The following is a 56,964-nucleotide window of genomic DNA, read 5'->3' as shown; positions in this document are numbered from 1 at the left end:
GCAGGCCGAGGAGCTGGCCGACCTCGCGCATCGCAGGGGTGTGCTCACGGGAGTCGGCCTGCAGGCCCGGTCGGCTCCGTCGCTTCGGTATCTGCGGGACCTGGTCGCCGACGGCTATGTGGGGCGGGTGCTGTCGACCAGCATGCTCGGGTCGGGCGGGATCGGGGGCGCCACTTACGAAGACAACTACGCGTACATTCTGGACGTCACGAGCGGCGCCACGCTGCTGTCGATCCCCTTCGGGCACTCGGTCGACGCGCTGACCATGGTGCTCGGGGAGTTCCGGGAGGTGTCGGCGCTCATCGAGAACCTGCGCCCGGAGGTCGTCCACGTCACGAGCGGGGCGGTCGCGGCCAAGAGCGCAGAGGACCAGATCGCGGTCACAGGGGTGCTGGAGTCGGGGGCCGTGGCCGCGATGCACCTCCGCGGTGGGACGTCCCGCGCCACCGCGTTTCACTGGGAGATCAACGGCACGGACGGCGATCTCGTCGTCAAGGCCGTCCAGGCTCCATGGTGGTGGTACGGGGGGCTGCGGCTGTACGGCGCCAGGGGCAGCGACGGCGCGCCGGTCGAACTTCCGATTCCCGCCCGATATCAACGGTCGCTGACCCAGTGGGCCGAGCGAACCGCCGAGCCGGCCTGCAACGTCGCCCACGAGTACGCGCTCCTGCGCGACCAGATCACCGGGAACCTTGCACCGGACGAGGACGGCGTTCCCGACTTCCGACACGCAGTCCGGCGGCACCGCATGCTGGAGCGGATCAGAGAAGCGGCACGCACCGGACGGAAGGTCGCACTCGCAGGCCAAGGCGCATAGGTCCGAAGCGAGAAGGGTCCTGAGGTCGGCCGTCTCGCCCTCGGCGCGAATGCGGTAGGCCGTGGCGGCTGAGGGGCGATTGCCATGGTTCTTGCCCGAAGGGATGACAGGCTTCTGGGCGTTCTACGGAACCGGCCCCGAAGACCGATGGACTCCCGTTGGCACCTAGGCGATGATCTTGCCGACTACTCGGGCTCTGAGCTCTGGAGCACCGGGGCCTGGAGACGTTCGCGAAGTTCGGCATCTTCGGGCGTGAGTGGGTCCTCCGAGCGATGGCCTCAGGTGAGAGGCCGGACCCGACGGCGGGCAGTGCAGCCACCTGCAAGGTCACCCCTGTCCGGAATGTCTGATGCGCACACCGGCGTTAGAGCACAGCGCGAGAACATTCCTACGACGAGGGGACGGATGCCATGCCTCTCGAGGGCGAGTATGAACCGAGTACGACACAGTGGGTGCGCGAGCAAGTGGAGGTGTACGAAAGCTCCGGCGGCACCAAGGGGACGACACTGTGGGACACGGGGCGGCCCGTGGTGGTGCTGACCACCCGGGGCGCCGAGAGCGGCAAGATCCGCAAGGCGCCGGTGATGCGTGTCGAGTACGGCGGGCGCTATGCGGTGGTCGGCTCGTTGGGCGGATCCCCCCGGCATCCCCTGTGGTACTTCAACGTCAAGGCCGATCCGCACGTCGAACTCCAGGACGGCCCCGTGAAGCAGGACATGATGGCCCATGAGGCCACCGGCGAGGAGAGGGCGGAGTGGTGGCAACGCGCGGTTGCCGTCTTTCCGAGGTACGCCGACGTGCAGAAGAAGACCTCGCGGGAGTTCCCGGTGTTCGTTCTGGAACCTGTCGTCGGGCAGTGATCCCGGCCCGTCTCGGGGCCATCGGAGGACACTCGACGATGACGCACGTTGGCAGCTGTCATCGGTTCAAGGCAGGTCAGCACATTGATCAGATAGGGGCCGCCGGTCTGGCGGCCCCCTCGTTTCCTCGGCTACCGAGTGCCCTCAACACGGCTTGACGCCGTCTATTGAGGCTCCACCGACCGCGTGGGCAGGAGAGCTTGGAGCCGGCTCGCCGGCTTCTGCCGGGCGGCCGGCGTACGGGCGTGCCCGATTCTTGTTGGCTGCTCCAAGCGGGGCGCGACACGGCCGCGAGCGCCCACCCTGCTTCCACGCGTGGCCAGGGCCTCGGCTTGCAGGAACTGGCACTTCGAGTTCCTCTCGCAGAGCGGAAACGAGGACGAAGTGGGGGCGTGGTATTTCGCGGCGGTCTCTTCCCGCCCCGGGTGTGGCAGCGCGGCCGGCGGGCGCGTCACCGTTCGGGCAGTCGCGACGTTCTGCCGCTGATTCGGCCTGACCGGGCGTCGAATCCATGGCGGCTGCCCCTCAGAAGTGCCTTGCACGGCATGCCGGTTTGGAGAGGTCTTCTGCGAGCGGCGACCCGCGGAAACGTGTCACCTTCGAGGCAATCGCAGAACTCTCACAGATGACCGTTCATGAGAATCACCGTCCTCGACGGCAGCCGCCGCTCCATGCGACGGCTGGTGCCGTCGTCCGGCGCAGCCTGTTGCCGCGCGGTCGAGTCAGGGCGCGCTGGTGACGTCGGCCCAGTGGACAGCGCGTCCGGGTTCCGCACGGTCGCCGTGCGCGGCGGTGAGCTGATCGACGATCTCCAGTCCGCGGCCGTGCTCGTCAGCGGTGCAGCTGGCTGCCCAGTCGCCGTCCATGGCGGCAGGGCCTCCGTCGGACACCTCGATGTGCACCCGCTGGGTGCCCGGGTCACGGCTCAGCCCGAAGTTCAATGGAGGCTGGGCGTGCTCCACGGCGTTGGTGACGAGTTCGGAGACGGTCAGGAGGACCGAGTCGGCCGTGTCTTCGGCGACGCTCCACTGAGCCAGGAGCTCTTTGGTGATCTTGCGGGCCTCCCCCGCGGCTTCCGGGTCGTGCGCGAGGGTCCATGTGTCGACCGATGTCGACGGACTCCGAGCATGACCTGTGCGAGGGGGCACCTCTGGGGCGTAGGTGCAGGTCACGGTCATCACCTTCCTCCGGGCGCCGCCGTGGCGCCCTGGTTGTGACCAGAACCCCCGAGGGGCTACGGCATTTATATCACTCTTCTATATAGACTGTCTATATAGGTCGAGAATATAGACAGCCTATATAGAAGAGTGATATAGGTATGGGTATGGATGAGACACCTGAAGAGGGTTACCAGGAGGTGGCGGCGGAGCTGAACGAGCTGGCCATCGGACTGGTCAGGCACCTTCTGTCGGATCGGCAGGGCATGAGTCTGACCACCGCCGCGGCGCTCAGCCGGCTGGAGCAGGAAGGTCCGATCCGGCTGACCGCGCTGGCAGCGGCGGAGGGTATCGCCCAACCGTCGATGACCGCCCTGGTGCATCGGCTGGAAGACCAGGGCCTGGCCACTCGAGTGAGCCATCCCGAGGACGGGCGGGTCCGCCTGGTTGCCATCACGCAAGCCGGGCGAGAGGTGATGGCCGAGCGCCGACGCGCGCAGTGTGCCCGGGTGGCCGACATGCTGGCCGCGTTGCCCGAGCAGGACGTGCGAGTGCTGGGCGAGGCCATGCGCACGGCCCTGCCCATCGTGCGCCGGATGGTGCGGCGACCAAGTGTTGTCGGCGGCGAATCGCCCTCCTGAGCCTCCTGGCTGCGCTCTTCGGTGTCTCCTCCCGCAGGCGGGACCTGCTCCGTCGCCCTCCGCGCGCTGGGCCCGGTCCCGGCACTGCCCCCATATCCGACTTCCGGAAAGGGCGGAGAACCATGAACACCTTCTCGGCACCCGGCACCGATGTGCCGTCGGCGCAGGTACCGGACTACCCCATGGCCCGGGCTGCCCGCTGTCCCTTCGATCCGCCGCCGGCTCTGCACACTCTGCAGGACCAGGCTCCGATCAGCCGGGTGCGGCTGTGGGACGGCAGCACCGCGTGGCTGGTCACCCGCTACGACGACGTACGGGCTCTGCTGGCCGATCCACGGATCAGCTCGGACAGCGACCTCCCGCACTACCCCCATGTGAGCCCGGCCCAAAAGGAGCGCCGGAGGCAGTCGCGGACCTTCATCAACATGGACGATCCGGAGCACGCCCGGCTTCGCCGAATGGTGACCGCGGCCTTTTCCATCAGGCAGGTGGAGGCCCTACGGCCGGCCATTCAGAAGATCGTCGACGGCCTGATCGACACCATGCTCGCCGGGCCCAAGCCGGTTGATCTGGTGCAGGCGTTCGCGTTGCCGGTGCCGTCGCTGGTGATCTGCGAACTGCTCGGCGTTCCGTATGCCGACCACGACTTCTTCCAGGCCAACAGCAAGATCCTGATCAAGCGCACCAGCACCGTGGAGCAGGCGCGGGTGGCCACACAGCAGCTGCTCGACTACCTGGACCGGCAGATCGGCGTCAAACTCGCCCACCCGGCCGACGACGTGCTCTCCACGCTGGCCGAGCGGGTCAGGGCCGGTGAGCTCTCCCAGCGTGAAGCGGCGGGCATGGGGATGCTGCTGCTGACCGCCGGGCACGAGACCACCGCGAACATGATCGCGCTGGGCACCCTGGCCCTGCTGCAGAACCCGGACCAGCTGGACCGGCTGCGCGAGAGCGACGACCCGAAGACGGTCGCGTCGGCCGTCGAGGAACTCCTGCGCTACCTCACCATCCCGCACAGCGGACGGCGCCGGGTGGCCCTGGAGGACATCGAGGTCGGCGGCGTGACCATCCGCACCGGCGAGGGCGTCGTCCTCTCCAACGACGTCGCCAACCGCGATCCCGCGGCCTTCCCCGACCCCGACCAACTGGACATCGGCAGCAATCCCCGCCACCACGTGGCTTTCGGCTTCGGCGTCCACCAGTGCCTGGGCCAGCCGCTGGCCCGGGTGGAGCTGCAGGTCGTCTACAGCACCCTGTACCGCCGCATCCCCACGTTGAAGCTGGCCGTGGATCTCGACGAGGTCCCGTTCAAGCACGACGGGGCCGTCTACGGCGTCTACGAGCTGCCCGTCACCTGGTGAGCGCGGCCAAGTGCCGCGCGGGAAAGGAGCATCCGATGAAGGTGATCGTCGACCAGAACAAGTGTGTGGCCTCCGGTCAGTGCGTGCTGACCGCACCGGAGGTGTTCGACCAGCGCGAGGAGGACGGCATCGTCGTCCTGCTCGCCGAGAACCCTCCTGAGGGCCGCGCGGACGACGTCCGGCAGGCCGTCGCCCTCTGTCCGGCCCAGGCCATCTGGCTGGAAGAACAGGAGACGAGGGAATGAACCGGATCGTCATCGTGGGAGCTTCGGCCGCCGGCCTGACCGCGGCCGAGACCCTCCGCCACCGAGGCTGGGACGGCACCCTCACGCTGATCGGTGCGGAAGCCCGTCCGCCGTACGACCGGCCGCCACTGTCCAAGCAGATCCTGACCGGCGCCTGGGAGCCCGAACGCGCCACCCTGCGCTCCCTGCCGGATCTCGCGCGGCTGCGGGCCGACCTGCGGCTCGGGCAGCGCGCCGTCGCCCTGGACGTCCCGGGCCGCCGGGTGCGCCTTGCAGGCGGCGAGAGCATCGGCTTCGACGCGCTGGTCATCGCCACCGGTGTGGCCCCCCGGCGCCTGCCCGACAGCGACCTGGCCGGAGTCCACGTCCTGCGCACCCTCGACGACGCGATCGCCCTGCGCACCGCGCTGCGAGCCGGGCCCCGGGTGGTCGTGGTCGGTGCCGGATTCCTCGGCACCGAGGTCGCCGCGGCCGCCCGGGCCATGGGCCTGGAGGTGACCGTGGCCGAGCCGGAGCCGGTCCCGGTGCGGCGCCCCTTCGGGGACCGGATCGGTGCGCTCGTCGCCGAGTTGCACAGGGACCGCGGAACCCGCCTGCGTTGCGGAGTGCCGGTACGCCGGCTGTGCGGCGCCGGCGGCCGGGTGACCGGAGTGGAACTCGGCGACGGCACCACTCTGCCGGCCGACGTCGTCGTCCTGGCCCTCGGTGCCGCGCCCGCGACCGGCTGGCTGGAAGGTTCGGGCCTGCGGCTGGCAGACGGCGTGGAGTGCGACGCTTATTGCCAGGCGGCACCCGGGATCTACGCCGCCGGCGATGTCGCCTCCTGGCCCAATGCGCACTTCGGCACCCGCATGCGGCTGGAGCACCGGATGAACGCCGGCGAGCAGGCCATGGCTGTCGCCGGCAACCTGCTCGGCGACGCGACTCCGTTCGCTCCCGTGCCCTACTTCTGGACCGATCAGTACGACACCAGGATCCAGGCGTACGGGATCTTCCCGCCGGACGCGGAGATGCGGATCGTCTACGGCGACCCGTCGGACGGCCACTTCGCCGCCGCCTACGGGCACCACGGGAGGGTGGTCGGCGTACTCGGCTGGAACGCCCCTCGTCAAGCACGCACGCTGCGCCGTCTGGTCGTCGACCGCGCATCGTGGGCCGCCTTCGCAGCCACACCCGCGCTCAGCCCGGCAACCGTGAACTGACCCGCTCGTCCCCCCAGGAAGCAAGGAGGGAGGGCAGCCGGTGACCACCGACCAGAGCCCCCGCCCCCGCCCTACGGGTGGTACCGCCCCCGGCGTCCGTCCTCGCGGTCGCCGTACCTGGATCAGCGCCGACCACCCCCGCTACAAGTGGGTGGCGCTGACCAACACCACACTCGGCGTCCTGATCGCGACCATCAATGGCTCGATCGTGCTGATCTCGCTGCCCGGTATCTTCACCGGCATCCGTCTCGACCCGCTCCGGCCGGGCAACGTCGGTTACCTGCTGTGGATGCTGATGGGCTACCTGCTGGTCACTGCCGTGTTGGTCGTGACCCTCGGCCGTCTCGGCGACATGCGGGGCCGGGTACGCATCTACAACGCGGGATTCGTCATCTTCACCGTCACCTCGGTGATCCTCTCCGTCGACCCGCTGCACGGCTCGGCCGGTGCGCTGTGGCTGATCGGGTGGCGGATCGTGCAGGCCGTCGGCGGTGCGATGCTGATGGCCAACTCGACCGCCATCCTCACCGACGCCTTCCCCGCCCGGCAGCGCGGCATGGCGCTCGGCGTGAACATGGTCGCCGGCATCGCCGGCACGTTCATCGGTCTGGTCCTCGGCGGAGCGCTCGTGGAGTGGAACTGGCGCTCCATCTTCTGGGTCAACGTGCCGATCGGACTGATCGGCACCGTGTGGGCGTACAAGTCGCTGCACGAGACGGGCATCCACGCCCCGGGACGGATCGATTGGTGGGGCAACGTCACCTTCGCCGCCGGCCTGACGGCACTGCTGGCCGCCATCACCTACGGCATCCAGCCGCACGGCGGCCACACGATGGGTTGGACCAACCCCTGGGTGCTCGCCGGCCTCGTCGGCGGCACGCTGACACTGGCCGTCTTCTGCGTCGTGGAGATGAACGTCGCCGAACCGATGTTCCCGCTGCGGCTGTTCCACAATGCCGCCTTCACCGGCGGCAACGCGGCCACTCTGCTGGGCGCGATCGCCCGCGGTGGTCTGCAGTTCATGCTCATCATCTGGCTGCAGGGCATCTGGCTGCCGCTCCACGGCTACGACTACGCCCGCACCCCGCTGTGGGCCGGCATCTACCTGCTGCCCCTCACCGTCGGCTTCCTCGCGGCCGGACCGGTGTCCGGGGCCCTGTCGGACAGATGGGGCGCCCGACCGTTCGCGGTCGCCGGATGCGTCGTGATGGCCGCCTCCTTCGCCGGGCTGCTCCTCCTGCCCACCGACTTCCCCTACGGCCTCTTCGCGGCCCTGGTCCTGCTCAACGGCCTCGGCAACGGGCTGTTCGCAGCGCCGAACACATCGATCATCATGTCCAGCATTCCGCCGGACGCCCGCGGCGCCGCCTCCGGCATGCGCGCCACCTTCCAGAATGCCGGCACGGTGCTGTCCATGGGCGTCTTCTTCTCCCTGATGGTCGCCGGACTCGCCGGCTCACTGCCGCACACCCTCAGCTCCGGCCTCACCGCCCAGCACGTACCCGCCCCAGCCGCTCACACCGTTGCCACGCTGCCGCCGGTCGGCGTCCTATTCGCGGCCTTCCTCGGCTACAACCCCATCCAGCAGCTCCTCGGCCCGACCGTCCTCGACCACCTCCCTCGAGCCAACACGGCGATCCTGACCGGGCGGGAATTCTTCCCCCACCTGATCTCCCGGCCCTTCCACGACGGCCTGGTCATCGTCTTCACCCTGGCCATCGCCATGGCCCTCGCCGCCGCGGCCACCTCCCTGATCCGCATCCGAGGCGAGACCACGCGGGCGGCAACCTCCACCAGCCCCCTCGCGACGACATCAGCACGCGGAGGAGTGGACGACCAGCCGGGACGAGCGCCCTGCACTGCCACGGTGACCGAGGCACCGGGGAGCCAGTGGCCGCTGGACGGGTCGGGCCGTCAGAAGGGACAGCGGCCGACATGCTGATCCGGTTCCGGGCGCCCCGCGACCTGGCGGGCAGCCGCCATGTCCATGCGTTGCCCCGCACCGCAGAGGTGTCGCCGGACCGCGTCCTGTTCGACGCGGGATCAGGGGCCTGCAGGAAGGTCAGGACGGCTCGTACCCTCCGGTGGTCATCGTCGGTCTCGGACAGGCCCAGTTTGCCGAGGATGCTGCGCACGTGCTTCTCGACGGTGCCCTCGGTGACCCAGAGACGGCGTGCGATACCGACGTTGGACCGACCCTCCGCCAGCAGGGCCAGTACCTCGCGCTCGCGTGCGCTCAGCGCGTCGAGCGGATTCCTTCGTCGTTGCGCCGAGACCAGTTCCTGAACCAGGGCGGGATCCACGACGGATCCGTCCTTGGCGATCCGCCTGACCGCCTCCAGGAACTCCTCCACGTCGGCGACCCGGCTCTTGAGCAGATACCCGATCCGCCGACCGCCGGCCAACAGCTCCATGGCCTGCTCCACCTCGACATGCGCGGACAGATGGACTCTGTGGCGCGCAACGCTCCGGCGGGCAGCTGGGGCTGGCTGTTGGTCGCCCGGATGATGCGGTCGCGAGCTGTGCCGTTCTCAGGAGCGACCACGATCTTCACCAGGAGGGACCGATCGCTGTGCTGGCCGCCGGTTTGGAAGTAGCTGTAGATCTCGTGGCTGGTCTGTAGCCCGTTGACGATTTGAGGCTCTCTGACCACGATCTTTTTGCCGGCGATCTGGGCGGCGTCCGCGACGACGGTGACGCCGTTGTTGAACCACCAGAAGTTCTCGCCGGTACCGGACCTCAGGGTCTCACCGATGGCGTTGTTGACGGCGGTGGATCCCGCGTAGTCGCGCACGTTCGACTCGAACAACTCCAGGCGTAAAGCCTCGTTGTCGGACGTGATGAAGCGGTAATACTCGTCCAGCCGCGCCAGACACACGTATCCCTCGCCGAGCGACGTGCTCATCGGCGTTTCGGTGAACACCAGCTGCGCGACGGCTTTTGCTCCACGGGCGGTCCGCTCACGCAAGTCAGCAGCGTTGAGGTACTCCAAGTCGGCCCGCGTATCGGACGTGATCTTCGCAAGTTCCCGCCTGAGCCGGTCCCCCTTGGCCTATACGTTGAAGTGCGGCGTCTCTGCCGACCTGTTCGCGTAGATCACCTTCACAGGCGCTGTCACACGTCTGTCACCAACTACGCCGACTCCCCGGACCGCGATGCCCTGACCTGCTACTACGCATCCGCCTTGGACTGACGTGGACGCCCAAAGACGGTCTCTACAACCTGTGCCAGGTGGTACCCAGTGAGGGACCCAGGATCAGGACGGGGGCCTCTTCCGGCCCGTCAAAGCGGTACTGCAGGGTGTTCGGTGGTGTCTCGTTCACTCGCCCGACCCTCTCATCTGTCACGACAGCTCCTATGGGCGGGGTCCTGGCTGTAGCCGTCCGACCAGGTGGAAGACCTCGCGGGCCGCACAGCGTTTGAGGCGGCGGACGATTTCGCGCCGGGTCTTGCCCTCCTTGGTCCGGTGCTCGTAGTGGTCCTGGGTGCGCGGGTCGACCCGCAGACGGGTGAACACGACGCGGTGGAGCGCGGCATCGGCCTGACGGTCGCCGCCACGGTCGAGGCGACGGAACTGCCGGCGCCACGGGGAACGCTCGGCAGGACCGACCCCGCACAGCGCAGCGAAGGACGCCTCACTGTCCAGGCGCTGGCGCAGAAGCAGACATCTCTATTCAGATCACTTCACGACCGGAGTGATCTCCACGGCTGTCCGCACCAAGGCCGATGGCAGACCTCCCGAGCCGGGCCCTCCCTTGCCTGTCCGCCGAACACGGAGGACCCCGTCGGCACCATCAGACGGGGCCTCACATCACGCAGGTCCCGGTGTGAACGTGACAACTCGCCACGGTGCTGCAGGCCGGCACGGTCACGCGGCCCCGTCGTCCTCGACCGGATACGGCGCGAACGTGCTGCTGTTCTGGTCGATGCGCAGCGGACGCCCCAGCGGCGGCACGGCGCGCTGCGAACAGCCGAGGCGTTCGCAGACCCGGCAGCCCATACCGATCGGCGTCGCGGTGGAGGCGTTGGCGAGGTCGAGGCCGTCGGAGTAGACGAGCCGGTGGGCGTGGCGGATCTCGCAACCGAGGCCGATGGCGTAGGTCCTGCCGGGTTCGCCCCAGCCCCCGCGGTGCCGGGTGACGGCCCGTGCGGTCCACAAGTACCGTGACCCGTCCGGCATTTCGGCGATCTGGACGTGGATGCGGCCGGGGGCGGCGAACGCCTCGTAGACGTTCCACAGCGGGCAGGTGCCGCCGGCCCGGGAGAAGTGGAAGCCGCTCGCCGACTGGCGCTTGGACAGGTTGCCCGCCCGGTCGACGCGGACGAAGGAGAAGGGAACGCCGCGCAGTCGGGGGCGTTGCAGAGTGCTCAGGCGGTGGCAGACGGTCTCGTAGCCGAGGCCGTAGTGGTCGGTGAGGCGTTCGATGTCGTAGCGCGCCTCTTCGGCGGCCGTGTGGAACGCGGTGTACGGCAGGATCAGCGCGGCGGCGAAGTAGTTGGCGACGCCGATGCGGGCCAGCGCGTGGGCGGGCGAGCCGGGCTCGAAGTCCTCGGCGGCCTGGCGATCGAGGTGGGCGCCGTGTTCCAGCAGGGCGAGTTGCGTCGCCATGCGGAAGGCCCGCTGGCCGGGTCGCAGCCGTGGAGACAGATGGAGGGTGCGGCCTCTGTCGTCGTAGCGGTGCAGCCGGTCGCCGGGCTCGGCGGCGAGACGGATGCCGTGGGCCTCGGCGAGCCGCGTGGTGAGGGCCCCGATCACCTCGCCCGGCCGGATGCCGATCTCCCCGGCGAGTCGCTCGGCCGCGAGGTCGCTGTCGTGGAGGTAGTTCTGGCGGCGGTAGAAGAAGTCCCGGATCTCCTCATGGGGGGAGAACGCGGTTCCCCGCTCGCCGTCCCTGCCGTCCGCCGCCCCGGCCAGGCGCTCGGACAGCCGCTGGTTGCGCCGGCCGAGGTCGAGCAGCACCTGGGCGACACCCGGCAGCCGGGCGGCGAGGTCACCGAGATCGGCCGCCGAGAGCCGGGCCTCGGCGAGTTCTCCGGCGAGCGCCTCGCGGAGGTCGGCGACCAGCCTGGTCGTGTCGCGCTCGGAGAAGAAGCCGGGGTCGACGCCGAACGCCTCGGTCAGCTTGAGCAGGACGGGCACGGTGAGCGGGCGGGAGTCGTGCTCCATCTGGTTCAGATAGCTCGGCGAGATCTCCAGCACCCGGGCGAGTTCGGCCTGACTCAGCCGCCGCTCCTCGCGCAGCCGCCTCAGCCGCGCCCCCGCGTACGTCTTGCCCACCGACCGCTCCTCCACACCGGGGACCTGATCCGGCCAGCGTACGGGACACACACCCGACCGGAGCCTTCGCAAGATTGGCAAAAGCCAACCGGAAGATTCGCAGAAGTTGGCATCGATCCAAGGTTGATGGCACTCAGTGCCAGTGCAACAGTCGTAGTGCGGCCCCGCCGGACACGGCAACCACCGCCTGGAACCTGGGCACGATTCACTGCCCTGACATCGGAGATCCCGGTACCCATGGCGAACTGCGCCGGCAGCATTGCTCAGCTTCACCCGCCAGGGTGACGGCGGGCCGTACCCCCACAGGACGACACACAGTGCCACCCCTGTTCATCCGGACGGCGGGATTGGCAGCCAGTGCAGACCGAGGAGACGTGACAGTCATGGCAGAGGCGAGGACGCAGGCGGCCGAGGAACTCGCGCGGCGCTGGGCCACCGACCCCCGGTGGCAGGGCATCGAGCGCACCTACGGCGCCGAGGACGTCGTCCGGCTCTCGGGCAGCGTCCGCGAGGAGCACACCCTGGCCCGGCGCGGCGCCGAGCGGCTGTGGCGGCAGCTGCACGAGCAGGACTACATCCACGCGCTCGGCGCCCTGACCGGCGGCCAGGCCGTCCAGCAGGTCAAGGCGGGGCTGCAGGCCGTCTACCTGTCCGGCTGGCAGGTCGCCGCCGACGCCAACCAGGCCGGGCACACCTACCCCGACCAGAGCCTGTACCCCGCCAACTCCGTTCCCCAGGTGGTCCGTCGGATCAACAACGCGCTGCTGCGCGCCGACCAGATCGCCACCGCCGAGGACGCCGGCGACACCACCGACTGGCTCGCGCCGATCGTCGCCGACGCGGAGGCCGGGTTCGGCGGCCCGCTGAACGCGTTCGAGCTGACCAAGGCGATGATCGCGGCGGGTGCGGCCGGCATCCACTACGAGGACCAGCTCGCCTCCGAGAAGAAGTGCGGCCACCTCGGCGGCAAGGTCCTGGTGCCCACCTCCCAGCACATCCGCACCCTCAACGCGGCCCGCCTCGCCGCCGACATCGCCGACGTGCCCACCGTCGTCATCGCCCGTACCGACGCGCTTGCCGCCAACCTGCTCACCACCGACGTCGACGAGCGCGACGCCGAGTTCGTCACCGGCGAGCGCACCGCCGAGGGCTTCTACCGGGTGCGGAACGGCATGGCTCCGGTCATCGCGCGCGGTCTGGCCTACGCGCCGTACGCCGACCTGATCTGGGTCGAGACCGGCACCCCGGACCTGGCCCAGGCCCGCGAGTTCGCCGAAGCGATCCACGCGCAGTACCCCGACCAGATGCTCGCCTACAACTGCTCGCCCTCCTTCAACTGGAAGGCCGCGCTGGACGACGACCAGATCGCCAAGTTCCAGCGCGAGCTCGGTGCGATGGGCTACCGCTTCCAGTTCATCACGCTGGCCGGCTTCCACTCCCTCAACCACGGCATGTTCGACCTCGCGCGCGGCTACGCCGAGCTCGGCATGACCGCCTATGTCGACCTGCAGGAGAGGGAGTTCGCGGCGCAGGCGCACGGCTTCACCGCCGTGAAGCACCAGCGCGAGGTCGGCACCGGCTACTTCGACCTGGTCTCCACCGCCGTCAACCCCGCCTCCTCCACCACCGCCCTGACCGGGTCCACCGAGGAAGAGCAGTTCCACTAAGCCACCGGGCCGGACGCTCCGCGGTCCGGCCGGCCCCGGCCGGCGGAGGGGGACGAACCGTCTCCGTCCCCCTCCGCTCTCACCCCTCAGGAGAGCCCGATGACGACCACCGCACTCACCCAGCAGGTCCGTGTCCTCGCCGCGCCCGGTGACCGGCACGACGAGATACTCACCCCCGCCGCCCTGGACTTCGTCGGCCGCCTCGTCGAGGCGTTCGAGCCGCGTCGGCGGGACCTGATGAAGGAACGCCGCCGGCAGGTCCTGCGGCTGGCGTCGGGCTCGCCTCTCGACTTCCCCATGGTCACCTCCGCCGTCCGCGACGACCCGTCCTGGCGGGTGGCACCGCCCGCGCCCGGCCTGACCGACCGCCGCGTGGAGATCACCGGTCCACCGGACCGCCGCATGGCCGTCAACGCGCTGAACTCCGGGGCCAGGGTGTGGATGGCGGACTTCGAGGACGCCACCGCCCCCCTGTGGGACAACATCGTCAGCGGACAGCTCAACCTGCTCGACGCCATCGAGCGCCGGATCGACTTCACCACACCCGGAGGCAAGGAGTACCGGCTCGGCGACCAGCTCGCCACCATCATGGTCCGGCCCCGTGGCTGGCACCTGGAGGAGGAACACCTGGAGTTCGCGGGCCGGCCGGTGCCCGCCGCGCTCGTCGACTTCGGCCTGTACTTCTTCCACTGCGCCCGGCGGCAGATCGACGCCGGGTACGGCCCCTACTTCTACCTCCCGAAGCTGGAGAACCGGTACGAGGCCCGGCTGTGGAACGACGTCTTCGTCCTCGCCCAGGAACTGCTCGACATCTCGCGGGGCACGATCCGCGCCACGGTCCTCATCGAGACCATCACCGCCGCGTTCGAGATGGAGGAGATCCTCTACGAGCTGCGCGAGCACAGCGCGGGACTCAACGCCGGCCGCTGGGACTACCTCTTCAGCCTGATCAAGACCTTCGGCCACCGCACCGACTTCCTCCTTCCGGACCGCGCGAAGGTGACGATGACCGCGCCCTTCATGCGGGCGTACACGGAACTCCTCGTGCGTACCTGCCACCGGCGCGGCGCCCACGCCATCGGCGGCATGGCCGCCCAGGTCCCCGGCAAGGACGCCGCCGCGAACGAAGCAGCGTTCGCCAAGGTACGGCTGGACAAGGAGCGGGAGGCCGAGGACGGTTTCGACGGGTCATGGGTGGCCCACCCCGCGCTCGTCCCCGTCTGCCGTGAGGTCTTCGACGGTGTCCTCGGCGAGCGGCCTCACCAGCTCGACCGGACCCGTGACGATGTCGAGGTCACCCCGGCCGACCTGCTGTCCGTGCGCCGGATCAGCGGCCCGCCCACCCCGGAGGGGATCCGCACGAACGTCTCCGTGGCGCTGCGGTACTACTCCGCGTGGCTGCGCGGGCAGGGCGCCGTCGCGCTCGACGGGCTGATGGAGGACGCGGCCACCGCCGAGATCGCCCGCGTGCAGATCTGGCAGTGGCTGCGGCACCGGGTGATCGACCGGGAGACGGTGACCCAACTGCTCGACGACGAGGTCGCCGCGCTGGGCGCCGAGTACCCGTGGGCGCCCGTCGAGGACATCCGTACCCTCTTCGAACGGACCGCCGTGACCGGTGAGTTGCCGCTGTTCTTCACGCCGGACGCCTACTCCCGTCACCTCGTGCGCCGGCCGGAGGTGCGGGCGTGAGCGCGGGCATCGTACGCGTCGGCGTGGTCGGCGGCGGGCAGATGGGTGCCGGGATCGCCGAGGTGTGCGCGCGGGCCGGGCTGGACACCGTGGTGTGCGAGGTGGACGCGGTGGCGGCCCGCGCGGCACGGGACCGGGTGGCCGCGTCACTCGACCGGGCAGTACGCCGGGGCAGGCTGGAGCGCGCGGCGGCGCGTGACACGCTCGCCCGGACGGTGTTCACCGGCAGCCTGGACGACCTCGCCGACCGGCAGTTCGTCGTCGAGGCCGTCATCGAGAACCCGGACGCCAAGGCCGAGGTCTTCGCCGCCCTCGACAAGATCGTCGAGGACCCGGCAGCCGTCCTCGCCACCAACACCTCCTCCCTTCCGGTCATGCGGCTCGGCATGGCGACATCCCGCGCGGACCGGGTCGTGGGCCTGCACTTCTTCAACCCCGTCCCCGTCCTGCCGCTCGTCGAGGTGGTCGCCTCCCTGCACACGTCGGCCGAGACGACCACGATGGTCGAGGACTTCGCCACCCGCACCCTCGGCAAGACGGTCATCCGCTCCCAGGACCGGGCCGGTTTCGTCGTCAACGCCCTGCTCATCCCCTACCTGCTGTCCGCGGTCCGGATGGCGGAGTCGGGCTTCGCCACAGCCGCCGACATCGACGCCGGGATGGAACTGGGCTGCGCCCACCCCATGGGTCCGCTGAAGCTCGCCGACCTGATCGGCCTGGACACCGTCGCGTCCATCGCGGAGTCGCTCTACGACGAGTTCCGTGAACCCCTCTACGCACCACCGCCGCTGCTCCAGCGGATGGTGGAGGCGGGTCTTCTGGGCCGGAAGACCGGCCGGGGGTTCCACACCTACGGCCAGGGCTGAGGGCCTGGGCGACGCGGGCTGAGGGGCCCGCACCGGCGCCGGGTCGAGGGTCCCGGTGGCGGCACTACGGAAGGGCGGGAAGCGCTGGTGCGGCGCTTCCCGCCCTTCGGCGTTCCGCCTTCGAAGTGCTGTGTCACGCCTTCCGGATGCTGGACGGCTCTCCTCCTTTGCGGCACCACCCCGTAGGGTGGTCTGCGCAGCTGGTTCGCCCCGTCAGCCAGGCGGGGTGTCGTAAGAGGGAACCCGGTGGGAATCCGGGACTGCCCCGCAGCGGTGAGCGGGAACGACCGCCGTCATACGCACTGGGTCCGAGGTACCGGGCCCGGGAAGCGACGGCCAGTAGGTGTCCTCCGACGAAGAGGACGAGCCCGCGAGTCCGAAGACCTGCCGACTGCCCGCGTACGGACCATTCCGTGCGTGGAAATTCCGGTGACCTCGAGGGCGGGTCGGCGTACACACCAGACGGAACGACCGTGCTGTAGCCGCGCGGGGTCGTTGCCGTCCGGTTCGTCATTCCCTTCGCGCTCTCGTCCCGTCTCCGGGATCTCAGGGGTTCATCTCGCGAAGGAGATCTCCGTGACAGCGAAGTCCGCAGCCGCGGCAGCACGGGCCACCGTGTACGGCTACCCCCGTCAGGGCCAGAACCGGGAACTGAAGAAGGCCGTCGAGGGCTACTGGAAGGGCCGCGTCACCGCCGACGCGCTCCATGCGACCGCCGCCGAGCTCCGGCGGAGCAACTGGCAGCAGCTTGCCGACGCCGGCATCCACGAGGTGCCCACCGGCGACTTCTCGTACTACGACCACGTCCTCGACACCACCGTCATGGTCGGCGCGATCCCCGAGCGCCACCGCGCCGCCGTCGACGCCGACCCGACGGACGGCTACTTCGCGATGGCCCGCGGTACCCAGGAGGTCGCTCCGCTGGAGATGACCAAGTGGTTCGACACCAACTACCACTACCTGGTCCCCGAACTGGGGCCCGACACCGTGTTCACGGCCGACTCCGCCAAGCAGGTCGCCGAGCTGAAGGAAGCCCTCGCCCAGGCCCTGACCGCACGGCCCGTGCTGGTCGGCCCTGTCACCTACCTCCTGCTGGCCAAGCCCGCCCCCGGCGTGCCGGCCGACTTCGAGCCGCTGACTCTTCTGGACCGGCTGCTTCCCGTGTACGCCGAGGTCCTCGCCGACCTGCGGGCGGCCGGCGCGGAGTGGGTGCAGCTCGACGAGCCCGCCCTCGTCCAGGACCGCACCCCGGCCGACCTGAACGCCGCCGAACGCGCCTACCGTGACCTCTGCGCCCTCACCGACCGGCCCAAGCTGCTCGTCGCCTCCTACTTCGACCGGCTCGGCGACGCGCTTCCCGTCCTGGCCAAGGCACCGGTCGAGGGCCTCGCCCTGGACTTCACCGAGGCCGGCGCGGCCGATCTGGACGCCCTGGCGGCCGTCGGCGGACTGCCCGGCAAGCGCCTGGTCGCCGGAGTCGTCAACGGCCGCAACATCTGGATCAACGACCTGCAGAAGTCGCTGTCCACGCTCGGCACCCTCCTCGGGCTCGCCGACCGCGTCGACGTCGCCGCCTCCTGCTCCCTGCTCCACGTGCCGCTGGACGCGGCGGCCGAGCGGGACATCGAGCCGCAGATCCTGCGCTGGCTCGCCTTCGCGAAGCAGAAGACCGCCGAGATCGTCACCCTCGCCAAGGGCCTCGCCCAGGGCACCGACACGATCGCCGCCGAACTCTCCGCCAACCGCGCCGACCTGGCCTCCCGCGCGAACTCGCCGATCACCCGTGACCCGGCGGTGCGAGCCCGCTCCGAGGCCGTGACGGACGCCGACGCCCGCCGCTCCCAGCCGTACGCCGAGCGTTTCGCCGCCCAACGCGCCCATCTGCGGCTGCCGTTGCTGCCGACCACGACGATCGGCTCCTTCCCGCAGACCGGCGAACTGCGCACCGCCCGCGCCGACCTGCGGGCCGGCCGCCTCGACACCGCCGGTTACGAGGAGCGCATCAAGGCGGAGATCCAGGAGGTCATCTCCTTCCAGGAGAAGACCGGCATCGACGTCCTGGTGCACGGCGAGCCCGAGCGCAACGACATGGTCCAGTACTTCGCCGAGCAGCTCACCGGCTACCTCGCCACGCAGCACGGCTGGGTCCAGTCGTACGGCACCCGCTACGTCCGCCCGCCGGTCCTCGCCGGCGACATCTCCCGGCCCGAGCCGATGACGGTGCGCTGGACGTCCTACGCCCAGTCGCTGAGCGACCGCCCCGTCAAGGGCATGCTCACCGGACCGGTCACCATGCTCGCCTGGTCCTTCGTCCGCGACGACCAGCCCCTCGCCGACACCGCCCGGCAGGTCGCCCTCGCCCTCCGCGACGAGGTCACCGACCTGGAGTCGGCCGGCACGTCGGTCATCCAGGTCGACGAGCCCGCACTGCGCGAGACGCTTCCGCTGCGCGCCGCCGACCACGAGGCGTACCTGACGTGGGCCACCGAGGCGTTCCGGCTCACCACCTCCGGCGTACGGCCGGACACCCAGATCCACACCCACATGTGCTACGCCGAGTTCGGTGACATCGTCCAGGCCATCGACGACCTCGACGCCGACGTCATCAGCCTGGAGGCCGCCCGCTCCCACATGCAGGTCGCCCGGGAACTCGCCGCCCACGGCTACCCGCGCGAGGCCGGACCGGGTGTCTACGACATCCACTCCCCCCGTGTGCCGAGCACGGAGGAGGCCGCGGAACTGCTGCGCACCGGTCTGAAGGCGATCCCCGCCGAACGGCTCTGGGTCAACCCGGACTGCGGTCTGAAGACCCGCGGCTGGCCCGAGACCCGCGCCTCGCTGGAGAGCCTGGTCACCGCCGCCCGTACGGTCCGCGAGGAACTCTCCTCGTCCTGACCCAGGCCCAGTCCGCCGGGGAAGGACGCACCGCCGGCCGTCCTTCCCCGGCCACCGGCACCGCCCGCTGGTCCGGTCCCGCGTAGGAGGCGAGAGGGCGGATCAGCGCGTTGTGGGCGAGCTGTTCGGTGATGTGGGCGGTCCAGCCGGTGATACGGCTCATCACGAAGATCGGTGTGAAGGTAGAGGTGTCGAAGCCCATCAAGTGGTAGGCGAGCCCGGCCGGGTAGTCCAGGTGGGGGTGGATGCTCCTGCGGGAGAGCATCGCGTGCCGCAGGGCCGCGTGGAGAGTGGCGAGGCGGGTGACCTCGGGGTCGGCGGCGCGGGCGACCAGCCGGTCCAGCGCGTCCTGCATGATCGGCACCCGGGAGTCGCCGTGCTTGTAGACACGGTGGCCAAAACCCATGATCTTCCGCTTGGCGACCAGTGCCGCGTCCAGCCACTCCTCCGCGCGTGCCGGATCGCCGATCTCCTCCAGCATGTGCATCACCGCTTCGTTGGCGCCACCGTGCAGCGGCCCCTTGAGCGCGCCGATCGCGGCGGTGACCGCGCTGTAGAGGTCGGAGAGGGTGGAGGTGACCACGCGGGCGGTGAACGTCGAGGCGTTGAAGCTGTGTTCGGCGTACAGCGCGAGGGAGATCTCGAAGCAGCGGACCACGTCCGGGGCCGGAACGCTGCCGAAGCACATGTGGAAGAAGTTCTCGGCGTAACCGAGTTCGGGGTTCGGCGGGATCGGGGCGAGGCCCAGGCCGCCCATTCCGGCGAGACCATGATGGGGGTGCCGAAGACGCAGGCGCCGGGCGTGGCCGTGCGGTGGGCGGTGGCCTGGGCGCGGGCGACGGCGACCGGGCGGCGCAGCAGCGAGGCGACGGCGACCGAGGCGTTGTCGATCACCCGGTTGACGGCCATGGCCGTGCTGTCGGCATGCAGTTCTTCGGTGCGCGTGGCCACGGCCGCGAGCTTCCAGGCGAGCTGCTCCTCGTGGGGCAGACGGTCGGTGCTGGGGTGGACACGGACGTGGTGCTCGATCACGGGACTCCTCGCGATGTCGGTCGGACGGCACTGCCTGAGGGCTGACGTGCTGAGCCTTCCCGGCGACGGTCGGTCGGGCCACCGTTCCAAGGTGCGGAATGTGTACATCGCGGAGCTGCGAATCTGCGAAAGCTGCGAATCCTGCGGATGCTAGATTCGCAGGTGAGCCCGGGGGCGAGGAGGTACGCGTGTGGCTCGGCGACCGGCGGAAGGGAAGATCTACGCCCATGCCAAGCTGCGCCGCCTGCGCCGCGAGCACGGCATGAACCAGGTCGACATGGCCCGCGCCCTCGGCATCTCCACCAGCTACGCCAACCAGATCGAACAGAGCCAGCGCCCGCTGACGGCATCCGTGCTGCTGCGGATCGCCGAGGTCTTCGGTGTCGACACCGAGTTCTTCTCGGAGGCCGGGGAGGACCGCATCGCCACCGATCTGCGGGCGGCGCTCGCGGACGAAGCCTGCGGGGTGCCGCTTCCGGCGGATGAGGAGATCTCCGCGGCAGCCCGCGACCACCCCGAAATCGCGCGTGCCCTGGTCGCCCTGCACCGCCGCTACCGCGACACCGCCGAACAGGCCGCCGCCCTGGCCGCCCCGGGCGCTGGGGGTGCACCCTCCGGGGGAGTGACCCGGCTCCCTGCGGGCGAGCCGCACGACGAGGTCCGGGACTTCTTCTACGCCCACCACAACCACTTCGAGCCGCTGGACACCGAGGCCGAACGGCTCGCGGCAGCCCTGGAGCTGCGGCCGGGCCGGGCCGCCGACCCGCTCACCGCACGGCTCGTCGAGCAGCACGGTGTCCGAGTGGTGCGAGCAGCCGCGGGCCGCTCCGCCGACGCCCGGCGGTACGACCCGGACGCGGGAGTGCTGTTCCTCTCCCCCTGGCTCAGCGACGGCCAGCGCGCCTTCCAACTCGCCACTCAGGTCGCTCTCTTGGAGTACGGACCGCTGCTCACAGACCTGGCCGAGCGCTCCACCGAGCTGACTTCGCCGGAGTCCCGGGCCCTCGCCCGCATCGGCCTGGCCAACTACTTCGCGGGCGCGGTGCTCATGCCGTACGCGGCCTTCCACGCGACGGCCGAGGACGTCCGGTACGACGTCGAGCTGCTCTCGGCCCGCTTCGGCGTCGGCTTCGAGACGGTCTGCCACCGCCTGAGCACGCTGCAGCGCAGGGGAAGCCGGGGCGTGCCGTTCTCCTTCCTGCGCGTCGACCGGGCCGGCAACATCTCCAAGCGCCAGTCGGCCACCGACTTCCACTTCTCCCGCATGGGCGGCACCTGCCCGCTGTGGACGGTGTACGAGGCGTTCTCCGCACCGGGCCGGATACGGACACAGGTCGCGGAAATGCCGGACGGGAAAAGGTACTTCTGGGTCGCGCGGACCATCACCCGCGGCGGGTTCGGACACCACGCCCCGCGCGCCGAGTTCGCCGTCGCCCTCGGCTGCGAGCTGCGGCACGCCCACCGGCTCGTCTACACCGAGGGCATCGCCCTGGACGATTCCCGCGCCGCCACCCCCATCGGCCTGGGCTGCCGGATCTGCGAACGCCGCGACTGCGCCCAGCGGGCCAGGCCGCCGGCCGGCGGACGCCTCGCCATCGACCCGGACCGGCGCACGTACGTGCCGTACGCCGTGGAGAGCCGCACCCCATGACACCGACCACAGGAGCAGCCACGTGACCAGCCGTGTCACCTTCGTCTCGCCCGCCACGAGTCCGTCGCTGCGGCAGGCCCGCTTCTACGACGGCGACTCGGTCGACGACGGCGGCGCGGCCCGCGCGCGTGAGGCCGCCGGATCGCTGCTCGCGCCCGCGCGCGTGGTCGTGTCCCCGAGTGTGCGCTGCCGGGAAACGGCGGCCGCGCTCGGCTTCGACGGCGTGGAGACAGCGGAGTTGGGCGGCCTGGACGTGGGCCGCTGGCGGGGACGCACCCTCGACGAGGTGGGAGCGGCCGAGCCGGAGGCGGTGGGGCACTGGCTCACCGATCCGGGCTGGGCGGCACACGGCGGCGAGTCGGTGCGGGGCGTGTGCGAGCGGGTCGGGCGCTGGCTGGAGTCCGTGCAGCACACGGACGGCCGTACGATCGCCGTGGTCGAGCCCGAGGTGGTCCGGGCCGCGGTGACGCGTGTACTGGGTTTGCCGGAGGCTGTCTTCTGGAGGCTCGACGTGGCGCCGTTGACGGCGACGGAACTCAGCGGACGAGCCGGCCGCTGGAACCTACGGCTCGGCAGGCCCCTCGTCGCCTCGGCGCAGCAAGACACCGTGGCGCCGTAGGGCAGGAGGCGACGGGCACCTCGAGAACGGCTAGAGGGCCACGCCTCGTTGGAGTGGCGTGGCCCTCTGGTGCCTCATGCTGGCGAGCACGTCATGCCGCGCCGACAGGCTCCGGCTGCTTCGGCGCCGGCTTGGCCGATGCCCTGATCGCCGGATCGAGCAGCCGCTCGGCCATGGGCGCGAAGACGAGGCCCAGGCTCGCCCACAGCAGCGCCTGAGCGGCTACGGAGTAGAAGCGGAAGGAGAACAGCACGTCCGCCGGGAACCCCGGATAGACGATCGCACCCTTGGAGTTCTTCAGGGGCAGGGGCGTCTCCGTGGCCTGGTGGCCGTACTCGTGCACGTTGGCGGAGAGCTCGCCGAGCTGCGGCAGCAGGAGCATCACGATCCCGATGGCGACCACGTACGCGGCACCGGCGAGCAGCGTGGCGTTCCAGTTGCCGAAGCGCGGCTGGAGACGCTTGCCGAGCCAGACGGCGCCGATCAGGAACACGACTGAGCACAGGACCATGGCCAAGTACAGGTTGCCGCGGTCCTTGATCGTGTCCGGGTGGCCGATCGCCGGGGGGTTGGCCGGGTACTTCAGGAACGGCACCAGGTACATGCCGAGGAAGCCGCCCAGAGCCACCAGCATCGCCAGGTTGCGCGGGCGCAGGTTGCCGACCCGGCCGAGGCAGACGGCGTAGGCGACGGCGAACAGGGCGCCCATGGCGATGCCGAAGAACACCATGCCGACGCCGATGCCGACGTTGGCCTGGATGGTCCGGCTGAAGATGTCCGGATCCGGAGCCCCCACCGGGATTCCGGCGGCCTTGTCCAGAGCCTCCTGCGCGGCGTCGCGGCCGCTCTCGTAGTTGATGGCCTTGTTGATCTGGGGCTCGGCGAAGATCCGGGCGAAGACGAAGGCGAGCAGACCGGCGACTGCGCCGGCGATGACGCCGCGCAGTATGAGTCTCTTTTCCATGTTCAGATGTCCGAGTCCGTGCTTGCTCTCGTCAGTGGCAGGGGAAGCCGAGGAAGTGGCGGGCGTCGTGCACGAACTCGTGGACGTGCATGTCCTTGCCGAAGACGGAGTAGGCGCCCTGGTCGACACCGATGAAGTAGTAGACGGCCAGCGCGATCAGCGCGGTCCCGACGAGCCAGATCACAGCCTTCGTGGCCGGCAGGACGACCGGGGTGGGAAGCGCGGCGGGTGCGGACATGCTGCTCATGGGTGTGAGCCTCCTTCAGGGGATCGTGCGTCCCTCAGTACAGTGGAGCGTCGCGACGGCCCAGTGTCTGACTCCAGCCCCACCCTTGAGTGGGGCTGTTCACAGTGGCGCGACCGTGCTGGAATCTCACCAGCTTCCTTAGGCCGTCATTACAAACGGAGCGTACGGACCCTTGAGATGGTCCGTCAATCAGACAAGTGGCCGAGACGGTGTGTCCCTGCGCACCCGCCGCCCTGCGTAGCCTCGACCCCTTCTTCGAGCCGATGTGGATCTCACCCACAGGAATGGCACGGGAATCCGGCCGACGGGAGACGCGACAGGGACATGGCCCCGAGGGGAAACCCGGTGGACGTCGATCTGAGCCGATCGCACGCCCGCTCCCGCGTCACCACACGCCCCACATGGGCGAGCTCTCCTGGCGGGCGGGTCGGCCCGTCACGTGGATCTGTCAGCGACCGTGACCCGTAGTTCCGCGTTCTCCGGCGTGGCCGGTCCGGGTTTCACGCCGTCGTCGATGTCCGCGCGACGCATCCATTTCCACAGCGTCACCGCGTGCATTGTGAAGTCGGCGGCCACCTGCTCGACCGTCACGCCCGGGCCGCGGTTCCTCGCGACTCGCACGGCATCCTCGCGAACTCTTCCGGATAAGGCTCGGGCACAGTGGCCTCCTTCCCACCCGCCCTACAGGTTCTCGCTCACCCACGACGGAATCGAGGCGAGTCGTCGCAGGGGCGGCCCCTGCCTCCCCGTGAGTGAGATGCCTGCGAGGCGTTGCGCACCGGGCAGGTTGGAAAGCCGCAGGGCGGCGCGGCGGACCCGCAGGTGTCGTGGTGATTCGGGCACGAACCAGCGGGCCACTCGCCGGGCCGCGCGCTGCTTGTGCGTGATGACGGGTCGCCAGAGCCGTTCGTAGCCGTGCAGTGCGTCCTCAACGCGGGAGGTGCGGGCGAGTTGGTCGGCCAGGACGTATGCGGCGCCGATCGCGAGGGAGGCGCCTTGTGCGGCGAGGAGGGAGACCGCCTGGCAGGCGTCACCGACCAGGACGACCCGGCCGCGGCTCCAGGCAGGAAGGGTCGTCTGGGCGACGTGGTCGTAGTAAATCCGGGAAGATGGCGGGCAGTTCGCCAGGACGCGAGGCACGAGCCAGCCGAGCGCGCCGTACTCATGGCGCAGCGCCGCCCGCACGTCGACGGGAAGGCGGGGGCCGGTGGCGCGGTGCACGGCGAACACCGCGACCGTGCCGTCGCGCAGCGCGTACAGACCCATCTGCCGGCCGATGGTGTCGGTGAGGCAGAACCGGTCGCCCACTTCCGCGTGCACCTCGGGATCGTCGAAGGTGAACGCGGCGGTGTCGTAGCCGAGGTGGCGGACGTACCGGGCCTCTTCGCCGAAGACCAGGGCGCGCACGGTGGAGTGGATGCCGTCGGCGCCGACGAGCAGGTCGGCGTCGATGCTGTCGCCGTTGGTGAGGGTGACGCGAACGCCGTCCGGGCGGGCGTCGATGCGGGCCGGGCCCACGCCGAAGCGCAGACGCACCGCGAGGGACAGCCGCTCTCGCAGGGCGAGTTCGAGGTCGGGCCGCATGATGCTCAGCAGGCGCCCGTCCAGGAAGCGCGCGAAGCGGTCGTAGCGGAGCCCGACCCGGCACTCACCGCGCTCGTCCACGAGGGCCGCCCCGGAAACGTGATGGCTCAGCTCTTCCAATGAGGGCAGCACACCCATGGCCTCGGCCGCGTCGTATCCGGGCCCGAAGAAGTCGATCATGTAACCGCCGGTGCGGGGCCTCGGCTCCTTCTCCAGGACGACGACGTCCCAGCCGAGCACGTTGTGCATGCGGCCGGCCAGCGCGAGTCCCGCGATCCCGGCCCCACAGATGACGACCCTCATCGGTGTGCACCACCTTTCCCCGCCATCTAATTTTTGCACTATGCAAAGCTCGGGCGTCAAGAAGGCCCGCAGTCAACGAACAGACACCGGAGCAGAGCGACTACCGGGCAGCACACAGTGCTTGCTGACCGAGCCGGGGAATGCGTCGACGAAAGCGCCACCCGCGCGTGCGCCGGCGGACACCGGGGCAGGTCGGTCCGAGGCGCGGAACGGTGGTGCGCACTCTTGACATCTTTTGCATAATGCAAAAGTAAGGAAGGGGAATCGATGAGTGGCATACGGGCAGTGACGGACAGGACACCAGGAGCCGACACGACGGCAGGAAGCCTTACGCCGGCGCCGGCGATCGCGGGCCTGCGGAACGCCCCCTGGGACGTGATGGCACTGGCCGTGGTGGTCGGCGCCGGAGCAGGCGTCGGTTCGGTCGTCTTCCGCTGGTGCATCAAGACCTTCACCCGTCTGCTGTCCGGACACACCGACTACTCGGCCTCCCCCGGCGCGGGCAATCCGCACGTGCCGTGGCTGGGCCCGTATTTCGTACTGCTCGCGCCGGTGATCGGCGGCCTGCTGTACGGCCCCCTCGTCAACCGGTTCGCCAAGGAGGCCCGTGGGCACGGCGTGCCCGAGGTCATGCTGGCCGTCGCCCAGCGCGGCGGGCGGATCAGCCCCAGGGTCGCCGTCGTCAAGACGCTCGCCTCCGCCCTGACCATCGGCTCCGGCGGCTCGGTCGGCCGCGAGGGCCCCATCGTGCAGATCGGCTCGGCACTCGGCTCCACCCTCGGCCGCGTGACCAGGGCGACCGAGAACCGTACGAAGCTCCTGGTCGCCTGCGGCGCGGCGGGCGGCATCGCGGCCACCTTCAACGCACCCCTGGCCGGTGTCTTCTTCGCCATGGAGCTGATCCTGGGCACCTTCAGCGCGGAAGCCTTCGGGGCAACGGTGCTGGCCAGCGTCACCGCGAGCATCATCGGACGCGCCTCCTTCGGCGACGTCGCCTTCCTGACCCTGCCCGCCTTCCACGTCGACCACCTCGCCCAGTACGGCCTGTTCGCCCTGCTCGGCGTCGCCGCGGCCGTGGTCGGCATGGGCTTCGCCCGCTTCCTCTACCTGATCGAGGACGCCTGCGACTGGCTCTGGCGCGGCCCGGAGTGGCTGCGCCCCGCGGTCGGCGGGCTGGCTCTCGGGCTGGTACTGCTGGCACTGCCGCAGATGTACGGCGTCGGCTACCCCGTGCTGGAGAAGGCCACCGAGGGCGGTTACGCGGTCGGCTTCCTGCTTCTGCTGCTGGCCGGCAAGATGCTGGCCACCAGCCTCACCATCGGCATCGGCGGCTCGGGCGGCGTCTTCGCACCCAGCCTGTTCATCGGCGCGATGCTCGGCTCGGCGTACGGCATCGGCGTCCACCACCTGATACCCGGCACCGCCGGTGCGGTGGGCGCGTACGCCCTGATCGGCATGGGCGCCACCTTCGCCGGTGCGGCCCGGGCACCGATCACCGCCGTGGTCATCCTCTTCGAGCTGACCGGCGAGTACTCGATCATCCTGCCCCTGATGCTGGCCATCGTGCTGGCCACCGCCATAAGCCGCCTGCTCTCCCGCGACACGATCTACACCCTCAAGCTCCGCCGCCGCGGCATCGACCTCGAAGGCCCCGCACCCGGAGCGGTCATCGGCGCCCAGCAGGTCGGCGCCGTCATGGAACCGCTGCCCGCCCCCCTGCCCGCCACCAGCACCCTGGCGGACGCCGCCGACCTGCTGAGCCTGTCCGGCCATGGCGCGCTCCCGGTCGTCGCCGACTCCGGGGAGTACGTCGGCGTCGTCACCGCGCAGGCCGTGGCCGAGGCCCTCGCGGAGCAGCCGGACGCCGCGCCCCGGACGATCGCCCAGCTCGCCGCGCCACCCGCACCCGTCACACCGGAACAGCCCCTCAGCCAGGCACTGCACGCCTTGCTGTCCGCCGCCGGTACCGGTGTACCCGTCCTCGACGCCAAGCGGGGCGAGCCGGTCGGATGGCTCAGCCATCAAAGCGCGCTGCGCGCCGTGCATGCGACCACCTGAGCGCGTCGCCAGGCGCTGCGGTCCGTGCCCGCGATCTGTACTTGCACTCTGCAAAACGGATGGCGGGGGCCTCGACGGACATTCCGTTCCAAGGAGGTGAACCGTGGCACTTGCGGAGCGCGGCCACGTCGCGTGCACGCCCCCGACCACATACAGCGAGCTCGATGCGCCCGGCACGCAGGAGCGCCCCGAGCGGAGGGGCGCAAGCGGTCCGGCAGTCCCGGTCGACTGGCTCATCCTGCTGATCGGCGTCTACACGGCAGGCTCGCCATGAGTGATCCACTTCGCCAGGACGAACCCCTGCCTGACGGCCAACAACCTGATCGCGAGGCCCGTCGACGTCAGCGCGTTCCTGCCGGACCCACGCCCTGTCCTCGTCCGTCGGCCACTGCCGGCGCTCGTCCCGTTTCATTGCGTTATGCAGGTTAAGGGCCAACAGGGGACAGGAAAAGAGCGCGCCTGAAAGCAAGCCATGGCCGGCCGGACCAGCCGTACTCATGTCAGGCGTCGTGCGTCAGTGCTCCGTCCACCATCCAGCCGAGCGGGTACGGTTCGGGATCGTCCGCCCCGGGTACCGGAGGCTCGCCACCCGCCTCGTTGAAGGCGCCCAGCGCCTCGACGAGCGCCAGCCGCTCCATCGGGCGGAGCCGTTCGACGATGGCGGCGATCTCGGCACGACGCCGGGCGGTGACTTCCTCGACGGTGCGCCGGCCCTCCTCGGTGAGCCGCAGGAGCGTCTCGCGACGGTTGGCAGGATTGGCCTGGCGGTCGGCGAGCCCGGAGGCGATCAGCCGGTCGACCATCCGCATGGCGGTGGAGGGAGCCACCTGGAGCAGCTCCGCGAGCTCGACCAGCTTGGTCGTCCCCCTGGTGGACAGCACCACCAGCATCCGGAACTGGGCGACGGTCACCCGGTCCTCCACCGCGGCGAGCGAGCGCGCGGAGACCGCCACCAACAGACGCGACGCGGTCAGCACCGCTCTGGTGACCGCATCGACATCGTCCAAGGCACCCGTGGGGGTCTGTCGCTCCGCCATACGTCCTTTCTACCGTGCCGAGGCCGTCTCTCTCTCCCTCGATGAGAACAGGCATTCACCCCGCAAGGTGGGGACAGCCGAGCAAGAGCATCGCAGCGTCATCACGGAGTGGACAGAAGGAGCCGCCGGGGTCCCGGGTTTCGGTGACGCTGTCCCTGTCCCTGCGCCTGTCCCGTGCACGCCCAGGCCGAACGGGAGGGCGAAGGAGTCCGGCCGCGGAGCCCGAGGGCTGCCTGGTACCGCCCTCCCCCGCCGCCTTCCAGAGGAGCTGCACGGGGACGACGTTGCCGGCCGTGACATCGGTGACGGTGTGCGTGAATGTGGCGGTCGTGTCGTTGCGGTCGAAGCTCCCGCCGCGCCGTGTCACCAGAGGATCAGGATCACTCAGGCCCGGAAGTCCGCGTGCGCGCAGGATCGCCTGCAGCCGCATGCCCCTACGCAGCGGCGGTGAACTGAACCGGTGAAACCGACGGTTTCCACACCGTGTTCGCCCTGCCAAGCGACACGCCACCCGTTAGCCATGTGCCGTGGAGCTGGAGGAGAACGCTGAAACGCACCTGCGCGCAAGACCCCGTGGCGTGCCCCTGACGGGCCGATGGCGCCGGTGGGGCATCACCGCGCTGGCCGGCGTCCTCCTGGCCGCGTCGGGCACGGGACATGCCGCGGTCAGGAGGGAGGCAGCCGGAGAAGGAGAGGTCCACGCCTACGCCGTGGACCCGCCGAGCTCGTGGTACGAGAACCGCTGTCTGTATCACGGGTACGACGAACCAAAGCGTCTTCCGAAGCTGGTCGAGAACGTCGTCTGGACCTGCGGCACCGGCGACACCTGGCACGGGGTCGGCAAGACCTGGACCGCCACCAAGTACGGCCAGCTCGTCAGCGGCTACGACCAGGGCTCCGGGAACTACCTGTGCCTCGACGCCAACAGCCCCCATCAGGAGGGCTGGGCGGGCGAGGGCGACAGTGTGGCGAGATTCCGTTGGGATGTGTCATTCGAGCCCATCCTCGCTGCGCGCACCGGCTCCTAGCATCGCAGCGAAGCCGGTGACCACCGGCTCCCACTCTCACGGAAGTCACTCACATGCACGTCCAGATCGTGTTGTTCGACGGGTTCGACCCGCTTGACGCCATCGCACCGTTCGAGGTCCTCCACGCCGGCGGCACCGCCTCCGAGGGCGCCGTCAGCGTGGAGCTGGTCAGCGCCGAAGGCCCGCGGGAGGTCGTCAGCGGCACCGGCGGGCTCTCGCTGCACACCACCGGCATCCTCGACCCCAGCCGTCCCGGCGTCGTCCTCGTCCCCGGCGCCGCCGGGCGCGTCGGCGACCCCGGCGACAGCACGGACCCCGAAGGCGACGACACGCAGGACGACGCCATCCCGGTCCGGCTGGCCCGCGCGCTGCGGACCGAATTGCCGGTGCTGCTCAAGGCCGCCATGGAGGACGCGCGGATCACCGTGGCGACGGTCTGCGGCGGCTCGCTCGTCCTGGCCATGGCCGGTCTCCTCCCCGGTCGTCACGCCACCACCCACCACCTGGGCCTGGACCTGCTCGACGCGACCGGCGTCCACGCCGTCCGAGCACGCGTGGTCGACGACGGCGACCTGGTCACCGCCGCCGGGGTCACCTCCGGCCTCGACCTCGGCCTGTACCTGCTGGAGCGGGAAGTGGGTCCACAGATCGCCCACGCCGTGGAGGAGTTGTTCGCCCACGAGCGCCGCGGCACGACCTGGCGCCCCCGCGGGCTCGCGCCCGCCGCCTTCTGAGCACACCTGTCCCGCCCCGCACATAACGACGCAAGGAAGCGCTACTTCATGTCCGCTGAAATCGAAGGTGTCTGGGACCTGACCATCGTCACGCCCATCGGGCGGGTGCGGCCCGTCATCGAGCTGCGCTCGGAGGGCGGGCTGCTGGTCGGCACCGCCCACGGCGCCGGCGAGGACCTGCCGCTGAAGGACATCGCCGTCGACGGCCACCGGCTGTCCTGGAAGCAGTCGATCACCCGCCCGATGCGCCTCGATCTCGCCTTCACCGTCACTGTCGACGGCGACACGCTCACCGGTGTCTCCAAGGCCGGACGTCTCCCGGCTTCGAAGGTCACCGGCCGACGCCGCTGCGACGACGTCACCGACGTCGTCGAGCCGACGCGATGACGCCATCACGCGCCGCCTCCGCGGCCACTGCCACTGCCACCGCCACCGCCACTGCTGCGGCAGGGGCACCCACACTCGCGTTCCTGACCGCAAACGGGATCGGCGGCCTACGGCTCGCCTCCGCCGCCGCAACGGTGACCGCCGTACTCGTCCTTGCATGGCGGCTGCGGGCCCGGCAGCAGGTCCGGCACGCGGTCATCGGAGCCCTGCTGGCGACCGCGTGCGCGACCGCGGCCGCCTGGACGGGACAGGCACGCGGGTTCTTCCTGCTCCCCATGCTGATCCCGGCCGCAGCGACGGCGGCCTGCCTCCTGTCTCTCGCGGCCGGCCGTCCCCTGGCCGGCCTGGTCGCGAACAAGATCGTGGGCGGCCCGCCCGGGTGGCGCTCGAACCGGGTGCTGGACCGCTTCTACGCGGTATCAACCGCGGTGATCGCGCTCGTGAGTTTCGTGAGTCTGGCCGCGCAGGCGGCTCTGTACCTCTGGAGCGACGTCGCCTGGCTTGGACTGCTGCACATCCTCATGGCACCGTCGTGGGCCGCCATCACAGCGCTCTCCGTACTGCTGGCCCGCAGAACGGTCACCCGTGAACGGAACGCCGCCGAGCCCGACGCCTGCTGACAACCCGCCCGATCAACCGCCCGTGCCCGCTTCCGCGCTGGTCCGGGCGGCTGCTGCGACCCCGCACACCCGGCCTGGGGCGCATGACAGGTTGCCTCGGAGTCCTCGGTCGCGGTGCGCTGCCGGGGCAGAACGTCGAAGCGGAGGGGGGCGGGGTTCGCGGGCTGCATGCCGTACAGACGCGACCTTCCGGCGCACTTCGGCCGGACCGGCCGGCGCAGCCGTCAGCCGACGTTACCCACGATGGTCTCCGGTTCGAGGACGATGGGCTGGGCAGCCCACCATGAGCACCCCGCCCGTCCGGCCGGCCCGGGACGGCCGGATACAGTGCGCCCGACAGCAGCCTGGTTGCTCAAGGAGGGGAAGCGTGACCGACACCAGCGAAACCCGATCCGCCGACAGTGCGACGCACGCGACGCAGCAGAGCCGACTGCACCGCCTGATGCGCTACCTCCCCGTGATCGCCCCCGTCCTGCTGTGGGCCGTGCCCTGCTGGCTGCTGCTGCACACCGGCCAGCGCTGGCCGCTCCCTGTCACGCTCGCCGGCACCGCCCTGTTCGCCCTCGGCCTGATCGGTATGCCGCTCGCGATGGTGCGCGGCCACGGCCGACGCCAGCAGGACCGGGCGGCGATCGTCGGAGACACCCTGCTGGGCACCAGCTGGACCCTGTTCGCCTGGTCCGTCGTGCTCGGCGTCCCGCTGCGGCTCACCCTGACCGTGGCCGGCGTCGGCGACGGCCAGGACCGGGCCCGGATCGTCACCTGGGCGGTCCTCGGCACAGCCGCCGTGCTGCTCACCTGGGGGTACGCCGAGGCCCGCCGGGTACCACGGGTACGCCGCCTGGACGTGCAACTTCCGCGCCTGGGGGCCGGGTTGGACGGCACGCGCGTCGTCCTCATCACCGACACCCACTACGGTCCGCTCGACCGCGCCCGCTGGTCGGCACGGGTCTGCGAGACGGTCAACACGCTGGAAGCCGACCTGGTCTGCCACACCGGAGACATCGCGGACGGCACGGCCGAACGTCGCCGCGCCCAGGCCGCCCCACTCGGCACCGTGCGGGCCACCCGGGCCCGGGTCTACGTCACCGGCAACCACGAGTACTACAGCGAGGCCCAGGGCTGGGTCGATCTGATGGACGAGCTGGGCTGGGAGCCGCTGCGCAACCGCCATCTGCTGCTCGAACGCGGTGGTGACACCCTCGTGGTCGCCGGCGTGGACGACGTCACGGCCGAGTCCTCCGGCCTCGCCGGCCACGGCGCCCACCTCGCCGGAGCCCTGCACGGCGCCGACCCCGACCACCCCGTCCTGCTCCTGGCCCACCAGCCCAAGTTCGTCGACCGGGCGGCAACCGGCGGCGTCGACCTCCAGCTCTCCGGCCACACCCACGGCGGCCAGATCTGGCCCTTCCACCACCTGGTCCGCATCGACCAGCCCGCCCTCGCCGGCCTCAGCCGCCACGGCACCCGCACCCTCCTCTACACCAGCCGTGGCACCGGCTTCTGGGGCCCGCCCTTCCGCGTCTTCGCCCCGAGCGAGATCACCCTGCTCGTACTCCGCTCCCCGCAGCGGCCCCCCACGCCGTAGCGCTGGGCGGGCCGATGGCCCTGGGAGTGCCGCAGGCGAGGAAGTCGCCGGGAGCGGCCGCCGGCGCAGGCGATTCCTCCGGCCAGGGCGGAGACGGCGGCACACGCGGAGCGCGCGGCGTCCAGCGGCTCCTGCATGCCGGCCGCCACGCGGGCGGGGCCGGTGCCCCGCCAACCGGCACACCGCGTCATTCCGAAGGAATGCGAAACTCGAATTCGGGACGGTCCCACGGCACGGCGGGCGGGTTCGCGAGCGCGGTCCCGGTCCGCACGGCACCGACGCGGTGGTAGAAGTCCTCGGCGGGACGATGCGACACGACCTTGACACGGTCGAGCCCGGCGGCACGGGCCTCGGACTGCATGTGTGCGACGAGCAGCCGTCCGATACCGCGTCCTTGCGCCTCGTCGGCGACGAACAGCAGGTCGAGCTCCGGTGGAGCGAGGACGAGCGAGTAGAACCCGAGGACCCGGCCTCCCTGCTCGTCGGCGCCGACGGCTACGAAGGCGCGGTGGGCCTCGATGTAATCAGGACCGACCCGGTAGCCCGCGACTGCGGCTGCGTACTTGCCCTCGTAGGCGCCTGAGCCACGCACGAGCCGCGTGAGCCGTTTGGCATCCCGCGCGACTGCCCTCCGTATCGTGATCGGCTGGCCGGCCGGGGAAGTGCGTGACGTCATCGGGAGAGTATTTCGCACCGGGGACTGGCTTCCTGCGGCGGGTCGGCTCCTCGGGCAGGCGTTCCCGCACCGCTCCCGGGAACCACTCGTGCGCGCGCAACCGATCTCACGCCGAAGCCGCGCCGGAGCGCTTCGGTGCGGCTTCGGCGTCTCACGGCTCCGCGCGGCGGTCCCCGTCGGAACGGTTTCTGGCGGGCGCCGCACGGAAGACACCGAGCGGCCACTCGCTGAACACCGTCTTCCCCGCGCCCAGCGCGGGCCGGACGAGCTGCGGGTGGTGCGGAACCTTCACCGTCATCACCACGAGCTCGACTTCCGTACTGCGGGCCGGCCCCTCCGCGCTGTCGAAGGGCAGCGGCACCGCGTACTTCTCGCCGGCCGCACGCGTCGACTGGGCGCTGCCGGCGCTCAGCGCCCGCACCTCGTACGAGGGGAACCCGCACCTCGTACGAGGGGAAGTGGACGTCATGTGCACCCCAGCGTTCGCGCCGCCCGCTCCCTCACCTCGATGCGGTCCATGGCCATGGAGGACACGGTCCAGGCAGCACGTTCAGCGAAGTCGGGGTCTTCGTCTCGCTCACCGCCCCCCTGGCCGGAAGTCGTCGGCGGTGCGGCACCCGCTCCTAGGGTCGGACACACCGGATGATCTCGATGAAGGGGGTTGGGCCACCGTGACGGACAAGCAGGTCGTCGTCGTGACCGGCGGAGGAACGGGCATCGGGGAGGCCACGGCCCGGCTGCTGTGCGAGGGAGGCCACCATGTGGTCGTCTCCGGCCGGCGGGCCGAGCCCCTGCGACGCCTCGCGCGGGAGACCGGAGCGCTGGCGTATCCGTCCGACGTGGGGGATCCCGATGCGGCCGAGGGACTGGTCCGCGCCGCCCTGGCCGCGCACGGGCGCCTCGACGGGGTGGTGCTGAACGCGGGCGTCGGGCGCGGCGGAGCGGTGGGGGACATGTCGTTGCGGGACTGGGACGAGGTCATGCGCACCAACGTCACCGGCCCGCTTCTCCTGCTGCGCGCGGCGATCCCGCAGCTGCTGGAGTCCAGGGGCTCGGTGGTCGCCGTCGCCTCGGTGTCCGCGTTGCGCAACGGCACGGGCAACGCCCCGTACGCCGCGTCCAAGGCGGCCCTGCTCCAGCTCTGCCGGTCCGTCGCCGTCGATTACGGGCGACAGGGGGTGCGCGCCAACATCGTGTGCCCCGGCTGGGTACGGACCGAGATGGCCGACCGGCGCATGGCCCGCTTCGCCGAGGAGCCGGACCTGCGGGACGGGGGCGTGGAGGCCGCCTACGAGGAGGCGACCAGGGTGCTGCCCGTGGGCCGGCCGGGTGAGCCGCGGGAGGTCGCGGAGGCGATCGGCTGGCTGTTGTCACCGGCGGCGTCGTACGTCAATGGAGCGGTGATCACGGTCGACGGCGGCGCTACGGCTCTGGACCCCGGGACACTCGCGTTCGACTTCCGCATCACACCACGCGGTGGCGAAGGCGCCCCGATTTCCGGGTGAACACCGGCCGCGCCGGGCTGTGGCGGCCCCGTCCGACCACAGGCCCGGCCTCCCGCCCCGGCGGGTACGGCGGCCGCGAGCCCGGACGGCGAGCCGCGGCTCGACCGCGGGGCCGTGCGGTGGCGCGGCGTTCCGGAAGGGCCCGGGGCGGCCGTGCGGTGCCCCGTTCCGGTGCGGTTCTGTCCGGTCCGGGCAACGGGCCGCCCCGCGAGAGGCCGGGTCAGGGTCTCTCGCGGGGCGGCGACGGTCGTCGGCTGATCGCCGGGCCGGGCTAGCGGGACGCGTCCTCGTGGGACAGCTCCACGTCGAAACCGGTGACGCCGCTGCCGTCCAGGCGTACCGACGTGGCGACCGGGGCGTAGCCGCTGGCGATGACGGTGTACTCGCCGCCCTCCAGGTCGGTGAACCCGTAGGCGCCGTCGGAGCCGGTGACCGCGGTGCCGACCACGTTTCCGGCCGAGTCCAGCAGGGTGACCTTGGCGTCGTCGAGCGGCCGGCCGCCGACGGCGTTGACGACACCGTGCAGCTGGGCGCTCGCTTCGAGGCGGATCTCGTGGACGTCCGAGGATCCCGGGGTGACCTCGACGGGGAGGGCGGCCGGGCGGTGGCCGGGCGCGTTCACCACGAGCGTGTAGCCGCCGGGGACCAGATCCGAGAGCAGGAAGGCGCCGTCGGCGGCCGAGGTCCCCGAGGACACCACCTCGCCGCGCACGTCGGTGGCGACCAGCAGGGCTCCGGGCAGCGGGTGTCCGTGGACGGCGTCCCGGACCGATCCGGTGAGGGCCACGGTGCCGCTGAGCGCGAGGTCGCACTCGACCGGCTCGTCACCGACGAGCACGGTGACGGCCTGCGGCTGCCGGGCACCGGCGGCGGCGATCAGTACGTAGGTGCCGGGGCTGCCGGCGGCCACCGCGTAGCCCCCGTCCGGACCGCTGACGGCGCGGCCGAGCTGCCGTCCGTTGACGTCGATCAACGTGATCACGGCCTGCGGCACCGGTGTGCCCGTGCCGTCCAGCACCCGGCCGCGGACGGCGTGGCGTGCGACGCCGGGCGCGGGTGCGACCGTCTCGGCCGCCGGCGCGGCGAGGGGCTGGACGGCCTCGACGGCGGCCTCGGCGACCATGGCCGCGGCCGGCTCCGGAGCCGGAGCGCCGCTCTCCTCGGCGGCCTGCGCCTCCAGTCCGGAGACCTTGCGCAGCGGCACCTCCTTGGTCCACAGCGCGACCAGGAAGGCCAGGACCATCACACCCGCGGCGATGAGGAAGACCAGCTGCATCGAGTCGGTGAAGCCGACCTTGAACGGCTCGGCCAGGCGCGGGTCGAGCCGCTGGATGAAGGAGGAGTCGTCCAGGACGCTCGAGCCGCCGCCCGCCCCGGGGTGCTTGAGCATCTGCAGCACCGGCGCGTTCGCGGGGTCGGCCTGTACGGCCGGGTCGTGGAGCGCGGCCTGGAACGCGGGCGTCTGCGCCGCGGACCGGAAGGCCGAGTTGATCTTGTCGCCGACGGTGCTGAACAGCACGGAGAGGAAGATCGCGGTACCGGCGGTGCCGCCCATCTGCCGGAAGAAGGTGGCCGACGCGGTCGCCACGCCCATGTCCTTGGGCTCGACCGCGTTCTGCACGGCCAGGGTGAGGATCTGCATACAGCCGCTGAGGCCGATGCCGAACAGTGCCATGTAGGCCATGGTCTCCGGCAGCGCCGTGTTCCAGTGCACGCGGTAGTGGAACAGGAGCATCGCGGCGATGAGCAGCACGGTGCCGATGACGGGGAAGATCTTGTACTTGCCGGTCTGCTGGATGATGCGTCCGACCACGATGGTCCCGGCGATCATGCCGACCATCAGCGGCAGCATCAGCAGACCGGACTTGGTGGGGCTGACGCCCTTCACGATCTGCAGGTACAGCGGGACCATCATCATCCCGCCGAACATGCCCATGCCGATGAGCACGGACATCACGCTCATCTTGCTGAACACCGCGCCGCGGAACAGCCGCATCGGGATCAGGGCCTCCTCGCCCATCGCCCGTTCGACCAGGACCCAGGCGATCAGGCCGACCACGCCGATCGCGTAGCAGACGCCGGCCTTCGTGGAGGTCCAGCCCCAGTCCTGGCCCTGCTCGGCCACGAGCAGCAGCGGCACCACGCCGAGGGCGATGGTGAACGCGCCCCACCAGTCGATGCGGTGCTCGCGCCGGACGTGCGGGAGGTTCAGCACCTTGGCGACGACGAACAGCGCGATGATGCCGACCGGCACGTTGACCAGGAACACCCAGCGCCAGCCGGTGATGGCCAGGATGGTGCCGCGGCCCGCCAGGAAACCGCCGATGAGCGGGCCGAGCACGCTGGACGAGCCGAACATCGCGAGCATGTAACCCTGGTACCGGGCCCGCTCACGGGGCGGCACGATGTCACCGATGATCGCCAGCGCCAGTGCCATCAGGCCGCCCGCGCCGATGCCCTGGAAGGCCCGGAAGGCGGCCAGTTCCGTCATCGACGTGGCGAACGAACAGGCCGCCGAGCCCACGATGAAGATCGAGATGGCCGCGAGGAAGAAGGGCTTGCGGCCGTAGATGTCGGACAGCTTGCCGTACAGCGGCGTGCTGATCGTGGAGGTGATCAGGTACGCGGTGGTGACCCACGCCTGCGCGCTGAGTCCGTGCAGATCGTCGGCGATCGTGCGGATCGAGGTGCTGACAATGGTCTGGTCGAGCGCCGCGAGGAACATCCCCAGCATCAGGCCGCTGAGGATCGTCATTATCTGACGGTGCGTCAGTCTCCCGGCCGGTGGTGGCGACGCGGATTTCTCTGCGGTTCCCCCGCGGACCGGGGACGCTGACATGGTCATGCGTACGAATCTCCTTGCCTGGCCTCGTTCTCCGGGCACCGCCCGGCTCCGAGGCTCATGTACATGCGGTCCACCGGGTCGTCGCGGGGCGCTTGACCAGACCCCGGTCGATATGCGGGCACACCGCCCCCTCACGACCACTCCGACAGCCCGTGCCGATCATCACTCACGTTCCGTTGCTTGCGGCTACCAACTGAGTGTAGATCCTGGCCGGGGCAGGCTCTATCACAAATGTCCGATCACCGTATTTCACCGTCAGGGCAGAGCCAGCCAGCCGATCACGCCGGTCACACCGAAGAGGGCGAAACCGATGCCGCACGCCAGCAACAGCCGGCTCAGCATCCGGCCGGCCCACGGTGACCACAGCGCCGCGCCGATCCTGCCGCCCAGCTGCGGCATCACGGTGGCGAACGCCCCGCACAGGGCGGCCAGACCGGCGACGAGTCCCACGACGCAGGCGCAGATCCCGGCCAGCCGCCCGGCCGTCGGGGCCACCCCGACCAGATAGCAATGACCGTCGGCGTCCCGCTGGACCGGCAGGACCGTCCCCGTCTTGAAGGACTCGCCGATGGAGGCGTACGCGTCCGTCAGCCGGCGATCGTCGGAGCGGAAGGCACCGAAGCAATCGGTATGCCGCTGCTTGCCGGTGCCCGTGGTCTCGCAGAAGGTTATCTTCAGCAGCCCCGGGGTGCCGGACAGACGCGTGGAGTACTTCAGGCCGTCGGCGAGACCCACACCTCCACCGATCCCGAGGCCGCTGAACAGCAGCGCGACGAACACCATGAACAGCGCCGTCCCGATCCGGCCCGGCAACGTCTTCGGTGCGCTCCGGGGCCGTCTTCCCGCCCTCACCGGTGTCACGTCTCCCCCGCCTGCCCGATGTCGATCAGGCCGGTCATGATGCCAGCGGGCCCCGGGCGCCCACGCACCGCCCCGGTCCACCACACCGGACCCCCACAGTCCCCGCGCGGTCTTCGCAGTCGCCGCCGCGGGCGGCCCCGCCCCGTCCGTGCCCCGATCCGCTCCCCGTACGGCTTCGGGCCGGCAATCCCGGCGAAGGGCCTGGCGTACGGACCCGGCACAAGAGCCTAGAGACCGTCCGTGGTGCCGAGGCCGGTCAGGGCACCCACCGGGTCCAGGTCCGGGGTGCCGCGGGGCCACCAGTCGTCGCGGCCGGGCTCCGATTCGTACGCGTACCACAGGCCGTCGTGGCCGAGGCGGAGCTGGACATGGCCCTGGGGGTGGGTGAGGTGATTGCGCCAGGGGCGGAACGCCGGGAGGTCCGCGGCGAGCAGCAGCGGGCGGGCCCGGTCGAAGCGGCCGGCCGGCGGGTCCCACGGCTCCTCCAGGACGGCCAGCCCGGCGGGCCCGCCCTGCCGCCAGGCGGCGACGGCGCGCGCCAGATCGGACGGGGTGCGGCCGACGGCCGTGGCCAGGGCGGAGTAGAGGGTGCGGGTGGTGGCGGTGAGGCCGGAGCCGGGGCGGGCCGCGGCCAGGCGCACCGCGTCCTGCCACAGGGTCAGCTCCCCCACCGGATCCCGCCCGGTGCCGAGCAGCGCGTGCGCGCGGGCGGCGGCGTCGGTCGCGAGCTGGTCCAGCGCGAAGGGGTCCGGGCCGCCGGGCGCCGCCGGATACGCCGGTGGCTGCCCGGGATGCGGCGGCAGCGGCAACGGCGGGGGCAGCGGCGGGAGTCGACGGGGCGCGAGGGCGTCGGTGGCGCGCACGCCGGGCAGCGACTGCGGCTGCCGGTCCTGGGCGGCGGGGGCCGCCTGGGCAGCGCTGCGCCGGGACAGCGCGTCGAGCAGGTCCTTCTCGCCCCGGCCGCGCAGCAGGAGCAGCACGAACGGGTCGGCGTCGAGCAGCCGCGCCGTCTGGTAGCAGAGCGCGGCCGCGTGCTTGCAGGGGTGGCCGGAGTCGGGGCAGTTGCAGCTCGGGTCGAGGTCGCCCGGGCCGGGCAGCAGCGGCACACCGCACTCGGCGAGCGACTGGGGCAGCTCCTTGTCGAGCAGCGCGGCGATGTGCCCCGGCCGGTCGGCGGCCGCGTCCAGGAACCGCGCCCAGTCCTCCTCGGCCAGCGTCCGGACCCGCACCTGCACGCGGTACGGCCGTGGCCGGCTCCCGCGCACGTACGCCAGCACGAGCCCCGGTGTCACAGTGATCGCGTCGACCTGGCCCTGATCGGCGTAACCACGTCCCCGCGCCACCCGCTTGGCGTCCAGCGCACCCTGCTCCAGCGAGGTCACCCACGCGTTGCCCCACCAGGTCCCGGCGAACTGTGCGCCCTCACCGGCGGCTCCGCGCGGCGCGAACGCCGGGAACGTGCGGCGCAGTTCGGTGTCGCGGTGGGGGGCGGCCATGGTGGTGGGCAGGTGCGGGTGCACGGGGGTCGGGGTGTCCTCGGCGTCCGGGGCGCAGGGCGTGTGCGCGGGTGCCCAGGCCGCGTACGCGGGGGGTGGCTCGGCGGAAGGGGCGGGCGGGGCGGACCTGGTGCGCGTGGCTGCCCAGTGCGACTCGGCGGAGGGGGCGGACGGGCTGTGCGGGGGCGGCGGCGCGGGTGTCGCGTGGTCCCGTTCGATGTGCTCGGTGGGGTCGCCGTTCGTGTCCGTGGTCCCTGCCTCCTCCTCGGCGTCGTCGGGCCACGCCGGCATCCGGAAGGCGTTGGCCAGGTAGTGCCGCATGTCCTGGGCGGCCTTCGTGCGAGGCGTCCGGGAGTCGGGTCCGTGGCCGGACGCGCTGCGCGCCGCCGAGGCGGCGGAGGCACCGGTCGTGCGCAGCCCGCGTCGGGTACGGGGCTCCCCCACCCGCCGGCCACGCGCGGCGGCCTCCTGCGCCTCGGCCTCGGCCCGCAGGGTCTCCCGCCGGGCCGCTCGCAGCGCTTCCCTGGCGACATCGGCGGGGCGGCCACCCGGCGCGACGGCGGGGCGGGCCGCAGGCGCCGGAACGAAGGGCTTGTCCTGGGCCGCGCAGGTCGCGTCGGCTGGTGCCGTGGCGTCTGCCGGCTCAGGGGCGGTGGTCGGTGTGGTCGGGTCCGCAGGTGCACCCGTGTTGGGCGGAGCGGTGAGGGGGGCCGGTGCGCTCACCTCGGGCGAAGCAGTGATAGTGGCCGGAGCGCTCACCTCGGCCGGAGCAGTGACAGTGGCCGGTGCGGCGGGGGCGGCTGGGGTCGTGCCGGCCCGGAGCGCCGCTCGCGCCGCGTCGCCCGGCCTCGGATCGGTGCGGGCAGGGTGTTCCGCCGCGGGCTCGGCCGGGCCGTCCGGGGCCTCCGCCGCAGTGCCGGCTGTCGCCTCCCCGGTCGCGTCTGTTGCCCCCTCGCCCGAACCTGCTGCCCCCTTGCGCTCGACGCCCGCGTGCTCCCGCACGGCACGCAGAGCACGACGGGCCGCCTCACGGGAAGCCACCGCCTCCGTCGAGCCCGGCACTCCCTCACCCATGCCCGGCGCCTCCTCGCTCCCGCCGCCCTTCCGCTCCCGTGCCGCCCGCAGGGCGCGGCGGGCCGCGTCGGCGGGGCGTGGGTTGGGGGGCGTCGCGGGGTGCTCCGGTGGGAGACTCATGGCGTCCTCCGGAGGGAGACCAGGTCGGACAGCTCGCGGTCGGTCAGTTCGGTCAGGGCCGCCTCGCCGGAGCCCAGGATGGCGTCGGCGAGGGCGCGCTTGGCAGTGAGCATCTCGGCGATGCGGTCCTCGACCGTGCCCTCGGTGACCAGGCGGTGTACCTGGACGGGCTGGGTCTGGCCGATGCGGTAGGCACGGTCGGTGGCCTGCTCCTCGACGGCCGGGTTCCACCAGCGGTCGAAGTGGATGACATGGCCCGCGCGGGTGAGGTTGAGGCCGGTGCCCGCCGCTTTCAGGGACAGCACCAGGACCGGGGTCTCGCCGTCCTGGAAGCGGTCGACCATGCGCTCGCGCTCCGGCACCGGTGTGCCGCCGTGCAGAAGGTCCACCGGGATCGCGCGGGCGGACAGGTGCGCGGTGATCAGGCGGGCCATGCCGACGTACTGGGTGAAGACGAGCGCCGAGCCGTCCTCGGCGAGCAGGGTGTCCAACAGCTCGTCCAGCAGGGCGAGTTTGCCGGAGCGGTGCGCCAGGCGGTCCTTGCGGGACTCCTCCTTCAGGTACAGCGCCGGGTGGTCGCAGATCTGCTTCAGGGCGCCCAGGAGCTTCAGGACCAGGCCCCGGCGGGCGATGCCCTCGGCGGTCTCGATGGCGAGCAAGGACTCGCGCACCACCGCCTCGTACAGCGCGGCCTGCTCGCGGGTGAGCGGTACCGGGTGGTCCGTCTCGGTCTTGGGGGGCAGCTCGGGGACGATGCCGGGGTCGGACTTCCTGCGGCGGAGGAGGAACGGCCGTACCAGACGGGCCAGGCGGGTGACTGCCTCCGCGTCCTCGCCGTTCTCCACCGCGCGCGCGTGCCGGGCACGGAAGGACTTCAGGGGGCCGAGGAGGCCGGGAGTGGTCCAGTCGAGCAGGGCCCACAGTTCGGAGAGGTTGTTCTCGACGGGGGTGCCGGTCAGCGCCACGCGGGCCGGTGCCGGGATCGTGCGCAGCGCCTTGGCCGTGGCCGAGTAGGGGTTCTTCACGTGCTGGGCCTCGTCGGCGACGACCATGCCCCAGGGGCGGTCGGCGAGCTGTGCGGCCGCCGACCGCATCGTGCCGTACGTGGTGAGGACGAAGCCGCCCTCGAGGCCGTCCAGGGTGCGGCCCTGGCCATGGAAGCGGCGGACGGGGACGCCGGGCGCGAACCGGGTGATCTCCCGCTGCCAGTTGCCGAGCAGGGACGCCGGGCAGACGACGAGGGTCGGCTCGGTGCGGGCCCGTTTCAGGTGCAGGGCGATGAGGGTGACGGTCTTGCCGAGGCCCATGTCGTCCGCGAGGCAGCCGCCGAGGCCGAGGGAGGTCATGAGGTCGAGCCAGGCCAGGCCGCGGAGTTGGTAGTCCCGCAGGGTGGCGTTCAGGCCAGGCGGCGGGTCCGCGGGGTGCAGGCCCGCCGTGAGGCGGTCACGCAGGGCCGCCAGGGCCCCTACGGGGACGGCTTCGACGGTCTCGCCGTCGACCTCGGCGCTGCCGGTGAGCGCCAGGGACAGCGCGTCGACCGGGTCGAGCAGGCCCAGTTCGCGCTTGCGGGCCTTGCGGACCAGCGCCGGGTCGACGAGGACCCAGCGGTCCCGGAGCCGTACGACCGGCCGGTGGGCCTCGGCGAGGGAATCCATCTCGGCCTCGCTGAGCGGGTCGCCGCCCAGCGCCAGCTGCCAGCGGAACTGGAGCAGGTCCTCGCTCTCGAAGAAGCCGGTGCCGTCGGTCGCCGAGCCGGGTGCCGGGCGGACCACGGCGGCGGCCGTCAGATCGCGCGCGAGGTCCCGGGGCCAGTGCACGGCGACCCCGGCGGCGGCCAGCCGGGCGGCCGCGACCCCGAGCAGCTCGCCCAGCTCCTCCTCGGACAGGGCGAGCACGTCGGGCACGTCCTGTTCGGCGAACCGGTCCAGGGGCGCCCACACGCGGGCCGCGCGCCGTACGGCGAGAGCGGCGTCCACGCGCGCGCGGGGGCCGAACGCCGTGTCGGCCTCACCCGCCCACAGGGCTGCCGCGTCGGCCACCAGGGTGGGGTCGGCGAGGCTGTGCACCTGCACGATCGCCGCCCCGGCGGCGCGCGCGCCGCCGCTCGCGCCGCTGTCGAAGACGGCGGACGCGGACAGGTCCAGACGGAGCGAGATCCGCACGCCCGCGTCCATGCCGGCGGCGACCTCGGCCGCCCACGCGTGGGCCTGGGGCAGGGCCACGGGCTCCCGGGCGGCGAAAGGCCGGCCGACGGTGTGCGGGGCGGCCGGGGTGCGCGGCAGGGTGTCGGCGACCGCGTCCAGGAAGGAGCGGACCAGGGCCTCCGGCTCGGGCAGCCGCAGCGGGCCGGGATCGGGGAGCGGCACGGCGTGGCCCTCCGGGGGCAGGGCCGCGGCCACCGCGCGCAGATGGGCGATGTCGTCGGGCTCCAGCGGGCCGGCCCGCCAGGCGTCATGGCCGCCCGGGGTCAGGCCCGGCAGCAACCGGCCGCGGGCGACCAGCCGAAGCGCGTGCAGCGCGGCGGCGCCCCAGCAGGCCGTCGCCGGGTGGGCGGCCGGATCCCGGCGGGCCCGGACCAGCAGCGGCAGGGCCTCGGCGAGCGGCAGGGACAGCGCGGGGACCTGCCGGCGGCGCACGCTCGCACCCTGGCGCCGTACGACGGTCAGTTCCCCGGTGTCGCCCGGGCCGGGCAGGGGGCCGCCGGCCGGGTCCCAGAAGGCGATGCGGCCCTCGCGCGGCAGGGGTGCGGGCAGATAGACCGACGCGAGGCGCACCGGGACCGGGCTTCCGGTCCCGGTGCCCTCCACGCGCTCGGCCACAGCGGCCGTGCCTGCGTTCATACGTCCTGCCACCTCCCGCCCGTGTGCCGGATCAGACGTCTTCGACTGTACGGGCGGGGTCTGACAATCGGTCCCGGACACCGGCCGGGGCCGGGGCTACGGCACCGTGCGCGAGACGACGTACACCATCGGACTGCTGGGGTCGGACATGTTCACGACCACGTCCTGGGTGGGCGCCGGGTTCTTCTGCGTGTGCGTGAGGCCCCACCAGGGGCCGGTACCGGTGAACTGCCAGCCGCTGACCTTCTGGTCGCGGGCGCCGACGGCGACGTCGCCCTTCTTCAGCTCGTCCCGGCGTGCCCCCATGGACTGCAGGAATGCGTCCAGGCCGGCCGCGTTGGTGCGGAACTGCACGTAGAGGCGGCTGGTCTTCCAGTTGTTCGTCTCGTAGGAGGCGATGGAGTCGGCGGGGCGCGGAACGGGCACCTGGTAGAGGCGGCGCTGCACCTTCGACGGAAAGCCCGGGGTGAGGCCGGTCGCCGCGTACTTGGCCTCCTTGTCCTTGCCGCTGTTGCGGCTCTGGTTGGCGGAGATCACCAGGTAGCCGGCCGGGACGCCGATGAGCAGGCCGATGATCAGCAGTGTCAGGGCCCGGCGTCTGGCCTTGTGCCGCGGGTTCTCGGCGGGCCGGCGCGGCTCGTCCGGCGGGGCGGCCTGGCGGGGCAGCGACGCGGTCATGCGGTGTCCCGATCGCGACGGGCCTGGGCGTAGCGCTCGTACCGTTCGTAGCGCTCCACCCGGCGGCGCTTGGCGCGGCGGAACCGGCGGGCGACCAGCCGGGCCAGGTCGGCGGCGCCGACCATGCCGGCTTCGGGGCCGAGCTGGGCGCGGGTGATGCGGGCCTCGGGGCGGTAGCCGCGGCCGGTGAGGTGGCGCTTGAAGGCGTCCCGGGCCGGGCCGATGAGCAGGTCGTCGGCGGCCGAGACCCCGCCGCCGATCACGAAGCAGGAGGGGTCGAGGGCGGCGGCGAGGTTGGCGATGCCTACGCCGAGCCACTGGCCGATGTCCTGGAGCAGTTCGACGCACATGGCGTCGCCGTCGCGGGCCAGCTCGGTGATCATCGGGCCGGAGATCTCGTCGATGTTGCCCTTGACGTGCTCGATGATCCCGTACGCCACCGGGGAGTCGGCGGCGGCCAGCTCCTTGGCCTCGCGCACGAGCGCGTTGCCGGAGCTGTACTGCTCCCAGCAGCCGCGGTTGCCGCACGGGCAGCGGTGGCCGCCGGGCACGACCTGCATATGGCCGAACTCACCCGCGACGCCGTACTTGCCGCGCTTGACCTGGCCGTCCTCCAGGATGGCGCCGCCGATGCCGGTGCCGAGCGTGATCATGACGAGGTGGTCCTCGCCGCGGCCGGCACCGAAGCGCCACTCCGCCCAGGCGGCGGTGTTGGCGTCGTTGTCCACGAGGACCGGCACGGAGAGGCGGCCGCTCAGCCGGTCGCGCAGCGGTTCGTTGCGCCAGGACAGGTGCGGGGCGAACAGGACGCGGTTGCGCTCCGCGTCGACCCAGCCGGCGGCGCCGATGCCGACCGCGTGCACGTCGTGCCGGTCGGACAGGTCCAGGACCAGTTCGACGATGGTGTCCTCGACGACCTTGGGGCTCTTGGACTTGTCCGGGGTCTCCGTGCGGAGCTTCTCCAGGATGTTGCCGTCGGCGTCCACGACGCCCGCCATGACCTTGGTGCCGCCGATGTCGATGCCGACCGTCGGCACACGGGGTGCGGTCAGGTGGGAGCGGCGCTCTCGTGTGCCCACGGTGCGCAGGACCGGGGCTCGGCGGGAGCCTATGGGGGCGGTGAGGTCGCGGTAGGTGCTCATCGTTCGTCGATTCTGCCTCACCGTGGGTATGGGTGCCGTACGGGGCGGGAGAGGGGCGGGGCCGGGGATGCGTCGTGGTGGATCACGCCCACGTGGGCGGACCGCACGTCGGCACAGCCCCGCACCCCCTAACCACGCTGCAGTTCGTGGCGCAGTGCGTCCAGGTCGGATCCGCCCGCCATCTGCTGCGTCAGTTCGTCCAGTGTGATCTCGTCGCGTGTGTAATTGCCCACCATCGTGCCGCGGCGGAGCAGGACGAAGCGGTCACCCACCAGGTACGCGTGATGCGGGTTGTGGGTGATCAACACGACACCCAGGCCCTCGTCCCGTGCCGCGGCCACATATTTGAGGACCACACCGGACTGCTTCACACCCAGTGCTGCCGTCGGCTCGTCGAGGACCAGGACCTTCGCACCGAAATGGACCGCCCGGGCGATCGCCACGCACTGGCGTTCGCCGCCGGAGAGGGTGCCGATGGGCTGGTCGACGTCCCGGAGGTCGATGCCCATGCGCAGCAGGGCCTCGCGGGTGGTGCGGCGCATGAAGTCGGTGTCCAGGCGCTTGAAGGGGCCGGCGCCCTTGCGGGGCTCGGAGCCCAGGAAGAAGTTGCGCCAGACCGGCATCAGCGGGACGACGGCCAGGTCCTGGTAGACCGTGGCGATGCCCCGGTCCAGGGCCTCGCGCGGGGAGGACAGGCGAGCCTCCTCGCCCTCGATCCGCAGGGTTCCGGCGTCGTGGCGGTGCAGGCCCGCGATCATCTTGATCAGGGTCGACTTGCCCGCGCCGTTGTCGCCGAGGACGCAGGTGATCTCGCCCGCGTGGACCTCCAGGCAGACGCCCTCCAGGGCGCGGACGTTGCCGTACTGCTTGGCCACGTCGGTCAGCTCGACCAGCGGCGTGCGCTCGGTGGTCTCGGTCATGTCGTCGCCTCCGCGCGTTTGCGGACCCAGGTGTTGAGAAGGGTCGCGAGGAGCAGCATCGCTCCGAGGAAGAACTTGAACCAGTCCGGGTTCCACTCGGCGAAGACGATGCCCTTGCTGGTCATGCCGAACAGGAGCGCACCCACCGCCGAGCCGACGGCGCTGCCGTAGCCTCCCGTGATCAGGCAGCCGCCGATGACGGCCGCGATGATGTAGATCAGCTCGTTGCCGACGCCCTCGCCGGACTGGACGGAGTCGAACGAGAAGAGCAGGTGCTGGCCGGAGATCCAGGCGCCGAACGCCACTCCCATGTAGAGGCTGATCTTGGTCTTGGCGACCGGGACGCCCACCGCGCGGGCCGCGTCCTGGTTGCCGCCGACGGCGAAGATCCAGTTGCCGGCGCGGGTGCGCAGCAGGATCCAGGAGGCGAGGGCGACCAGGCCCAGCCACCACAGGATCGTGACCTTGAAGTCGACGCCGCCGACCGTGAGGGTCGAGGCGAACACGTCGCGGGCGCTGGGGAAGCCCTCCATGTCGGCGATGGTCTTGGTGGAGACCGTGCCGTCGATCAGCTTGGTGAGGCCGAGGTTCATGCCGGTCAGCATCAGGAAGGTGCCGAGCGTGATGATGAAGCTGGGCAGCTTGGTACGGGTGAGCATGAAGCCGTTGAAGGCGCCGATGGCCAGGGTGACCAGCAGGGACACCCCCACGCCGACCCAGGTGTTCGCCGTCATCTGGTAGCTGAACATCGAGGAGACCAGCGCCGAGGACGTCACCAGGACGCCGGCCGACAGGTCGAACTCGCCGCCGATCATCAGCAGCGCCACCGGCACGGCCATGATGCCGATGGTCGAGGAGGCGTACAGGACCGTGCTGAGGCTGGCGGCGTGCAGGAAGCCGCCGGCGGTGAAGGCGAAGAAGACGAAGACGGCGAGCGCGCCGACGACCGAGCCCAGTTCCGGCCGGGCGAGGAGCTTCTTCAGCGGCGAGGTCTGCAGAATCCTTTCATCAGCCGTCTTCGGGACCGTCGTGCTCATCGGGTGCCCCGCTCGGTGTACTCGGCCAGCGCGGACGCCTGGTCCTTGGTGATGATCTGCGGGCCGGTCAGCACCGGCTTGCCGCCGCCGAGGACATCGGCGTTGTACTTGTACAGCCACAGCAGGTCGACGGCCTGGTAGCCCTGGAGGTACGGCTGCTGGTCCACGGCGAAGCCGAGGGTGCCGTCCGTCAGCTCGGCCGCGACCTTGGCGTTGAGGTCGAAGGTGTCGATCTCGGCCTTGCTGCCCGCGTCGTTCTTCGCCTTCACCGCGGTGTCGGCGTACGGCGCGCCGAGGGTGACGACGGCGTCGAGGGACGTGTCCGCCTGGAGCTTGGCCTCGATCGCGGACTGCACGTCGGGCATGTTGGTGCCGTTGACGTAGAGCTTCTGGAGCGTGCCGTGGAAGGTCTTGGCGACGCCGTCACAGCGCTGCTCGTGGCCGACGTTGCCCTGCTCGTGCAGCACGCACAGGGCCTTCTTCTTCCCGCGCTTGTTCAGCTCGTCGCCGACGGCCTCGCCGGCGACGGTCTCGTCCTGGCCGACGTGGGCGAGGGCGCCGAAGGCCTTGGACTCCGCGGAGCCGGAGTTCACCGTGATCACCGGGATGCCGGCCTTCTCGGCGCGGGCCACTGCGGCCTTCATGGCGTCCGGCTTGGCGAGGGTGACGATGATGCCGTCGACCTTCTTGTCCACCGCCGCGTCGACCAGCTGGGCCTGCTGCTGGGCGTCGTCGTCGTGCGAGTACAGGAAGTTGATGTTGTCCTTGACGGCGGCCTGCTTGGCGCCGCTCTGCACGATGTCCCAGAAGGTGTCGCCGTCGCCCGAGTGGGTGATCATCGCGAAGGTCCAGCGCGGGGTGTTCACCGCCGCCCTGCCCTGGGCCGCGGCGGCCTTGCGGGCGTCCTCGGCCCGTTTGCCGCCGGTGCTGCTGCATCCGGCGAGGGAGATGCTCAACGCCCCCGCCACCGCGATGCCTACCCAGGTCCGAAACCGTGCCACGAGGCCGTGCCCTTCTTGCTGTGTGCGTGCGTCCTGTGTTCCTGCGGACGTGGGGCCGCCGATCATCTCGGCGGCCCCAAAAACTCCAGTATCGAACACGGTGAACACTCATGACACAGCCGGGGCGAGGCTACGGGTCGTATTGTCCGGACATTGCGACGAACTCGGCCCCGGGGATCAGGGACGTACGAGCAGCTGGAACTCGAAGGAGTAGCGGCTCGGACGGTAGGTGTGATCGCCGAACTCGACCGCGCGGCCGGTGTCGTCGAAGGTGGTGCGCTGCATGGTGAGCAGCGGGGCACCCTCGGCCTCGGCGAGCCGCTCGGCCTCGGCGGCCGTGGCACCGCGGGCCCCGATGGACTGGCGGGCGCTGTGCAGGGTGATCCCGGCGGAACGCATCAGCCGGTACAGGCCGGTGGCCTCCAGCTGGCCGGTGTCCAGGTCGAGCAGACCCGGCGGGAGGTGGTTGACCAGGTACGCCATCGGTTCGCCGTGCGCGAGGCGCAGCCGTTCGATGCGGTGCACATCGCTGCCCTCGACGACGCCGAGCGTGGCCGCGACCGCGGCGGAGGCCGGCACGACGGTGTTGACCAGGACCTTGGTAGCGGGCCGCTGGCCGGCCGCCTCCAGGTCGTCGTAGAGGCTGCTCAGCTCCAGCGGGCGCTTGACCTGGCTGTGCACGACCTGCGTGCCGACGCCCCGGCGGCGCACGAGGAGCCCCTTGTCGACCAGGGACTGGATGGCCTGGCGGACGGTCGGCCGGGACAGGCCGAGCCGCGCGGCCAGCTCGATCTCGTTGCCGAGCAGGCTGCCCGGGGTGAGGCTGCCGTGCTCGATCGCGGCCTCCAGCTGCTGGGAGAGCTGGAAGTACAACGGCACCGGCGAACTGCGGTCCACACGGAGGTCGAGCGCGACGGTCGGGTCCACATCAGGTTTCGGCACGGGCCCGAGCGTAGTCGCGTGACGGGTTGACGGGAAGTTGTGTAGTCCGATTGTCCGGACATATGCATTGACAGCGCACGGGATCCACCCTCACTTTGATTCCATGCGCATCGGGGTCATCGGTACGGGCCGCATCGGCACCCTTCACGCGAGAACGCTCAGCCGCCATCGCGAGGTCGGCTCGCTGATCCTGACGGACGTGGATCCGGCGCGGGCGCAGGAACTGGCGTACCGGCTGGGCGAGACGGCGGCGCCGGGAGTGGACGAGATCTTCACCTGGGGCGTGGACGCGGTGGTGATCACCACCGCGACGGCGGCGCACGCCGAACTGATCGGCCGGGCGGCCCGCTCGGGTCTGCCGGTCTTCTGCGAGAAGCCGATCGCGCTCGACCTGCCCGGCACGCTGCACGCGCTCACCGAGGTGGAGACGGCCGACACGATCCTGCAGATGGGGTTCCAGCGGCGCTTCGACACCGGGTACGCCGGCGCCCGGGAGGCGGTGCGCTCGGGGCGGCTCGGGCGGCTGCACACCGTACGGGCGATGACCTGCGACCAGTCCCCTCCGCCGGCCGAGTGGCTGCCGCTGTCCGGCGGGCTGTTCCGGGACACGCTGATCCACGACATCGACGTGCTGCGCTGGGTGACGGGCCGTGAGGTGGTGGACGTGTACGCCACCGGCTCGGACGCCGGGCCCGCGATGTTCCGCGAGGCCGGCGACGTGGACACCGGTGCGGCCCTGCTCACCCTGGAGGACGGAACGCTGGCCACGGCGACCGCGACCCGGCTGAACGGCGCCGGCTACGACGTCCGCATGGAGCTGGCCGGGGAGCGGGACACGGTCGTGGTGGGCCTGGACGACCGTACGCCGGTGGCGTCCACCGAGCCGACCGGGCCACCGCCCGCCCTCCGGCCGTGGACGGGCTTCCTGGAGCGGTTCGGGCCCGCCTACGAGGCCGAGCTGAACGCCTTCGTCGAGGTGGTGCGCGGCGAGCGGCCCAACCCGTGCGACGGCCACGAGGCCCTGCAGGCGCTGCGGATCGCCGAGGCCTGCGAGGTCTCCCGGCGGGAGCGCCGGCCGGTACGGCTCACGGAGATCCCGGACCGGGTGCAGCCCTCGTACGGCTGATGCCCGGGGTCGCTCACCAGCGCACGGGCAGGCTCCGCATCCCTCTCATCAGCAGGCCCGGCAGCCACTCGCCCGGTGTGCCGTCGAGCGCGAGGCCGGGGGCGCGGCGCAGGAGGGTGCCGACGGCGATGCGGCCCTCCAGACGGGCCAGGGGTGCGCCGAGGCAGAAATGGATGCCGTGGCCGAAGGCGAGATGGCCGCGGGTGTCGCGGTGGATGTCGAACCGGTGCGGGTCGCCGAAGCGGTCGCCGTCGCGCTGGGCGGCGGTGAGGCTCACCACCACGTGCTCGCCCTTCTCGATCGCCGCGCCGGCGATCTCCAGGGGCTCGGCGGCGAACCGGTACGTGGCGCTGTGCACCGGGCCCTCGTAGCGCAGCATCTCCTCGACGGCGCCGTCCAGGAGGTTCATGTCGGCGCGCAGGGCGGCCAGTTGACCGGGGTGGGCGAGAAGGGCGTGGACGCCGTTGCCGATGAGGTTGACGGTCGTCTCGTGGCCCGCGACGAGCAGCAGGAAGGCCATGCCGCGCAGTTCCTGCGCGGAGAGCCGGTCGCCGTCCTCTGCGGTGGTGCGGATCAGATCGCTGAGCAGGTCGTCGGTGGGGCCGGAGCAGCGCTTGTCCTCGATCAGGTCGGTGAGGTACGCGCCGAGGCGGACGACCGCGTCGTTCGCCGTCTGCTCATCGGCCGGTGCGACCACCCCGGTGGACAGCTTGCGGAACTCCTCGCGGTCCATGTCCGGGACGCCGAGCAGCTCGCAGATGACGGTGATGGGCAAGGGGTAGGCGAGGGAGCCGATGAGGTCGCCGCGGCCCGCCGGGAGCATCTCGTCGAGAAGCTCGTCGGTGATCTGCTGGATCCGCGGGCGCAGTTGCTCCACCCGGCGCATCGTGAACGCGCGCGTGACCAGGGAGCGCAGACGGGTGTGCTGCGGCGGGTCGGTGGCCAGCAGGTGCTTGCCGACCATCTCCTGCTCCAGGATGGTCACGCCGATCTTGCTGGTGTCCTTGGCCAGCCGGAGGTCGGCGAGGGCCGCCCGTGCCTCCTCGTACCCGACGATCAGCCAGGCCTCGTCCGCCCAGCCCGGCAGCCGGACGCGGTGCACCGGGCCCCGCTCGCGCAGCCGGGCGTACTCCGGATGCGGGTCCGTGCGCAGTTCGTCCCCGAACTCTCCCAGGTCCACCACGTCTTGCCTGTCCATCGCTCCCCTTCCGGACTCCCCCGAGGCCCACCGGGCTCTCCCGGTACAGGGACAACGCCCGGCTACGGCCTTTAGTGCCCGTCCTCGTCGAGATGTCCCGCGTCGTAGGCGAGCAGGGCGATCTGGACCCGGTTGTTGAGGTCGAGCTTGGCGAGGATGCGGGAGACGTGGGTCTTGACGGTGGCCACGCTCATGAAGAGTTCGGCGGCGATCTGGGCGTTGGCCAGGCCCCGGCCGACGGCGACGGCGACCTCCCGCTCGCGGTCGTTGAGCACGGCGAGCCGCTCACGCGCGCGTGCCTGCCGGGAGTCGGCGGCGGTACCGGCCGCGTGCCGCATCAGCTGACGGGTGACGGCGGGTGACAGCACCGGTTCCCCGGCCGCGACCCGGCGTACCGCGTCGACGATCTCGGCGGGCGAGGTGTCCTTCAGGACGAACCCGGCGGCGCCCGCGCGCAGGGCGTGCAGCACCTGTTCGTCGGCGTGGAAGGTGGTGAGCACCACGACCTGCGGGGCGTCAGCACGCGCGCGTAGCCGCCGGGTCGCCGTGAGCCCGTCCACCGACGGCATGCGGATGTCCATCAGGACGACGTCGGGCCGGGTGCGCCCCACGAGCTCCTCGACCTCGGCGCCGTCGGCGGCCTCCCCGACGATCTCGATGTCCTCGGCCCCACCCATCATCAGCGTGAGTCCGGCGCGTACCAACGGGTCGTCGTCCACCAGGAGAAGTTTGATCGGCGTCATGGGCTCCAAGAAATCACGAGCGGGCAACGCGTCGCTCAGTTCCACGGCAGCCAGGCCCGGATCTCGAACCCGCCGTCGCCCGTGCTCCCGTGCTCCAGGCGCCCGCCGGCCAGGGTCGCGCGTTCCGTCAGGCCGATCAGGCCCTGGCCGGAACCGGGGACGGGCGGGGCGTCGGCCTGCGGCGGTGGGTTGGTGACGGTGATCGTGAGGCCGTCGCCGAGCGTGCCGGTGAGGCGGAGCGTGACCTCGGCGCCGGGGGCGTGCTTGCGGGCGTTGGTCAGGGCCTCCTGGGCGATGCGGTAGGCGGTGCGGCCGACGGAGGCGGGCACGGCGGCGGGGTCGGCGACGCGGTGGTCGAGCGTGATCTTCATCCCTGCCTCGCGGCACTCGGTGACGAGCGGGTCGAGCGCGGCGAGCGTCGGCTGGGGGCGGCCGCCGGCCGCGTCGTCGGAGCCGCCGGTGCGCAGCACGCCGATGATCTCCCGCAGGTCTTGGAGGGCCTCGTGGGCGCTCTCCCGGATGACACCGGCGGCCCGCACGACCTCCTCCCGGGGCGCGTCCGGCCGGAACTCCAGGGCTCCGGCGTGCACGCTGAGCAGGGTGAGCCGGTGGGCGAGCACGTCGTGCATCTCGCGGGCGATGTCCTCGCGGGCGAGGCGCTGCGCCTGCTCGGCACGCAGCCTTGCCTCGGTCTCCGCGCGGTGTGCCCGGTCCCGCAGACTCAGCATCAGCAGCCGCTTGGAGCGGACGAACATGCCCCAGCCGACGACGCAGACGGTGAGCAGCAGCGCGAAGACCAGGGAGGCCGTGTACCCCAGGCCGGTGTCGGGGCGCAGCCAGTAGTAGAGCGGTACGAGGGCGAGATTGGCGCCGGCGATCCAGGCGACGTAGCGGAACGGCCGGTGCACGGCGACGGTGAACAGGGCGGCCAGGGAGGCCCAGCCGGACGTCGAGGAGACGAAGGCGACCGCGATCATCGCGACGGCGAGACCGACCGGCCAGCGGCGGCGCAGCCAGACGGCGAGACAGGACAGGGCGCCCAGCACCACGTCGGCGACGACGAGGCCCTCGGGCACGTCCGGATGCCGCACCAGGGACACGGCGGTCACCAGATACAGCAGGCCGACCAGCAGGAAGCAGCTGGTGTCGACGGCCCAGTCCCGGGCCGTGCGTCGCGGCCGGCGTCCCGCGGGGGCCGCGTCCGGGTCCAGTTCCCGGACCACGGCGGACGGGAGCATCCAGCGGCGCAGCCCGTTGCCGGGGAGGGGGGCCGGACGGGGTCGGTCTTCACTCACAGTCGACAAATCTACGCAGCGGCCGGTGCCCGTGACGGCCCCGCCCGCGTGATCGGCTACCAAAGTCGCGGGCTCATCGACTTTCGGCGGCGCGGGCCCGGACGCCGCTCGCCCCGCGGCCCGGGGTAGGGGGGTGGCCGCGGGGCGAGGTTGCGGGTCAGACCTGTCGTGCTGTTCCCTCGGGTCCTGTCGTCCGGCTCAGCAGCCGAAGTCGATCAGGTTGAACGTGACGTAGTGATCGGAGGTGTAGTAGTCCTCCTGCGTCTCCTCGCCGGTGATGATGCGCCGGGTGCCGCGCGTGGAGGAGCCGGGGGTCTTCACCGTGTACTCGTGGTAGTAGCCCGACGACTGGCTGGGCAGGACGCCTTCACGGTTGGAGAAGACGGTGCCGTCCTGCGAGTACGGGTAGGGGCCGCCCTGGGCGATCAGGTCCAGCGTGTCGTGCGCCTGCGACGGCAGGGCGCTGTAGCAGATGCTGCCGACCGAGTCGGCCGCGGCGTTCGCCGTGGTGGCGGAGACGGTGCCGCCGACGACGAGGGCGGACAGGAGCGCGGCCGCGGCGCCGATGCGAGTGATGCGTGGGGGGAATCTCATGCCCTCATGATGACGCGCGTAGACGTTGGCATGTCAACGACAAAGTTGAAGATTTTCCGTTCAAGTCCGATGAGTTTTCAGGAAGTTAACCTGCCGTCCTGCGTCCCCACGCGGTCCCCACAAGCACCAGACCGCCGCCCGCGAGGCCGAGCGCGCCGAGCCGTTCCCCGCCCAGCGCGATCCCGGTCGCGGCGGCCCACAGCGGCTCGGTGCCGAGCAGCAGGCCGACCCGGGACGCGGATGTGCGACGTACCGCCCACATCTGCACGAAGAAGGCGAAGACCGTGCACAGCACGGTGAGGAACAGCAGCCCGGCCCAGTCCCGCGCGCCGAGGTCCGCCGCGACCTCCCAGGGCGCAGGACCGCCGGAGACGACCGACAGCAGGGCGAAGACGGCGACGGACGCGCCGAGCTGGACCGTGGTGAGCGGCAGCGCGTCGGCGCCCTGTACGGCCCTGATCCGGGACATGGCGAGGACGTGCACCGTGCGGGCGAACGCGGCGAGCAGCATCAGCACATCGCCGACCGAGGGCTGGGTGAAGCCGCCGCCCTGGGTGAGCAGGACGACGCCGAGGACCGACAGCAGCGCCGCGCCGAGGAAGGCCGGGGTGGGCCGGGTGCGCGTGACGGCGGCCTCGGCGAGCGGGGTGAGGACCATGGTGAGGCTGATGATCGGGCCGGCGTTGGTCGCCGAGGTGTGCACCACCCCGTAGGTCTCCAGCAGGAAGATCCCGCTCAGGATCAGCCCGAGCAGGGCGGCGCCGCGCCACTGGGCGCCGGTGAGCGAGCGCAGGGCGCGGCGTCCGGCGACGGCCAGGACGGGCACGGCGAGCGCGAAGCGCAGGACCAGGACGGCCAGCACCGTACGGGTGGTGGTGATGTCCTTCGCGGCGAGGTAGCTGGCGCCCCAGCAGACGGCGACGAGCAGGACCGGCAGGTCGGTGTGCCAGGCGCGGCGGGGCAGGGCGGCGGCGCCCGGTACGGCGATCGAGGACATACGGGCGGCTCTCCCGGTCTCCGAAGGAGTTGCGGAGACGTCGGCGGCTCGCGCGGGGCGGGATCACCGTACCGGCCGTGACGATCTTCGGCCAGGGTTCACGCGCTGCTCAGGCGTCTTTCGGGGAGTCAGAACGACCCGTACTCGGGGTCGCCCGCCAGGTCGTAGCTCTGGATGGAGACGCCCGCGCCGGTGACGCGACCGCCGGTGTGCCGGAAGCGGGTGGGGACCGTGCCGTCCGGGAACAGCCGGCGGCCGGTGCCGAGGACGACCGGGAAGGTCAGCAGGTGCAGGGTGTCGAGCAGCCGGAGGTCGATCAGGGAGCGGACCAGGGCGCCGCTGCCGTGCACCTGGAGTTCGCCGTCCGTGCGCTCCTTGAGGGCCTGGACCTCCTTGGCCAGGTCGCCGCCGATCACGGTCGTGCCGGACCACTCGGGTGTGTGGAGGGTGGAGGAGACGACGTACTTCGGGAGTGCGTTCAGCCGGGAGGCGATCGGGTCGGCGGGGTCGGTCTTCCCCGGCCAGTAGGCGGCGAAGATGTCGTACGTACGACGGCCGAGCAGGAACGCGCCGGCTCGGTCGAAGGCCTCGGTGGCGAACCGGCCGAAGTCCTCGTCGCCGAACGGATGGGTCCAGCCGCCGTGGACGAAGCCGCCGCTGAGGTCCTCCTGGGGGCCGCCCGGGGCCTGGTGGACGCCGTCGAGCGTCACGAACACGGTGGAGACGAGCTTGCTCATGGCGGGTGCCCTCTTCCGGGTGCGGGGTCTGCTGTCATCACCTCAGACCCCGCCGGCACCCGGAACTCATCGGTCAGCCGGCGTGCGTGGAGAACAGTCCGCCGGTCGGGCCCTGCTTGTCACCGCCCTGGGCCTTCTTCAGGGCGTTGGCGAGGCTCTCGATGGTGAGGGACTGCAGGATCACCCGGCCGTTGCCCTCCAGGGTGGCCAGGGACAGGCCCTCGCCGCCGAAGACGGCGTTCATGATCCCCTGGCGGTTGAGGCCGCCGACGCGCTGGACGCCGTACTGGATGCCCTCCTCGAAGGCGACCACACAGCCGGTGTCCACCTCGATCCGGCCGCCGAAGTCGGCGGGGTTGAGGTCGATGAAGTTGCCCGCGCCCGCGATGATCACCGTGCCGTACCCGGTGAACTTCTCCAGGACGAAGCCCTCGCCGCCGCTCATGCCGGTGCGGCCGCCGGCGAAGGCGATGCCGAAGTCGACGGTGGACTCGGCGGCCACGAAGGCGTCCTTCTCGGCGAACCAGGCGCGCGTGCCGTCGAGTTCCAGCGCGCGCATCTCGCCCGGGAGCACGCCCGCGAAACCGACCGTGCCCGCACCGCC

At 71.4% G+C, this 56,964-nt stretch carries 49 protein-coding genes, 4 pseudogenes and 2 riboswitches (2 of these 55 running past the window's edge); of the genes and pseudogenes, 21 read left to right on the top strand and 32 right to left on the bottom strand.

Annotation, left to right across the window (positions count from 1 at the left end):
* A protein-coding gene (locus tag ADK64_RS10995) for a Gfo/Idh/MocA family oxidoreductase (RefSeq protein WP_053657580.1) crosses the window boundary here: on the top strand, positions 1-817 show its 3' portion. It extends 341 nt beyond the left edge of the window; only the last 817 of its 1,158 coding nucleotides appear in the window; its start codon lies beyond the left edge, outside the window; the stop codon is at positions 815-817.
* 410 nt (positions 818-1,227) lie between these two features.
* Positions 1,228-1,677 carry a nitroreductase family deazaflavin-dependent oxidoreductase gene (locus tag ADK64_RS10990; protein WP_053657578.1) on the top strand — a complete coding sequence of 150 codons (450 nt, stop codon included), beginning with the start codon at positions 1,228-1,230 and terminating at the stop codon, positions 1,675-1,677.
* Between the two features lie 722 nt (positions 1,678-2,399).
* Here the strand turns inward: ADK64_RS10990 and ADK64_RS10985 are convergent.
* Positions 2,400-2,855 carry an ATP-binding protein gene (locus ADK64_RS10985; RefSeq protein ID WP_078992601.1) on the bottom strand — a complete coding sequence of 152 codons (456 nt, stop codon included), beginning with the start codon at positions 2,853-2,855 and terminating at the stop codon, positions 2,400-2,402.
* A 146-nt stretch (positions 2,856-3,001) separates the two neighbouring features.
* On the opposite strand from ADK64_RS10985, the gene ADK64_RS10980 reads away from it, so the two are divergent.
* The 5 genes from ADK64_RS10980 (at position 3,002) to ADK64_RS10960 (ending at position 8,225) form a co-directional block, all read left to right on the top strand.
* Positions 3,002-3,475 (top strand): MarR family winged helix-turn-helix transcriptional regulator, encoded by a 474-nt coding sequence (locus ADK64_RS10980; RefSeq protein WP_053657636.1) that lies wholly within the window; start codon positions 3,002-3,004, stop codon positions 3,473-3,475.
* A 122-nt stretch (positions 3,476-3,597) separates the two neighbouring features.
* Positions 3,598-4,836 (top strand): cytochrome P450, encoded by a 1,239-nt coding sequence (locus ADK64_RS10975; protein WP_063789887.1) that lies wholly within the window; start codon positions 3,598-3,600, stop codon positions 4,834-4,836.
* Between the two features lie 35 nt (positions 4,837-4,871).
* Entirely contained in the window at positions 4,872-5,081 is a 210-nt protein-coding gene (locus ADK64_RS10970; RefSeq protein WP_053657576.1) for a ferredoxin, read from the top strand.
* Complete coding sequence (locus ADK64_RS10965) at positions 5,078-6,283, top strand: NAD(P)/FAD-dependent oxidoreductase (RefSeq protein ID WP_199829566.1); 1,206 nt, start codon at positions 5,078-5,080, stop codon at positions 6,281-6,283. Before ADK64_RS10970 ends, ADK64_RS10965 begins: the two co-directional genes overlap by 4 nt.
* 121 nt (positions 6,284-6,404) lie before the next feature.
* Positions 6,405-8,225: an MFS transporter gene (locus tag ADK64_RS10960; RefSeq protein WP_107092962.1), complete on the top strand. Its 1,821-nt coding sequence runs from the start codon at positions 6,405-6,407 to the stop codon at positions 8,223-8,225.
* A 220-nt stretch (positions 8,226-8,445) separates the two neighbouring features.
* Here ADK64_RS10960 and ADK64_RS48925 read toward each other — a convergent pair.
* The 5 genes and pseudogenes from ADK64_RS48925 to ADK64_RS10950 all read right to left on the bottom strand — a co-directional run.
* Positions 8,446-8,586 (bottom strand): annotated as a pseudogene (locus tag ADK64_RS48925) (LuxR C-terminal-related transcriptional regulator); the annotation flags it as partial.
* Entirely contained in the window at positions 8,520-9,275 is a 756-nt protein-coding gene (locus tag ADK64_RS48920) for an AIPR family protein (protein ID WP_159046218.1), read from the bottom strand. The gene ADK64_RS48920 and the pseudogene ADK64_RS48925, both read right to left, overlap by 67 nt.
* 232 nt (positions 9,276-9,507) lie before the next feature.
* Positions 9,508-9,606: pseudogene (locus ADK64_RS47095) on the bottom strand (3-oxoadipate enol-lactone hydrolase); the annotation flags it as partial.
* A 32-nt stretch (positions 9,607-9,638) separates the two neighbouring features.
* Positions 9,639-9,929, bottom strand: a complete 291-nt coding sequence (locus ADK64_RS48390; RefSeq protein WP_267888539.1) for a transposase — start codon at positions 9,927-9,929, stop codon at positions 9,639-9,641.
* 222 nt (positions 9,930-10,151) lie between these two features.
* The gene (locus ADK64_RS10950) at positions 10,152-11,561 is read right to left on the bottom strand and encodes a short-chain fatty acyl-CoA regulator family protein (RefSeq protein WP_053657572.1); all 1,410 of its coding nucleotides are present in this window, start codon (positions 11,559-11,561) and stop codon (positions 10,152-10,154) included.
* Positions 11,562-11,944: 383 nt separating this feature from the next.
* Between ADK64_RS10950 and aceA the strand changes: the two genes are divergently transcribed.
* The 4 genes from aceA (at position 11,945) to metE (ending at position 18,681) form a co-directional block, all read left to right on the top strand.
* Positions 11,945-13,228, top strand: a complete 1,284-nt coding sequence (gene aceA, locus ADK64_RS10945) for an isocitrate lyase (protein WP_053657570.1) — start codon at positions 11,945-11,947, stop codon at positions 13,226-13,228.
* A gap of 99 nt (positions 13,229-13,327) precedes the next feature.
* Positions 13,328-14,920, top strand: coding sequence for a malate synthase A (aceB, locus tag ADK64_RS10940; protein ID WP_053657568.1), 1,593 nt, complete (start codon positions 13,328-13,330; stop codon positions 14,918-14,920).
* Positions 14,917-15,786 (top strand): 3-hydroxybutyryl-CoA dehydrogenase, encoded by an 870-nt coding sequence (locus ADK64_RS10935; protein WP_053657566.1) that lies wholly within the window; start codon positions 14,917-14,919, stop codon positions 15,784-15,786. The genes aceB and ADK64_RS10935 overlap by 4 nt, the downstream gene beginning before the upstream one ends.
* 184 nt (positions 15,787-15,970) lie before the next feature.
* Positions 15,971-16,193: riboswitch (cobalamin riboswitch) on the top strand.
* A 169-nt stretch (positions 16,194-16,362) separates the two neighbouring features.
* Positions 16,363-18,681, top strand: a complete 2,319-nt coding sequence (gene metE, locus ADK64_RS10930) for a 5-methyltetrahydropteroyltriglutamate--homocysteine S-methyltransferase (protein ID WP_053657564.1) — start codon at positions 16,363-16,365, stop codon at positions 18,679-18,681.
* On the opposite strand, the pseudogene ADK64_RS10925 reads toward metE, so the two are convergent.
* Together ADK64_RS10925 and ADK64_RS42715 are read right to left on the bottom strand one after the other, a co-directional pair.
* A pseudogene (locus ADK64_RS10925) lies at positions 18,638-19,426 on the bottom strand (citrate/2-methylcitrate synthase); the annotation flags it as partial. The gene metE and the pseudogene ADK64_RS10925 overlap by 44 nt on opposite strands.
* Positions 19,420-19,713, bottom strand: a pseudogene (locus ADK64_RS42715) (MmgE/PrpD family protein); the annotation flags it as partial. The pseudogenes ADK64_RS10925 and ADK64_RS42715, both read right to left, overlap by 7 nt.
* 190 nt (positions 19,714-19,903) lie before the next feature.
* On the opposite strand from ADK64_RS42715, the gene ADK64_RS10915 reads away from it, so the two are divergent.
* Both ADK64_RS10915 and ADK64_RS10910 read left to right on the top strand, forming a co-directional pair.
* Positions 19,904-21,364 carry a short-chain fatty acyl-CoA regulator family protein gene (locus ADK64_RS10915; RefSeq protein ID WP_053657560.1) on the top strand — a complete coding sequence of 487 codons (1,461 nt, stop codon included), beginning with the start codon at positions 19,904-19,906 and terminating at the stop codon, positions 21,362-21,364.
* Positions 21,365-21,386: 22 nt separating this feature from the next.
* Positions 21,387-21,983, top strand: coding sequence for a histidine phosphatase family protein (locus ADK64_RS10910; RefSeq protein ID WP_053657558.1), 597 nt, complete (start codon positions 21,387-21,389; stop codon positions 21,981-21,983).
* Positions 21,984-22,074: 91 nt separating this feature from the next.
* Here ADK64_RS10910 and ADK64_RS10905 read toward each other — a convergent pair whose 3' ends face one another.
* From ADK64_RS10905 to ADK64_RS10890, 4 genes are all read right to left on the bottom strand, one after another.
* Positions 22,075-22,947, bottom strand: a complete 873-nt coding sequence (locus tag ADK64_RS10905; protein ID WP_053657556.1) for a CbtA family protein — start codon at positions 22,945-22,947, stop codon at positions 22,075-22,077.
* A 31-nt stretch (positions 22,948-22,978) separates the two neighbouring features.
* A complete protein-coding gene (locus ADK64_RS10900) occupies positions 22,979-23,194 on the bottom strand; it encodes a CbtB domain-containing protein (protein ID WP_234384525.1) in 216 nt (71 codons plus the stop codon).
* 40 nt (positions 23,195-23,234) lie between these two features.
* A riboswitch (cobalamin riboswitch) is annotated at positions 23,235-23,373 on the bottom strand.
* Positions 23,374-23,629: 256 nt separating this feature from the next.
* On the bottom strand, positions 23,630-23,785 hold the full coding sequence (locus ADK64_RS46600; RefSeq protein WP_199829565.1) for a hypothetical protein: 156 nt from the start codon (positions 23,783-23,785) through the stop codon (positions 23,630-23,632).
* Positions 23,786-23,875: 90 nt separating this feature from the next.
* Positions 23,876-25,081 (bottom strand): FAD-dependent monooxygenase, encoded by a 1,206-nt coding sequence (locus ADK64_RS10890; RefSeq protein ID WP_053657554.1) that lies wholly within the window; start codon positions 25,079-25,081, stop codon positions 23,876-23,878.
* A gap of 378 nt (positions 25,082-25,459) precedes the next feature.
* Here ADK64_RS10890 and ADK64_RS10885 point away from each other — a divergent pair, with 378 nt between their 5' ends.
* Positions 25,460-27,139 carry a chloride channel protein gene (locus ADK64_RS10885; protein ID WP_053657553.1) on the top strand — a complete coding sequence of 560 codons (1,680 nt, stop codon included), beginning with the start codon at positions 25,460-25,462 and terminating at the stop codon, positions 27,137-27,139.
* Between the two features lie 500 nt (positions 27,140-27,639).
* Here ADK64_RS10885 and ADK64_RS10880 read toward each other — a convergent pair whose 3' ends face one another.
* Complete coding sequence (locus ADK64_RS10880) at positions 27,640-28,176, bottom strand: MarR family winged helix-turn-helix transcriptional regulator (RefSeq protein WP_053657551.1); 537 nt, start codon at positions 28,174-28,176, stop codon at positions 27,640-27,642.
* A gap of 578 nt (positions 28,177-28,754) precedes the next feature.
* Between ADK64_RS10880 and ADK64_RS45845 the strand changes: the two genes are divergently transcribed.
* The 5 genes from ADK64_RS45845 (at position 28,755) to ADK64_RS10850 (ending at position 32,533) form a co-directional block, all read left to right on the top strand.
* The gene (locus ADK64_RS45845; RefSeq protein WP_053657547.1) at positions 28,755-29,204 is read left to right on the top strand and encodes a hypothetical protein; all 450 of its coding nucleotides are present in this window, start codon (positions 28,755-28,757) and stop codon (positions 29,202-29,204) included.
* A gap of 53 nt (positions 29,205-29,257) precedes the next feature.
* Complete coding sequence (locus ADK64_RS10865) at positions 29,258-29,938, top strand: DJ-1/PfpI family protein (protein ID WP_053657545.1); 681 nt, start codon at positions 29,258-29,260, stop codon at positions 29,936-29,938.
* A gap of 48 nt (positions 29,939-29,986) precedes the next feature.
* Positions 29,987-30,325, top strand: coding sequence for a hypothetical protein (locus tag ADK64_RS10860; protein WP_053657543.1), 339 nt, complete (start codon positions 29,987-29,989; stop codon positions 30,323-30,325).
* Entirely contained in the window at positions 30,322-30,945 is a 624-nt protein-coding gene (locus ADK64_RS10855; protein WP_053657541.1) for a DUF3159 domain-containing protein, read from the top strand. The genes ADK64_RS10860 and ADK64_RS10855 overlap by 4 nt, the downstream gene beginning before the upstream one ends.
* Positions 30,946-31,312: 367 nt before the next feature.
* Entirely contained in the window at positions 31,313-32,533 is a 1,221-nt protein-coding gene (locus ADK64_RS10850; RefSeq protein WP_053657539.1) for a metallophosphoesterase, read from the top strand.
* Positions 32,534-32,720: 187 nt separating this feature from the next.
* On the opposite strand, the gene ADK64_RS10845 is transcribed toward ADK64_RS10850, so the two are convergent.
* Entirely contained in the window at positions 32,721-33,209 is a 489-nt protein-coding gene (locus tag ADK64_RS10845) for a GNAT family N-acetyltransferase (protein WP_053657536.1), read from the bottom strand.
* A gap of 151 nt (positions 33,210-33,360) precedes the next feature.
* Complete coding sequence (locus ADK64_RS10840; protein WP_107092958.1) at positions 33,361-33,678, bottom strand: Gfo/Idh/MocA family oxidoreductase; 318 nt, start codon at positions 33,676-33,678, stop codon at positions 33,361-33,363.
* Positions 33,679-33,880: 202 nt separating this feature from the next.
* Here ADK64_RS10840 and ADK64_RS10835 point away from each other — a divergent pair, with 202 nt between their 5' ends.
* Positions 33,881-34,714, top strand: a complete 834-nt coding sequence (locus tag ADK64_RS10835; RefSeq protein ID WP_053657532.1) for an SDR family NAD(P)-dependent oxidoreductase — start codon at positions 33,881-33,883, stop codon at positions 34,712-34,714.
* Positions 34,715-34,985: 271 nt separating this feature from the next.
* Here the strand turns inward: ADK64_RS10835 and ADK64_RS10830 are convergent, their stop codons facing one another.
* From ADK64_RS10830 to ADK64_RS10785, 10 genes are all read right to left on the bottom strand, one after another.
* Positions 34,986-37,559 carry an MFS transporter gene (locus ADK64_RS10830; protein ID WP_053657531.1) on the bottom strand — a complete coding sequence of 858 codons (2,574 nt, stop codon included), beginning with the start codon at positions 37,557-37,559 and terminating at the stop codon, positions 34,986-34,988.
* Between the two features lie 255 nt (positions 37,560-37,814).
* On the bottom strand, positions 37,815-38,411 hold the full coding sequence (locus ADK64_RS10825) for a hypothetical protein (RefSeq protein WP_159046217.1): 597 nt from the start codon (positions 38,409-38,411) through the stop codon (positions 37,815-37,817).
* A 236-nt stretch (positions 38,412-38,647) separates the two neighbouring features.
* Positions 38,648-41,110: an SWIM zinc finger family protein gene (locus ADK64_RS42710; protein ID WP_078992597.1), complete on the bottom strand. Its 2,463-nt coding sequence runs from the start codon at positions 41,108-41,110 to the stop codon at positions 38,648-38,650.
* The gene (locus tag ADK64_RS10815; RefSeq protein WP_053657527.1) at positions 41,107-43,950 is read right to left on the bottom strand and encodes a DEAD/DEAH box helicase; all 2,844 of its coding nucleotides are present in this window, start codon (positions 43,948-43,950) and stop codon (positions 41,107-41,109) included. Before ADK64_RS10815 ends, ADK64_RS42710 begins: the two co-directional genes overlap by 4 nt.
* Before the next feature lie 96 nt (positions 43,951-44,046).
* A complete protein-coding gene (locus tag ADK64_RS10810; RefSeq protein ID WP_053657525.1) occupies positions 44,047-44,628 on the bottom strand; it encodes a hypothetical protein in 582 nt (193 codons plus the stop codon).
* Positions 44,625-45,770 (bottom strand): ROK family glucokinase, encoded by a 1,146-nt coding sequence (locus ADK64_RS10805; protein WP_053657523.1) that lies wholly within the window; start codon positions 45,768-45,770, stop codon positions 44,625-44,627. The genes ADK64_RS10810 and ADK64_RS10805 overlap by 4 nt, the downstream gene beginning before the upstream one ends.
* Positions 45,771-45,898: 128 nt before the next feature.
* Entirely contained in the window at positions 45,899-46,690 is a 792-nt protein-coding gene (locus ADK64_RS10800; RefSeq protein WP_053657521.1) for an ATP-binding cassette domain-containing protein, read from the bottom strand.
* Positions 46,687-47,727: an ABC transporter permease gene (locus ADK64_RS10795; protein WP_053657520.1), complete on the bottom strand. Its 1,041-nt coding sequence runs from the start codon at positions 47,725-47,727 to the stop codon at positions 46,687-46,689. The genes ADK64_RS10800 and ADK64_RS10795 overlap by 4 nt, the downstream gene beginning before the upstream one ends.
* Positions 47,724-48,728: a sugar ABC transporter substrate-binding protein gene (locus tag ADK64_RS10790; protein WP_053657518.1), complete on the bottom strand. Its 1,005-nt coding sequence runs from the start codon at positions 48,726-48,728 to the stop codon at positions 47,724-47,726. The genes ADK64_RS10795 and ADK64_RS10790 overlap by 4 nt, the downstream gene beginning before the upstream one ends.
* A 177-nt stretch (positions 48,729-48,905) precedes the next feature.
* Positions 48,906-49,655, bottom strand: coding sequence for a GntR family transcriptional regulator (locus ADK64_RS10785; RefSeq protein ID WP_053657515.1), 750 nt, complete (start codon positions 49,653-49,655; stop codon positions 48,906-48,908).
* Between the two features lie 118 nt (positions 49,656-49,773).
* On the opposite strand from ADK64_RS10785, the gene ADK64_RS10780 reads away from it, so the two are divergent.
* A complete protein-coding gene (locus tag ADK64_RS10780; RefSeq protein WP_053657513.1) occupies positions 49,774-50,796 on the top strand; it encodes a Gfo/Idh/MocA family oxidoreductase in 1,023 nt (340 codons plus the stop codon).
* Positions 50,797-50,809: 13 nt separating this feature from the next.
* Here ADK64_RS10780 and ADK64_RS10775 read toward each other — a convergent pair whose 3' ends face one another.
* The 7 genes from ADK64_RS10775 to ADK64_RS10745 all read right to left on the bottom strand — a co-directional run.
* Positions 50,810-51,994 (bottom strand): cytochrome P450 family protein, encoded by a 1,185-nt coding sequence (locus ADK64_RS10775; RefSeq protein ID WP_199829564.1) that lies wholly within the window; start codon positions 51,992-51,994, stop codon positions 50,810-50,812.
* Between the two features lie 71 nt (positions 51,995-52,065).
* On the bottom strand, positions 52,066-52,737 hold the full coding sequence (locus ADK64_RS10770) for a response regulator (protein WP_053657511.1): 672 nt from the start codon (positions 52,735-52,737) through the stop codon (positions 52,066-52,068).
* A gap of 35 nt (positions 52,738-52,772) precedes the next feature.
* Complete coding sequence (locus ADK64_RS10765; RefSeq protein ID WP_420712953.1) at positions 52,773-54,032, bottom strand: histidine kinase; 1,260 nt, start codon at positions 54,030-54,032, stop codon at positions 52,773-52,775.
* Between the two features lie 198 nt (positions 54,033-54,230).
* Positions 54,231-54,626 carry a ribonuclease gene (locus ADK64_RS10760; protein WP_053657508.1) on the bottom strand — a complete coding sequence of 132 codons (396 nt, stop codon included), beginning with the start codon at positions 54,624-54,626 and terminating at the stop codon, positions 54,231-54,233.
* Positions 54,627-54,711: 85 nt separating this feature from the next.
* On the bottom strand, positions 54,712-55,623 hold the full coding sequence (locus ADK64_RS10755) for a DMT family transporter (protein WP_053657506.1): 912 nt from the start codon (positions 55,621-55,623) through the stop codon (positions 54,712-54,714).
* A gap of 128 nt (positions 55,624-55,751) precedes the next feature.
* Complete coding sequence (locus ADK64_RS10750; RefSeq protein ID WP_053657504.1) at positions 55,752-56,360, bottom strand: dihydrofolate reductase family protein; 609 nt, start codon at positions 56,358-56,360, stop codon at positions 55,752-55,754.
* 73 nt (positions 56,361-56,433) lie between these two features.
* Positions 56,434-56,964, bottom strand: partial view of an AIM24 family protein gene (locus ADK64_RS10745; RefSeq protein ID WP_078992596.1) — the 3' portion only. Its footprint extends 285 nt past the window's final position; only the last 531 of its 816 coding nucleotides appear in the window; its start codon lies off the right edge, out of view; the stop codon is at positions 56,434-56,436.

Origin of the sequence: Streptomyces sp. MMG1121, assembly GCF_001280015.1 — a bacterium.
GTDB lineage: Bacteria > Actinomycetota > Actinomycetes > Streptomycetales > Streptomycetaceae > Streptomyces.
This window is presented reverse-complemented; position numbering and strand designations above follow the sequence as displayed.

Excerpts from the sequence above, each read along its gene's own strand:
- ADK64_RS10990 (WP_053657578.1), top strand. The coding sequence starts at position 1,228 with ATGCCTCTCGAGGGCGAGTATGAACCGAGTACGACACAGTGGGTGCGC.
- ADK64_RS10985 (WP_078992601.1), bottom strand. The coding sequence starts at position 2,855 with ATGACCGTGACCTGCACCTACGCCCCAGAGGTGCCCCCTCGCACAGGT.
- ADK64_RS10980 (WP_053657636.1), top strand. The coding sequence starts at position 3,002 with ATGGATGAGACACCTGAAGAGGGTTACCAGGAGGTGGCGGCGGAGCTG.
- ADK64_RS10975 (WP_063789887.1), top strand. The coding sequence starts at position 3,598 with ATGAACACCTTCTCGGCACCCGGCACCGATGTGCCGTCGGCGCAGGTA.
- ADK64_RS10970 (WP_053657576.1), top strand. The coding sequence starts at position 4,872 with ATGAAGGTGATCGTCGACCAGAACAAGTGTGTGGCCTCCGGTCAGTGC.
- ADK64_RS10965 (WP_199829566.1), top strand. The coding sequence starts at position 5,078 with ATGAACCGGATCGTCATCGTGGGAGCTTCGGCCGCCGGCCTGACCGCG.
- aceA (WP_053657570.1), top strand. The coding sequence starts at position 11,945 with ATGGCAGAGGCGAGGACGCAGGCGGCCGAGGAACTCGCGCGGCGCTGG.
- aceB (WP_053657568.1), top strand. The coding sequence starts at position 13,328 with ATGACGACCACCGCACTCACCCAGCAGGTCCGTGTCCTCGCCGCGCCC.
- ADK64_RS10905 (WP_053657556.1), bottom strand. The coding sequence starts at position 22,947 with ATGGAAAAGAGACTCATACTGCGCGGCGTCATCGCCGGCGCAGTCGCC.
- ADK64_RS10900 (WP_234384525.1), bottom strand. The coding sequence starts at position 23,194 with ATGAGCAGCATGTCCGCACCCGCCGCGCTTCCCACCCCGGTCGTCCTG.
- ADK64_RS10890 (WP_053657554.1), bottom strand. The coding sequence starts at position 25,081 with ATGAGGGTCGTCATCTGTGGGGCCGGGATCGCGGGACTCGCGCTGGCC.
- ADK64_RS10885 (WP_053657553.1), top strand. The coding sequence starts at position 25,460 with ATGGCACTGGCCGTGGTGGTCGGCGCCGGAGCAGGCGTCGGTTCGGTC.
- ADK64_RS10880 (WP_053657551.1), bottom strand. The coding sequence starts at position 28,176 with ATGGCGGAGCGACAGACCCCCACGGGTGCCTTGGACGATGTCGATGCG.
- ADK64_RS10865 (WP_053657545.1), top strand. The coding sequence starts at position 29,258 with ATGCACGTCCAGATCGTGTTGTTCGACGGGTTCGACCCGCTTGACGCC.
- ADK64_RS10860 (WP_053657543.1), top strand. The coding sequence starts at position 29,987 with ATGTCCGCTGAAATCGAAGGTGTCTGGGACCTGACCATCGTCACGCCC.
- ADK64_RS10855 (WP_053657541.1), top strand. The coding sequence starts at position 30,322 with ATGACGCCATCACGCGCCGCCTCCGCGGCCACTGCCACTGCCACCGCC.
- ADK64_RS10845 (WP_053657536.1), bottom strand. The coding sequence starts at position 33,209 with ATGACGTCACGCACTTCCCCGGCCGGCCAGCCGATCACGATACGGAGG.
- ADK64_RS10840 (WP_107092958.1), bottom strand. The coding sequence starts at position 33,678 with ATGACGTCCACTTCCCCTCGTACGAGGTGCGGGTTCCCCTCGTACGAG.
- ADK64_RS10830 (WP_053657531.1), bottom strand. The coding sequence starts at position 37,559 with ATGACCATGTCAGCGTCCCCGGTCCGCGGGGGAACCGCAGAGAAATCC.
- ADK64_RS42710 (WP_078992597.1), bottom strand. The coding sequence starts at position 41,110 with ATGAGTCTCCCACCGGAGCACCCCGCGACGCCCCCCAACCCACGCCCC.
- ADK64_RS10815 (WP_053657527.1), bottom strand. The coding sequence starts at position 43,950 with ATGAACGCAGGCACGGCCGCTGTGGCCGAGCGCGTGGAGGGCACCGGG.
- ADK64_RS10810 (WP_053657525.1), bottom strand. The coding sequence starts at position 44,628 with ATGACCGCGTCGCTGCCCCGCCAGGCCGCCCCGCCGGACGAGCCGCGC.
- ADK64_RS10805 (WP_053657523.1), bottom strand. The coding sequence starts at position 45,770 with ATGAGCACCTACCGCGACCTCACCGCCCCCATAGGCTCCCGCCGAGCC.
- ADK64_RS10800 (WP_053657521.1), bottom strand. The coding sequence starts at position 46,690 with ATGACCGAGACCACCGAGCGCACGCCGCTGGTCGAGCTGACCGACGTG.
- ADK64_RS10795 (WP_053657520.1), bottom strand. The coding sequence starts at position 47,727 with ATGAGCACGACGGTCCCGAAGACGGCTGATGAAAGGATTCTGCAGACC.
- ADK64_RS10780 (WP_053657513.1), top strand. The coding sequence starts at position 49,774 with ATGCGCATCGGGGTCATCGGTACGGGCCGCATCGGCACCCTTCACGCG.
- ADK64_RS10775 (WP_199829564.1), bottom strand. The coding sequence starts at position 51,994 with ATGGACAGGCAAGACGTGGTGGACCTGGGAGAGTTCGGGGACGAACTG.
- ADK64_RS10770 (WP_053657511.1), bottom strand. The coding sequence starts at position 52,737 with ATGACGCCGATCAAACTTCTCCTGGTGGACGACGACCCGTTGGTACGC.
- ADK64_RS10760 (WP_053657508.1), bottom strand. The coding sequence starts at position 54,626 with ATGAGATTCCCCCCACGCATCACTCGCATCGGCGCCGCGGCCGCGCTC.
- ADK64_RS10755 (WP_053657506.1), bottom strand. The coding sequence starts at position 55,623 with ATGTCCTCGATCGCCGTACCGGGCGCCGCCGCCCTGCCCCGCCGCGCC.
- ADK64_RS10750 (WP_053657504.1), bottom strand. The coding sequence starts at position 56,360 with ATGAGCAAGCTCGTCTCCACCGTGTTCGTGACGCTCGACGGCGTCCAC.